Origin of the sequence: Nocardioides lijunqiniae (assembly GCF_015024225.1) — a bacterium.
GTDB classification, from domain to species: Bacteria; Actinomycetota; Actinomycetes; order Propionibacteriales; family Nocardioidaceae; genus Nocardioides; species Nocardioides lijunqiniae.
On the sequence record NZ_JACJGM010000021.1, the window covers coordinates 1 to 55311 of the forward strand.

Genomic DNA, 55311 nt, shown 5'->3' on the forward strand with positions numbered 1-55311 from the left:
GGCGCCCCGCACGCCGCGGCCGGTCACCCGGGCGCCGGTACCCAGGCCGCGGCCCACCGCCCGCGCCCGCGACCCCGATGCTGGGCCTGCCCCTGGGCCCGACCCTGGCCCGGGGCCAGGTGTCGGCGGTGGCTCCGGGGGCGGGGTGGTCATGCGCACATCCTGCCCGCTCGGCCCGCGTCCGGCGCGGGACACCCCGGGCCCGACCTGACAGCCGGTGCGGTGATGAGTCATGCTTTCGTCCGTGGCGATCATCGTGCGCAGCAAACCCGACCCCGTGACCGCGGCTGCGGTCGACGAGGCCCGCTCCGCCCTGCTCGAGGAGGTGCCGGCCGCCGACGTGGGCGAGCACCTCGGCTCGCAGGCCGAGGGGGAGCGCGTGGTCACCCACCTGTTCGCCTGCCACCGCAAGGGCTACGTCGGGTGGCGCTGGTCGGTCACCGTCGCCCGCGCCTCGCGCCAGAAGAACGTCACCGTCGACGAGATCGTGCTGATCCCGGGCGACGAGGCGATCGTCGCCCCGCAGTGGGTGCCCTACCGCGAGCGGCTGCAGCCCGGCGACCTGTCCCCGGGCGACCTGCTGCCCGTCTCCGACGAGGACGCCCGGCTGGTGCCGACGTACTCCTTCGGCGACGACCCGCTCGACGCCGACGAGAAGGCCCAGATCCGCACGGTCGCCAAGGACCTCGGCCTCGGTCGCGTCCGCACGCTCTCGCCCGAGGGTCGCGACCTCGCCGCCGAGCGCTGGTACGACGGCGACGGCGGCCCGTCCTCGCCCATCGCCCAGGCCGCGCCCGACCACTGCCACAGCTGCGGGTTCCTCGTGCGCCTGGCGGGTCCGCTCTCGGAGACGTTCGGCGTCTGCGCCAACGGCGACGCCAACGACGACGGCCGCGTGGTCTCGTTCGACCACGGGTGCGGTGCGCACTCCGAGGTGCGCCTGGCGAAGAAGCACGAGCCGGAGCCGATGCCCGAGCACGTCTTCGACACGCTCACCAGCGACGACTACGAGCTGATCTGACACGAACGAAGGGGCCCGACCGGTGATCCGGTCGGGCCCCTTCGTGCGTGCGGGTGGTGCTACTCGCTGGCGGCCGCCGCGGCCTCCTGCTCGGAGCCGGCGCCGGTCGTCGAGAGGTTGCCGGCCTTGTCCTCCAGGTGCGCACGCACGAACCAGTGGAACAGCTCGAGCTGCTCGGTCTGGGCGATGAACATGTCCTGGGTGACCGGGTCCAGCTCGTCGAGCTCCTCGAAGCCGGCGCGGTAGCTGCTGATCACGCCCTGGTAGACGAGGTCGAGCGCGCCGAGGTGCTCCTGGGTGGTCGCGCGACCGATCGAGTACTCGTCCCACTCGCGCGCGGCGACGAGGGCGCCCGGCGTGCCGACGGGGGAGCCGCCGAGGGTCGCGATGCGCTCGGCCAGGTCGTCGGCGAAGCCGCGGACGGTCTCGACCTGCGGGTCGATCATCTCGTGGACGGCGATGAAGTGCGGGCCCACGACGTTCCAGTGCACGTGCTTGAGCGTCAGGTGCAGGTCGTTGCAGGCGTAGAGACGGCTCTGGAGCAGCTCCACGACGCGCTCGGCGTCGGACTGGCTCATGCCGGGGACGGTGTAGTGCAGCTTCGAGGTCATGTCGACCGGTTACCCCCGGGGACCGCCGTCAAACCCGGGGGTGGCCCGGGTCACCCGGCTCAGGAGGCCGAGCCGGGGCCGCTCTCGCGGCTGTGGACGTCGGAGTCCTCGAGCTCGGTGCGCAGTGCTCGTCGTCGGCGGCAGTACTCCAGCCCGAAGAGCCCCAGGGCGACGCCGCACAGGCACATCCACAGCCACCACGTCCGGTCGTTCTCGACGAGCCGCTCGTAGAAGGGGAGCAGAGCGAGGAACGCCAGGAAGAAGACCGCCGTGCCGACCTGGACGGTGCGGACCCCGTCGACGTCCAACGGCTCGACGTCGGCCAGGAGATAGGTGCGGTTCCTGAACTCGTGCGCCATCGGTTGGTCGTCGCGCAGCTCCACGGTCTCACCGTAGTCCACCGGGTTCCCCCCGGGTCCCGACCTCTGCCATCCTCACCCGATGTGACGACCCAGACGCCTGCACCCAGCACCGGTATCGACCGCTACTTCAGGATCAGCGAGCGCGGCTCGACGGTGGGCCGGGAGGTGCGCGGCGGCGTCGTCACCTTCTTCACGATGGCCTACATCGTGGTGCTCAACCCGCTGATCCTGGGCTTCGCGCCCGACGTGGACGGCCAGTTCCTGGGTGGGGGCGACGCCCCGAACCTGCCGGTGATCGCGGCGGGCACCGCCCTGGTCGCGGGGGTGCTGACCATCCTCATGGGCGCGGTCGCCAACTTCCCGCTCGCGATCGCCACCGGTCTAGGGCTCAACGCGTTCCTCGCCGTCGCGGTCGCGTCGCGGATGACCTGGGCCGACGCGATGGGGCTGGTCGTCCTGGAGGGGATCCTGATCCTGATCCTGGTGCTGACCGGCTTCCGCAAGGCGGTCTTCCACGCGGTGCCCGGCCAGCTCAAGGTCGCGATCTCCGTGGGCATCGGTCTCTTCATCGCCCTGATCGGCTTCGTCGACGCCGGCTTCGTACGCCGGATCCCGGACGTCGCGCAGACGACCGTCCCGGTGCAGCTGGGCCAGACGGGTCAGCTCGCCGGCTGGCCGGTGCTCGTCTTCGCACTCGGCCTGCTGCTCCTCATCGGGCTCTGGGTCCGCCGCGTCAAGGGCGCCATCCTGATCTCGATCGTCGTGACCACCGTGCTGGCGATCATCGTCGAGACGATCGGCGACCTCGGGCCGGGCAGCGAGAGCCCCACCGGCTGGGCGCTCACCGTGCCCGCCTGGCCGGGCGACGTCTTCGACCTGCCCGACCTCGCGACGCTGGGGGAGTTCTCGCTGCTGGGCTCCTTCGAGTCCGTCGGCGTCGTCTCCGCGCTGCTGCTGATCTTCACGCTGATGCTCGCCGACTTCTTCGACACCATGGGCACGATGACCGCGATCGGCGCCGAGGCCGAGCTGCTGGACGAGGACGGCACCCCGCCGAACGCGCAGCGGATCCTGGTCGTCGACTCGCTGGCCGCCGTGGCCGGTGGCGCCGCGGGCGTCTCGTCCAACACCTCCTACATCGAGTCGGCCTCCGGCGTCGGCGAGGGCGCCCGCACGGGCCTGGCCTCGATCGTCACCGGCGTGCTATTCCTGCTGACCATCTTCTTCGCGCCGCTGGTCGCCGTCATCCCCTCGGAGGCGGCCGTGCCCGCCCTGGTGCTCGTCGGCTTCCTGATGATGCAGCAGGTCGTCGGCATCACCTGGGACGACCTCGAGATCGCGATCCCCGCCTTCCTCACGATCGTCCTGATGCCCTTCACCTACTCCATCTCGGTGGGCATCGGCGCCGGCTTCGTCTCCTACGTGCTGATCAAGCTCGTCGTCGGCAAGGCCCGCGAGGTCCACCCCCTGATGTACGTCGTCGCCACCCTCTTCGTCGTCTACTTCGCCATCAACCCCCTCACCGACTGGCTCAGCTGACAGCCCCCGCCCTCGGTGGTTGAGGTGCGAGCGCAGCGAGCCTCGAAACCACGTACCGGTGGTCGAGCAGCGAGGAGCGCCAGCGACGAGCGCCCGTCGAGACCCCGTGAGCCGAACGCCGACCGACCCCACGGTGGTTGAGGTGCGAGCGCAGCGAGCCTCGAAACCACGTACCGGTGGTCGAGCAGTGAGGAGCGTCAGCGACGAGCGGCCGTCGAGACCCCTGCACCTCTGGCTGCCTCCTCGGGGCCGGACGGGGTGCCGCGCGCTTAGCCGGTCGCGTCTCCGCTTCAAGGATCGCCTGCGGCGCCCGCTTCGCGGCGGCTTCGCCGTCCTTGACCCGGAGCCTCTCTCGACCGGCTTGGCGGCGCACGGGGCGACACGGGCTCCGCCCGCGCCGCCCGCGCAAAGCGCGGCACCCCTCTGGGGCTGGTGTGACTGGTGGTGCGTCTACCGACACTCAGCGTCGGCAGTTGGTCCCTGCCCGCGCCCGGCTGAGCGTGGAGAGGCAGAGGTCAGGCTCGAACTGCCGACATAGGTGACCGATAGGCAGGGCCCGCGCTTTTTGCGGGCGGCGCGGCGAAGCCGCCGCCGCCCGTGCGCCGCCAAAGCGGCCCGGGAGAGGCTCGGGGTCAAGGACGGCCGAAGGCCGCCGCGAAGCGGGCGAAGCTCCTTGACGCCGAGACCCGGGCTGCTAGCGCGCGGGCCAACACCAGCCCCGCAACCCAGCCCGCACCCACCAAGGAATAGTTAGCACAGGTAATGACTTATGCTAACGACATGCCTACCGTGGAGAAGGTCGCCCGCACCGACGCCGGACTCGCCTCGCAGCTCCGGCTCTCGGTGATGCGTCTGCGGCGGCGTCTCGCCAACGAGCGCCACCCAGACAACGAGCTCAGCATGAACGCGATGGCGGTGCTGGGTGCGCTCTACCGCCACGACGGGGAGCTGACGGTCGGGGAGCTGGCCAAGGCCGAGATGGTGCAGCCGCCGAGCATGACGCGCACCGTCAACTGCCTGGTCGACGGCGGCTACGCCAGCCGCCGTGCCCACGACACCGACGGCCGGCAGGTGCTGGTGGCGCTGACCGACCGCGGTCGCACCACCGTCGTGGCCGACCGCGCCCGCCGCGACGAGTGGCTGGCGACCCGACTCCGCGAACTCACCACTGACGAACGTGCCGTGCTCCGCCGCGCGGCCCCGATCCTCGAAAGGCTGGCATCTGGTTGAGCCCCACCTTCCGCTCCCTCCGCAACCCCAACTACCGGCTCTACGCCGCCGGCAACCTGGTCTCCAACACGGGGACCTGGATGCAGCGCGTCGCGCAGGACTGGCTGGTGCTGCTGCTGACCGCCAACAGCGCGGCCGCCATCGGCATCACCACGGGGCTGCAGTTCCTCCCCTTCCTCCTGCTCTCCCCGGTGGCCGGGCTGGTCGCCGACCGGATCCCCAAGCGCCGGCTGCTGCAGATGACCAACATCGGCATGGCCGTGCCCGCCGTCCTGCTGGGCGTCCTGGCCGTCACCGGCACCGTCCAGATCTGGCACGTCTACGTGCTCGCGCTCGTGCTCGGCGTCGCCTCGGCGTTCGACGCCCCGGCGCGCCAGTCGTTCGTGTCCGAGATCGTCGACGCCGACGACCTCACCAACGCCGTCGGCCTCAACTCCGCCGGCTTCAACTCCGCCCGGCTGCTCGGTCCCGCCATCGCGGGCGTGTCGATCGCCCTGCTCGGGTCCGGCGTGGTCGCCACCGGGTGGGTCATCCTGATCAACGCGCTGACCTACATCGCCCCGGTCATGGCCCTGGCGCGGCTCGACGGCAGCGCCCTCCACGTCGCCGCCCTCGTACGCCGCCAGCCCGGCCAGATCCGCGCCGGCGTCTCCTACGTGCGCCAGCGCCCCGACCTGATGCTGATCCTGGGCATCGTGTTCTTCACCGGCACCTTCGGCCTCAACTTCCAGATGACCTCGGCGCTGATGGCCACCCAGGTCTTCGACAAGGGCTCGGCCGAGTTCGGGATGCTCGGGACGTTCCTCGCGGTCGGCTCCCTGGCCGGCTCCCTCCTGGCAGCGAGCCGGGAGCGGGTCCGTCACCGCCTGGTCGTCGGGGCGGCGGTCGTGTTCGGGCTGGTCGAGATCGTGGCGGGTCTCGCGCCGTCGTACCTCACCTTCGCGCTGCTGTGCCCGGTGCTCGGCTTCACCGCGCTGACGATGATCACCAGCGCCAACGCCTTCATGCAGCTCAACACCGACGAGGGCATGCGCGGTCGGGTGATGGCGCTCTACATGATGATCTTCATCGGCGGGACCCCGCTGGGGGCGCCCCTGCTCGGCTGGGTCGGCGAGGTGTTCGGCGCTCGCTGGACGCTCATCGGGGGAGGGGTCATGACGGTCGCCGGCGTGCTCCTGGCCAGCGCGCTCTACCTCCGTGCCAAGTCGGTCACCGAGGGTCGTCCGGCCCTCGACCTGGTCCACGCCTGAGCCCCCGGTCGGGGTGGACGCACGGCGTTTTGACCCGTCTTGGGGCGCCGAGTAATCTCGGTACTTGTGTCTGGCACGACCAGACCGTTGCGCGTGCCCAAATCCGGGCGCACTCACCACAGGCACAGAGATCCACTGCAACACGCCGTGCCCGGCAAGGCGCCGAGCACTGAGAGCTACATGAAAGGGAACCACCAGGTGCCCACGATCAACCAGCTGGTCCGCAAGGGCCGCCAGGACAAGGTGTCGAAGAACAAGACGCCTGCCCTGAAGGGTTCGCCCCAGCGCCGCGGTGTCTGCACCCGCGTCTACACGACCACCCCGAAGAAGCCGAACTCCGCCCTCCGCAAGGTCGCCCGCGTGCGCCTGTCGAGCGGCGTCGAGGTCACGGCCTACATCCCCGGGGTCGGCCACAACCTCCAGGAGCACTCCATCGTGCTCGTCCGCGGCGGCCGGGTGAAGGACCTTCCCGGTGTCCGCTACAAGATCATCCGCGGCACGCTCGACACCCAGGGTGTCAAGAACCGCAAGCAGGCCCGCAGCCGCTACGGCGCGAAGAAGGAGAAGAGCTAATGCCCCGCAAGGGTCCGGCCCCGAAGCGGCCGATCGACATCGACCCGGTCTACGGCTCGCAGCTGGTCTCCCAGCTCGTCTCCAAGGTCCTGCAGGACGGCAAGAAGCAGGTCGCCCAGCGCATCGTCTACGGCGCCCTCGAGGGCTGCCGCGAGAAGAACGGCACCGACCCCGTCGTCACGCTGAAGCGCGCGATGGACAACGTCAAGCCGTCCATCGAGGTCAAGTCCCGCCGCGTCGGCGGCGCGACCTACCAGGTCCCGATCGAGGTCAAGGGCACGCGCGGCACCACGCTCGCGCTGCGCTGGCTCGTCGGCTACGCCGCGGACCGTCGCGAGAAGACGATGTCCGAGCGCCTCATGAACGAGATCCTCGACGCCTCCAACGGCCTCGGTGCCGCGGTGAAGAAGCGCGAGGACACCCACAAGATGGCCGAGTCCAACAAGGCCTTCGCCCACTACCGCTGGTGATCCATGCGTGAGGGGTACGCCGTACCCCTCACGCCACCGGCTCCACACCAACTTCCGAGGGACTGAGACTTTCAGTGGCTGTCGACATCACCACCGACCTCAACAAGGTCCGCAACATCGGCATCATGGCCCACATCGATGCCGGCAAGACCACCACCACCGAGCGCATCCTCTTCTACACCGGCATCACCTACAAGATCGGTGAGGTCCACGAGGGCGCGGCCACGATGGACTGGATGGAGCAGGAGCAGGAGCGCGGCATCACGATCACGTCCGCCGCGACGACCTGCTGGTGGAAGGACCACCAGATCAACATCATCGACACCCCCGGTCACGTGGACTTCACCGCCGAGGTCGAGCGCTCGCTGCGTGTCCTCGACGGCGCGGTCGCGGTGTTCGACGGTGTCGCCGGTGTCGAGCCCCAGACGATGACGGTGTGGCGCCAGGCCAACAAGTACTCCGTGCCCCGCATGTGCTTCGTCAACAAGCTCGACCGCACGGGCGCCGACTTCTTCCGCTGCGTCGACATGATGGTGGAGCGCCTCAACAGCACCCCGCTGGTCCTGCAGCTCCCGATCGGCGCCGAGGGCGACTTCATCGGCGTCGTCGACCTCGTCGGCATGCGCGCGCTCGTGTGGCGCGGCGAGACCACGATGGGCGAGGACTACGTCGTCGAGGAGATCCCGGCCGAGCTGGCCGAGCAGGCCGCGGAGTACCGCGAGAAGCTGCTCGAGACGCTGTCGGACGCCGACGACGAGATCATGGAGAAGTTCCTCGACGAGGGGGAGTTCACCGTCGAGGAGATCGAGGCCGCGATCCGTCGCGCCACCCTGGCCGACAAGCTCAACCCGGTCCTGTGCGGCACGGCGTTCAAGAACAAGGGCGTCCAGCCCCTGCTCGACGCGGTCGTGAAGTTCCTGCCCTCGCCGCTCGACATCGACGCGATCATCGGCCACTCGGTCAAGGACGAGACCGTCGAGGTCAAGCGCCTGCCGTCGGACGACGAGCCGTTCTCCGGCCTCGCCTACAAGATCGCGACCGACCCGCACCTCGGCAAGCTGATCTACGTCCGCGTCTACTCCGGCAAGCTCGCCGCCGGCGCGACCGTGGTCAACTCGGTCAACGGCCGCAAGGAGCGGATCGGCAAGGTCTACCAGATGCACGCCAACAAGCGTGAGGAGATCGCGTCGGTCGGCGCCGGCCAGATCGTGGCCGTCATGGGCCTCAAGGACACCAAGACGGGTCACACGCTGAGCGACCCCCAGAACCAGGTCATCCTCGAGTCGATGACGTTCCCGGCCCCGGTGATCGAGGTCGCGATCGAGCCCAAGACCAAGAGCGACCAGGAGAAGCTCGGAACCGCCATCCAGCGGCTCTCCGACGAGGACCCCACGTTCACCGTCAAGGCGGACGAGGAGACCGGTCAGACGATCATCGCCGGCATGGGCGAGCTCCACCTGGAGATCCTGGTCGACCGGATGAAGCGCGAGTTCCGCGTCGAGGCCACCGTCGGCAAGCCGCAGGTCGCCTACCGGGAGACCCTCCGCAAGGAGGTCACCAAGCACTCCTACACCCACAAGAAGCAGACGGGTGGCTCTGGCCAGTTCGCCAAGGTCGTCGTCTCGCTCGGTCCCAACATCGACCCCGAGACGGGCACCGGCGCGGGCTACACCTTCGTCAACAACGTCTCCGGTGGCCGCGTGCCGAAGGAGTACATCCCCTCGGTGGACCAGGGTGGCCAGGAGGCCCTCGAGTTCGGCGTCCTCGCCGGCTACCCGATGGTCGACGTGAAGTTCTCTCTCGAGGACGGCGCCTACCACGACGTCGACTCCTCCGAGCTGGCCTTCAAGATCGCCGGCAACCAGGCCTTCAAGGAGGCCGCACGCATGGCCAAGCCGGTGCTGCTGGAGCCGATGTTCGCGGTGGAGGTGACGACCCCCGAGTCGTTCCTCGGTACCGTCATCGGCGACATCAACAGCCGTCGCGGCCAGATCCGCGCGCAGGAGGAGAGGCACGGCGACATCGTCGTCAACTCCCTCGTGCCGCTGTCCGAGATGTTCGGGTACGTTGGCGACCTGAGGTCCAAGACCTCCGGCCAGGCGTCGTACTCGATGGAGTTCGACTCGTACGCCGAGGTTCCCACGAACATCGCCGACGAGATCATCAAGAAGGTGCGTGGGGAGTAGTCCCTCGGGAGTACCGCCACGCACCACGCACCACACGTCAAGTACGAGTCAAGTAACAACCACACCAGGAGGAGCCCACAGTGGCTAAGGCGAAGTTCGAGCGGACCAAGCCGCACGTCAACATCGGCACCATCGGTCACATCGACCATGGCAAGACGACGCTGACCGCAGCAATCACGAAGGTGCTGCACGACAAGTACCCGGATCTCAACGCCGCCTCGGCGTTCGACGAGATCGACAAGGCTCCCGAGGAGCGGCAGCGCGGCATCACGATCTCGATCGCGCACGTCGAGTACCAGACCGAGGCGCGCCACTACGCGCACGTCGACTGCCCGGGTCACGCCGACTACATCAAGAACATGATCACCGGCGCGGCCCAGATGGACGGCGCGATCCTGGTGGTTGCCGCCACCGACGGTCCCATGCCCCAGACGCGTGAGCACGTGCTGCTCGCCCGCCAGGTCGGCGTGCCGGCCCTGGTCGTGGCGCTCAACAAGTGCGACATGGTCGACGACGAGGAGCTCATCGAGCTCGTCGAGATGGAGGTGCGCGAGCTCCTCTCCGAGTACGAGTTCGACGGCGACGACATCCCCGTCGTGCGCGTCGCTGCCTTCCCGGCGCTCCAGGGCGACGAGAAGTGGGGCGAGTCGATCCTCGAGCTGATGAACGCGGTCGACGAGGCCATCCCGACCCCCGAGCGTGAGACGGACAAGCCGTTCCTCATGCCCGTCGAGGACGTCTTCACGATCACGGGTCGCGGCACGGTCATCACCGGCCGTATCGAGCGCGGCATCGTCAAGGTCAACGAGGAGGTCGAGATCGTCGGCATCCGCGAGGGCGCCATCAAGTCGACCGTCACCGGTGTCGAGATGTTCCGCAAGCTGCTCGACGAGGGCCAGGCCGGTGAGAACGTCGGTCTGCTGCTTCGTGGCACCAAGCGCGAGGACGTCGAGCGCGGCATGGTCGTCATCAAGCCGGGCACCACGACCCCGCACACCAACTTCGAGGCCTCGGTCTACATCCTCTCGAAGGAGGAGGGCGGCCGTCACACGCCGTTCTTCAACAACTACCGTCCGCAGTTCTACTTCCGCACCACGGACGTCACCGGCGTCGTCACGCTGCCCGAGGGCACCGAGATGGTCATGCCCGGCGACAACACCGAGATGGCCGTCGAGCTGATCCAGCCGATCGCCATGGACGAGGGCCTGCGCTTCGCCATCCGCGAGGGTGGCCGCACCGTTGGTGCCGGCCGCGTCACCAAGATCACCAAGTGATCCCCGCCGGTCACTGACCGGCTAGCACTCCCAGCACGGCCCCGGACCCAGGTCCGGGGCCGTCCTGCATTTCCCTCGGCGGTCGAGCAGCGACCTTCGGTGGTTGAGGTGCGAGCGCAGCGAGCCTCGAAACCACTGACCGGTGGTCGAGCAGTGAGGAGCGCCAGCGACGAGCGCCCGTCGAGACCCGGTGAGCCGACCGCCGAGCCGACCCCACGGTGGTTGAGGTGCGAGCGCAGCGAGCCTCGAAACCACTGACCGGTGGTCGAGCAGTGAGGAGCGCCAGCGACGAGCGCCCGTCGAGACCCCGCGAGCCGAGCGCCGAGCCGACCCCACGGTGGTTGAGGTGCGAGCGCAGCGAGCCTCGAAACCACACCGTCGATGCGGGGCTGGTGTCGGCCCGCGCGCTAGCAGCCCGGGTCTCGGAGTCAAGGATCGCCTTCGGCGCCCGCTTCGCGGCGGCCTCCGGCCGTCCTTGACTCCGAGCCTCTCCCGGGTTGCTGGGGCGGCGCACGGGCGGCTTCGCCGCGCCGCCCGCACAAGCGCGGGCCCTGCCTATTGGGCACCCACGTCGGCAGTTCGAGCTCGGGCTGAGCCACTTCACGCTCAGCCGGGCCGGCACCGCGCCCAACTGCCGACGCTGAGTGTCGGTAGACGCCCCACCAGTCACAGCCACCCCAGTCCGGCCCCGAGAAGGCAGCCAGAGGTGCGGGGGTCTCGACGGGCGCTCGTCGCTGGCGCTCCTCGCTGCCCGACCACCGGTGGGGTGCGGCGGAGTGGTTTCGAGGCTCGCTTCGCTCGCACCTCGACCACCGTGGGTGGCGGGCGTGGAATGGGAGGACGCGGGGAGGTTCGGGAGAATGGGGGGATGAGCGAGCAGGCGACGGCACGACCGCACGTGAAGCGGACGCAGGACGGTCGGCGGATGCAGGAGGTGCTGAGCTACTCGCGGCGCGGGAGCCGGTTCACGCCCAGCCAGCAGGAGGCGTGGGACGCCCACCACCGCGACTGGGTGATCCCCGACGAGGCCGTCGACGAGCCCGGCTTCAGCTGGGCCGAGGTGTTCGGGCGCGAGGCGCCGCTGGTGGTCGAGATCGGGCCGGGCGTCGGCGAGGCGACCGGCGTCCTGGCGGCCGCGCGCCCCGACTGCAACGTCGTGGCGTTCGAGGTGTGGCTGCCGGGGGTGGCCGCCGGGCTCGCCGAGGTGGCCGCGGCCGGAGCGGACAACGTGCGGTTCTGCTCCGTCGACGCGGCGTGGTCGATCGAGCACCTCGTGGCGGAGTCGTCCATCCGGGAGCTGTGGACGTTCTTCCCCGACCCGTGGCCCAAGACCAAGCACCACAAGCGCCGGCTCGTCACCCCCGACTTCGCGCAGCTCGTCGCGTCGCGGCTGGAGCCGGGCGGGACCTGGCGGCTGGCGACCGACTGGGCGGCGTACGCCGTGCAGATGCGGCAGGTCCTCGACGCCGAGCCCGGGCTGGAGGGCGGCGACGTGCCGCGCTGGTCGGAGCGGCCGGTGACCAAGTTCGAGCGCAAGGGCGTGGCGGTCGGGCGCGACATCGTCGACCTCGCCTACCGGCGCCCCGTGCGCTGACCGAGCGAGACGTGGTCAGCGGCGCGAGGTGAGGCGGTGGCGCTGCTGGGCCTCACGGTGCAGCCGGGCCTGGTCGCGCTCCCGGCGGGAGGCGACCACCGCCGCGAGGAAGTCCTCGGGCAGCGTGCCCGGAGGCGGCGCCGGAGCGACGTAGCGCTGCACCTCGGCGGCCAGCTGGGCGGCGACCGTGTGCCGCGACTGCGGGTCGAAGGTGTGGAAGCGGCCCAGGAACTGGCGCACCGCCAGCGCCAGCCCGGTCGGCAGGGTCGTGATGTCGGCGGTGCGGGCCCAGGCGCCCAGGTGGTGCGGCATCTGCGACGGCACGGTGAGCCGCAGCGGCACCCGGTCGCGCACGACGTACGTCCCGGCGGCGAAGTCGCCCAGCCGCTTGCCGCGCGAGCTCACCAGGGCGGAGAAGAACGCAGGAGCGCCGCTGAACGCGTAGATCTCCACGAACCCGACGAGCGCGCGGATGAACGCGTGCTGGAAGGAGATCGGGCCGGCGTCGTCGCGGACCGTGCGCAGGCCGAGGGCGAGCTTGCCGAGCGAGCGGCCGCGCGTCAGCGTCTCGAGGGTCACCGGGATGACCAGGAAGACGGTGATCAGCGCCCCGACCAGCGCCACGTGGATCAGCGCGTCGTCGGTGTTGATCGCCGCGACCAGGAACAGCATGAAGACCGTGATCGCCGACAGGACGGTGACCACCACGTCGATCAGGCCCGAGGCGATGCGGGCGCCCAGGCTGGCCGGCGGCAGGTCGAGCGCGACCGCCTCGCCGGTGACGAGGTCGTCGGAGGTGAGGGTCGCGAACTCCTGGGGCATCGCGGTCAGTGTAGGTGGGGTGAGTGCTCCGGGGGCCTCGCGGCCGACCGCGACCTAGAGTGTGCGCGTGGACCTCGACGCGTACGTGCTCGCGCACGCCCACGAGTGGCAGCGCCTCGAGCAGCTCGTCCGCACGCGCAGGCTGACGGGGGCCGAGAGCGACGAGCTCGTCGAGCGCTACCAGCAGGTCGCCACCCACCTGTCCGTGGTCCGCACCTCCGTCCCGGACGCCTCCCTGGTCGGTCATCTCTCCTCGCTGCTCTCGCACGCGCGCAACAAGGCCGTCGGTACCCGCGTGGGATCCTGGCGCGGGCTGCGCACCTTCTTCGTCGAGCGATTCCCGGCGGCGCTCTACCGGCTGCGGTGGTGGTGGCTCGGGTGCTTCGCCGCCAACGTGGTGGTGACCGCGGTGATGATGTGGTGGCTGATCGACAACCCGCAGGTCGAGCAGTCGCTGCTCAGCCCCTCCGAGGTCGACCAGCTCGTCAACGAGGACTTCGAGGGCTACTACAGCGAGTACGCCGCCGGCCACTTCGCGGCGCAGGTCTGGATCAACAACGCCTGGGTCGCCGCGCAGTGCGTCGCGCTCGGGATCCTCGGCTTCCCCGTCGTCGTCCTCCTCTTCCAGAACATCCTCAACCTGGCGATCATCGGGTCGGTCATGACCCGTCACGACCGGGGCGAGCTGTTCTGGGGCCTGATCCTCCCGCACGGACTGCTCGAGCTGACCGCCGTCTTCGTGGCCGGGGGAGTGGGCCTGCGGCTGTTCTGGTCGTGGGTCGAGCCCGGACACCGGACGCGCACCCAGTCGATCGCGCACGAGGGCCGTACGGCGGCGACGGTCGCGCTCGGCCTGGTGGCGGTCCTGGCGATCAGCGGCGTGATCGAGGCGTTCGTGACGCCCTCGGGGCTGCCGACCGCGGCCCGCGTCGGCATCGGCATCCTGGCGGAGGCGACGTTCTTCGCCTACGTGTTCGTGCTCGGGCGCAGCGCCGTGCGGCGCGGCGCCACCGGCGACATCGACTCCTCGCTCCTGGAGGACCGGGCCGCGACGCAGGCCTAGCGACCGCCCAGGACGGCGCGAGCCGCACGTGCGCCGCTGACCAGCGCGCCCTGGATCGAGGCGGTGTCGCGGTGGTCGCCGCACACGACGAGACCCTCGTCGAGGACGACCGGTCGGCGCTCGGTGAACGGCGCGTCCTGCGCGGGAAGTGCGTCACGCACCTCGTGGCGCGCCACCGACCGCCAGCCGTGGGTGGCCGCGCCGAGCAGCTCGCCCGCGTGCAGCCGCAGCTCGTGCTCGGTGGGTGCCGGCCGGTCCCGCGGCAGCAGGGCGGAGGCCTGGACCAGGTGACGTCCGGCCGGGGCGTAGGAGGGAGCCGCGGATGACACGACGGCGGTGTTCACCACCGGGCCGGAGGGCCGGACCCGGGCGTCGACGTGCAGCAGGCCGACCGGGGTGGGCAGCTCGTCGGCCGCGAACCACTGGGTGACGACCCCCTTGGTCGCCGTGCTCGGCACGCCGGCCAGCATCGTCGCCTCCGGGGCGGCGGCCGCCACCACGACCCGGCGCGCCCGCAGCGTCCGCCCGGCCACCGACACGACGTGGGCGCCGGCGGCTCCGGAGATCCCCTCGACCGGCTGCCCGAGGGAGATGCGCCCCGACAGCTCGGCGGCGAGCTGCTCCGGGAGGGCCTGCATCCCCGCGGCGGGCAGCCCGGGGGAGGCGGCCGCGAACGTGCGCACGAGCAGCAGGGCGTACGCCGCCGAGGTCGACTGGTCGTCCTCGAGCACGACCCCGGTCAGGAAGCGCTCCAGGACCCGGCGCAGGACGCCGTCGACGCCGGCGCGGTCGAGCGACGCGCGCAGGCTCAGGTCGTGGGACTCCGCCAGCCGGGTGGCCAGCCGGCCGCGGCGCAGCGAGCCCGTCGCGAGCGGCGCGAGCCAGCGCAGCACCCGCGCGGCCTCGCCGGGGCGCGCGGCGAGCGCCCGTGCGGTGGTCACGGCCAGCCGCGGCTCGTGCCAGGGATGACCCAGCACCTGGAGGCGGTCGTCCAGGCGCGCCGCGACGCCGGCGTCGAAGGCCTGCAGCCGCAGCGCGCCCACGTCGACCGTGCGTCGTACGGCGGGGTAGGCGGGGTTGAGCAGCTGGAAGCCGCGGTCGACCAGGAAGCCGTCCACCACGTCGGTGCGGATCCGGCCGCCCACCGCGTCCGCCGCCTCCAGCACCTGGACGTCCAGGCCGGCGCGGGTCAGCATCCGTGCGCACTGCAGGCCGGCCAGTCCGGCCCCGACGACGACGACGTCGTGGTCGTCCACGTCAGCGACCGAAGCGGTCGACGTAGGTCACGACGCGGTTGAACATCGCGGTGACCGAGGCGAGGTCGGTCGCCGCGTCCGTCGGGTCCTCGGCGAGCTCGTAGAGGACCGGGGCGGCCTCGGTGACGCCGGCCGCGCTGGCCACCTGGGCGCAGGCGCGCGCCGCGTGGCGCACGGCCAGCGGCTCGACGGTCCAGACGGCCTCGAAGAGCCGGTCCCGGTCGCGCACCTGCGACTGGCCGGGCAGCTCCCAGGCGGTCAGGGCGGCGGGCAGCTCGGGGGAGTCGCACACCACGGTCCACTCGCGCCGCATCGGCGCGTCCTCCGGCAGGTGCACGCGCACCGGCCCCGGTCGCGGGGCGACGTCGTCGAACGCCGCCAGCACGAACGCCGAGCCGGCCACGCGCGCGAGCTCGACCCAGCGCTCCTCGGCGGGGAGGTAGGTGGCCTCGTCCTGGAAGCTCCCGAACAGGTGGGGCCGCGTGGCTCGCGCCGCGAACTCGTCCTCGATCGCCCAGGACAGCGCCAGCAGCGTCGACTTGCGCAGGCGGTTGGAGGCGAGGTGCGGGTGGTGGCGCCGCAGCTCGGCGTAGACCGACGGCGCCGGCGGCTCGGCCTGGGTGAGGGCGCGGGCGGTGGCCTGCGCGATGGCGACGTCCAGGCGGACGCCGGAGTCGCGACGCCGTACGACGTCGCGCACGGTCGCGACGTCGGTTTCGGCGTAGCGCCGGTGGCCGCTGGCGAGCCGTGCGGGAGTCGGGAAGCCGTGGCGCTGCTCCCACATGCGCAGCGTCGCCGCGCTGAGGCCGGTCTGGTCCGCGAGGGCGCCGATCGTGAGGCCGGGGCTTGACAAGGTGTTCATGATGGTAGCATAGAACCTCAACACCGTGTTGAGGAAGGGTTGAGCGGAGACAATCATGGAGACGCACGAGAACACCGACGAGGTCGTGGACTGGACCGACCTGGGCCAGCGCATGTGGAGCTTCCTCACCGGCCGCGAGGCGGCGATCCACTACCGCTTCGAGGGCATGGAGGTCGAGGTGCCCCGCGACACCGGCGCCCAGGCGCCCCGGGCCACCTGGCGCCTCAACGGCACGCTGACGGTCACGACCAGCGAGCACGGCGCCCCCGCCGTCGCTCGGCCCTGACCATGGCCGTCCTGCTCGAGGCCGACCTCGAGGTCACGCTCGACCGTCCCGGCGAGCCGCCGGTGCACGGCCGGCTCCGCGGCAGCGGGAGCCGGCTGACCCTCGAGCTGGACGACCCGGGTGTCTTCGCGGGCACCGCCGACGCCGCAGCGGTGCGCGGCGTCGCCGAGACGCTGGCCGCCCAGGGGATCGTGCTCAGCGTGGAGCGCGACGGTGAGCGCCTGGTGCTCCTCGGCGCGGTGTCCGCGCCGTGGTGGCAGCGGCGGCTGACCGGGACCCGTCGGATCCGTCTGGGCAGCCTGCGCGGCGCCTGGACGTCGGCCCGCTCGCGCAGCCGCAGCACCCCCTCGGTCCTGCCGGGCGCCGGGCTCACGCCCCCGGGGACCCTGTGGCCGCTGGTGCCCACGCTGCGCCGACGGCCGCGACGGGTGACGACGACCCACGACCCCGCCCGCGGTGGCGACCCGCGCCTGGTGCTCACCCGCGAGACCGCGCTGCCCGGGGAGACCCGGTCGGTGTTCCGACTGGTCGACGGCATGACCCTGGGCTCGGACCCGGCGTGCTCGGTCGTGCTCGCGGGGCTCGAGCCCCTCCACGCCCGGATCCGCCACGACGAGCGCGACGAGTGGGTCGTCGACGCGATCGCCGGGATGACGCGCGTGCACGGCGCGGTGGTCGACTCCCAGATCCTCCGCACGGGTGCCCGGGTCGACCTCGGCCCCCACCGGCTGGCCTACGTCCGCGAGGAGTACGCCGACCACGGCCGGCCGTTCGGCGGGCGGATCGGCGGCGAGGCCGGCCGTCAGCTGCCGCAGCCGCCGCGCACCGTGGTCCAGCGTGACGCCACCCCGCAGGAGGAACGGTCGTGAGGATCCGCACTGCCGGCGCCGTCGTCGATGCGCTCCTGGAGGACCTGGCTCACGCCCTCAGAAGGCCCGGCGCGCCACGCCCGTGCTGGCGTCTCCTCGAGAGCGGGCGCGGTCTCGTCGTCGAGCTCGACGACCCCGGGACCCTCGCCGCCTTCGACGACGCCCCTGCGCTGCGGGAGCTCGCGGAGTCCCTGGCGGCTTGTGGCCTGGTGGTCGACGTCGTCGCGCGTGGTCGGCTCCTGGCCACGCTCGGGGCGGTCTCCGCTCCCTGGTGGCAGCGTCGCATCACCGGCACCCGGCGGATCCGGGTGGCGGACCTCCGCTCGGCCTGGCGGGAGCCCGCTCCCGCCGCCGTCCCGCAGGCAGCCGCAGCGGCCGCCACGGTGGTGGTCCTGCCCCTGCCTCCGGAGCCGCCGCCCCTCGGCCTCGTGTCCTGACGCGTCCCTACAGCAGGCCCTGCGCCTTCAGGTGCAGGTAGTGGTCGGCGAGGGCCGGTGGTAGCCGGTCGGCGTCGGCGTCGATGACGTCGACGCCGAGGGTCCGCAGCAGGTCCGCCGTACGCCGACGACGGCCGAGGACCTGCTCGGCAGCGGCCGCGTCGTAGACGTCGTCGATGCTCGCGCGTGCCGCGGCCAGCCGGTCGAGGGCGGGGTCGCGCACCGACGCGAGCACCACCCGGTGGTGGCGGGTCAGCGCCGGCAGCACGGCGAGGAGCCCTTCCTCGATGGCCGAGGGCTCGAGCGGGGTCAGCAGCACGACGAGTGCGCGCTGGCGGCCCATGCCCTGCACGGCCCCGACCAGCGCGTTCCAGTCGGCCTCCGCGATCACCGGCTCCAGGTCGGCCATCGTCTCCTGCAGGCGGGCGGCGACGTCGAGCGACCCGGCCGAGCGCAGGCGGGAACGCACCCGTCGGTCGCCGGCCACGAAGTCGATCCGGTCGCCCGCGCGCGCGGCCAGGGCGGCGAGCAGCAGCGAGGCGTCCATGGCGGAGTCGAGCCGCGGCACGTCCTCCACCCGGCCGGCCGACGTGCGGGAGGTGTCCAGCACCAGGACGACGCGGCGGTCGCGCTCGGGCTGCCAGGTGCGCACCACGACGTTGCGGTTGCGCGCGGAGGCGCGCCAGTCGATGGAGCGGACGTCATCTCCTCGGACGTACTCGCGCAGGGAGTCGAACTCCGTGCCCTGACCGCGCACGCGCACGGCGGAGCGGCCGTCGAGGTCACGCAGCCGCGCGAGCCGGGAGGGCAGGTGCTTGCGCGACTCGAACGGCGGCAGGCTGCGCACGGTGCCCTCGACGCCGACCGTGCGCTGCCGGGCGGCGAGGCCCAGCGGGCCGGTGATGCGCACGGTCACGCCGGTCGCGCGCAGGTCGCCGCGCCGGCGCGGCCGCAACGGCGTGCTGAGCAGGGCGCGGTCCCCGGGGCCGAGCGCGAGCCGGTGACGGTTGCCGACGGCGCCGGCGCTGGGCTGCCAGGCGTCGCGCACCAGCGCACGCACCCGTCGGGTCGACCCGTTGGTGGCCACCAGCACCGTCTCGGTGGGGTGGCCCATCCGCACCGCACCGGTCGGCCGTCGGGCCCACGCGAGCGTCGAGGTGCGCGGTGCCAGCAGCCAGTCGGCCGTCACCAGGAGCAGCACGAGGAGCAGCCAGAGGAAGACCGTCGAGACGCTCGGCCGCAGCACCACCGCGACCATGCCCAGCAGCAGGAGCAGCGGGGTCCGGCCGGAGATCGCCATCAGCGGCTCACCGTCGACACGTCATCGGGGGACCGGCACCGAGCCGAGCGCCGAGGCCAGGACCTGGCCGACGTCCACTCCCTCCAGCTCGGCCTCGGGGCGCAGCCCCAGCCGGTGGACGAGGGTGGCGTGCGCGAGGGACTTCACGTCGTCGGGGGTGACGAAGTCGCGTCCGACGAGCCACGCCCAGGCGCGGGCGGCGCGCAGCAGCGCCGTCGCGCCCCGGGGGCTGACGCCCAGGCTGAGCGACGGCGACTCCCGGGTGGCGCGGGCGATGTCGACGATGTAGCCGGCGACCTCGGGAGAGACCTGCACCGTGCGGACGGCGGCCTGCCCGGCTGCGATGTCCTCGGCGCCGGCGACCGCGGTGACCCCGGCGCCGGCGACGTCGCGCGGGTCGAAGCCGGCGGCGTGGCGCCGCAGGATCTCCAGCTCCTGCTCGCGCTGGGGGATCGGCAGCACGACCTTGATCAGGAAGCGGTCGAGCTGGGCCTCGGGAAGCGGGTAGGTGCCCTCGTACTCCACCGGGTTCTGGGTCGCGGCGACCAGGAACGGCCGCGGCAGCGCGTGCGAGACGCCGTCGACGGACACCTGTCCCTCCTCCATGGCCTCGAGCAGCGCCGACTGGGTCTTGGGCGGGGTGCGGTTGATCTCGTCGGCGAGCAGGAGGTTGGTGAAGACCGGGCCCTCGCGGAAGCTCAGCTGCCCCTGGTGGCTGTCGATGACCATCGAGCCGGTGATGTCGCCCGGCATCAGGTCGGGGGTGAACTGCACCCGCCGGGTGTCGACCGACAGCGCCGCCGCCAGGGTTCGGACCAGCAGGGTCTTGGCCGTGCCCGGCACGCCCTCCATCAGGACGTGCCCGCCGCACAGCAGCGCGACGAGCAGGCCGGACACGGCGGCGTCCTGGCCGACGACCGCCTTGGCGACCTCGGTGCGTACGGCGGCGAGCCGCTCGCGGGCCACCTCGTCCTGGACGGTGCTCTGGGTCATGTGCGGCGTACCTCTCGGTCGAGCTCGGCCAGCTGGGTGGCCAGAGCGATCAGGGCTGCGTCGGTGGCAGGGGTGGGGGCGTGGGGGCCGAGGAGGCCGTCGATCTCGGCCTCGGGTCGGCCGACGTGCTGGGCGACGTGGCGCACCAGCGCGTGCGGATCGGTGACCGTGCCGAGGTGCAGGCGCTCCGCGGCCCGGTCCCGGGCGGCACGTCGCAGGGCCTGCGCGGCGTGCTCGCGGTCGCCCGCGCGGCGGTAGAGGCGGCCGCGGCTCAGGGTGGTCTCGATGGCCTTGACCACGACCGGCAGCGGCTCCGTCGCCAGCGCGCCGAGCCGCCTCCCGCGCCACAGCGCGACACCGGCGAGCGTCAGCGCGAGCAGCCAGATGCCCGGACGGATCCAGTCGGGGGCGAGGCTCTCGAGGCTGACCCCGTCGTCGGCGACGAGGTCGTCGACCTGCGCGACGTACCAGACCAGCCGGCGGTCCTGGCCGAGCAGGCGCAGGGCCAGGGCGGCGTTGTCGGCGCGCAGCACCTGGTCGTTGGTCAGGGCCTCCCCGGCGCCGAACAGGCTCACGTCGCCGCGCTCGACCAGCACGGCGCCGCCGTCGTCGCCCCCGAAGCAGCCGGTGCCGGGGTAGGACAGGGCGGTGTCGACCTCGAGCGTCAGGTCCGCGAAGAGCGGGTCCTCGCAGTCGGCGTCGCGACCGTCGCCCAGGAGGTCCGGCACGGCGTCGCCGTCCATGCCGACCTCGTCGGCCACGGTCGGCCCCGGCTCGACGAGGACGATCCGGGCTCCCGCGGCGTGGTCGAGGAGCCGCTCGACGGTGCTGGCGCCGAGCGCGTCGGTGGAGGTGACCAGCACGGTCGTACCGGGGCCGGCGTCGGTCCGCTCGAGCTCGGCCGCTCCCCGCGCCACCGTCACGTCGACGCCCTCGTCGTCGAGCACCCGGGCCAGGGCTCGGGACCCCTCGGGGGCGGGGTTGGCCGGGTCGAGCGGGGTCGACGTGCTCTGCTCGCCGCCGCTCCAGACGACCACGAGCACGGCGGCGACCAGGCCGAGCACGATCAGCAGCGTGAAGCGGTGCCGCCGCAGCCTGCCGCCACCCTCGGTGCCCGGCACGGCCCGGGCCGGCGCGGCCGTCCCGGTGCTCATCGCGCGCCCGCCAGCTCGTCGTCGAGCGCCAGCACGCCCATGGCCTGCTCGCGGGTGGCCGGGCGGTCGCCGTAGAGGACGGAGTCGAACAGCCGGGCGCTGGCGTCCACGCGCGTGCGCCGCTCCGGCTGCGCCGCGCCGAGGGCGAGCGCGACCTCGTGGGCCGTGGCGCCCGGCGCGTCGTCGAGGCGCCCGCGCTCGACCTGGCGCAGGGCGAGCGCCCGGAAGGCGTCGACGACCGCGTCCTCGTAGCGCTCCTCCTCGAGCGCGGTCCGGGCGCGGGCGCGCAGCTCCGCGGAGGTGACGTCCTCGCCGGTCAGGAGCGGCTGCTCCTCGTCGGTGGCGCGTGCGGTGCGCCGGATGCGGGAGAGGAGGAACGCCAGGCCGCCCACCAGCAGCACCACGACGACCATCACCGCGAAGGTCTGCAGCCCCGGGGCGCCGCCGGCGCTCTGGGTCCCGCCGTCGACCTGGCGCGCGATCCAGTCGAGCACGCGCCGCACGACGTCCTGGTCGTGGTAGTCCGGCGCGAGGAGCTCGCGCCGCAGCAGCGAGCGCGCCTCGTCGGGCGTCGGGTCCAGGGGCGGGTCCGGGAGCCGGCCGGCCAGCGCCGGAGCGAGCGCGTCGAGGCGGGTCACCGGCCGAGGACCCCGGCGCGCGCCATGAGCTCGACGTCGTAGCCCTCCTTGCGCATGCGCAGGTCGACGTACTGCAGGGAGACGACGGCGGCCGTGAACGGACCGGCGAACGCCGCCGCGGCCACCGTCGCGAGCGCCTGGCTGACGACCAGCACCAGCGCGGAGTGGGCCGGGTCGACGACGTCGCTGAGCAGCAGGCCCGCCACGCTGAACGGCACGGCGAGCATCTGTGCGGCGACGACCGTGATCAGCAGCGTGAGCAGCGCGATGCCGAGCGTGCGCCAGGTCTGCCGCGCCGACAGGCGGTAGCCGCGGCCGATGGCGCGGAGCATCCCGACCTGCTCGAGCACGAGCACGGGTGCGGGGAGGTAGAGGAGCCGGATCCACACCCAGCCCATCAGGGCCAGGAACGCCGGCACCGACACGAACCCGAAGAGGAGCGGCAGCACCGCCCCGTCGGTGAGCTCCACCACCAGGACCCAGGCGACGACGTAGCCGACGATGATCGCGAGGAAGGACACCAGCACCAGGAGGGAGAGCCCGACCAGCCGCCAGCGCCGACCACGGGTGGCCGCCCAGGTGGCCGCGAGCGTGGTGCGTCGGCCGATCGCGGCCTGGGAGACCACGTGGGCCACGCAGGCCGTCACGAACACGAGCGACACCTGCAGCATCAGCGCGCTGGTCAGCGTGCTCCAGGAGCTCACGGTGTCCCCGACGCCCTCGCTGCTCTCGTCGATGGTCAGTCCCAGCGTGAAGGTGAGCACCGCGGTGACGAGCACCGGCACCGCCATGGTGAGGGCCGCGACCAGGACGGCCACCCCGACGGTGGCCTGGGGGTTGAACCGGATGACCCGGAACGACGCGTCGTAGAGGTCGCCGAGCCCGAGCGGCCGCAACGGGATGACCCCCGGCTTGTGGGCCGCCCCGAGCATGCCGACGGGCGGGGTCCAGGGCCGCTGCCGGTCGGACGTCGTGCTGGACGGCGGCGCCCAGCCGGGCGGGGGAGGCGTCGCGGGCTCACCGACCGGCGCACCCGGCGGCGGAAAGTGCTCGTAGCCCGACATCGCTCCCCCTCGTCGCGCTCATCCTGTCAGGTGACGGGCGGGGGCCGACCGCGCGGCTCAGGCCTCCGCGCGCCTCGTCGCGTGCTCGGGGAGCACGCAGGCCACGTCCAGGCCCAGCACGCGGTTGAGGCGCCCGAAGGCGATCCACGAGCCCAGGCACATCGACAGCTCCACGATCTCGCGGTCGGAGTAGGCGGCCTTCATCCGCGTCCAGAAGCCGTCGTCGAGCCCGTGATGGTCCAGGGAGTACCGCTCGGCGTACTCCGCGGCCAGGCGGGTGCGCTCGTCGAAGTCGCCGGTGGTGCGCCACTGCGTCACCGCCTCGGCGAAGCCGTCCTCGACCTTGACGCCGTCCTTCTCCGTGCGCCAGTCCTGGCAGAACAGGCAGCCGTTGATCTGCGCGACCCGCAGCCGGGCGGCCTCGAACTCGCGCAGCCCGAGCGTGCCGTCGGCGTAGACGCTGGTGGCGAAGCGGGAGGCGGCCGGGCCGATGCCCGGCACCATCTCACCCCACACGTAGAGGATCGGGTCCTTGCCCTCGGGGACGTCGATGATCATGCGCGTTCTCCTGTCGTTGCGGTGTCGGTGCCCGTCGCGGGACGAGCCCGGCCCAGACGGCCGGAGGCGGGGGAGAGGGGGACCTCGAGGCCGTCGTAGAGACCTGGCTCCGCACCCCGCAGCCACGGGATCGCGTTGACGAGCCGGTTGGCGGCCGTCGCGTTGCCTCCGGCCGCGCGGTTGCCGCCCTCGTCGGTCGCCTCGAGGCTGAGCTCGATGCGGGGGCGGCCCTCGATCACGACGCGGTGCGCTCCGTCGCCGCCGTCGGCCGGCAGCGGCCAGTCGGGGGCGACGTCGCGGGTGATCCGGGTGACGTGCTCGACGACGATGACCGGCTCGCCGTCGACGATCCCCTGGACCTCGAAGCGCAGCGCGCCCTGCGAGCCGGCCGGGAACAGCCCCATGGTGTTGGTGACGTCGTGCTCCAGCGGTCGCCGCTCGAGGGTCTCGCGGAGGTCGTCGAGCTCCACGCCCAGCGCTCGGGCGATCAGCCGCACCTGACCGCCCCACACCATGGTGGGCACGCCCGGCGCCACCATGGGCGGCTCGTAGCCCATCGGCTCGCCCATGCCGACCAGCAGCCGCACCGAGTCCGGGGCGTCGTAGGTGGAGTAGTCGAAGATCTCCTGGCAGCGGACCTGGTCGACGGTGCCCGCCAGCGCGGTCGCCAGCACCGGGAGCAGGTCGTTGCCCCAGCCGGGGTCGATGCCGCTCACGAACAGGGCCGCACCGCCGTCCCGGGCAGCCTGGAGCAGCGGGTCGCGCAGCTCGGTGGGCGCGCTGCGGTGGTCGTAGAGGGCATAGATGGACGGCGTGACCACGACGGCGCCCGCGCGCAGCGCCGCCGCCACGTCGGCGGCGGCCGCGTCGGGCCGGACGTCCCCGGAGGCCATGTAGGCCACGGCGGCCGCGCCGGCGAGGGCGACGTCGGCGTCGTCCGTGGCCGGTACACCGAGCGCTCGCCCGAGGCCGGCCAGCTCACCCGCGTCCCGGCCCACCTTGGCGGGGTCGGCCACCACGACCGCGGAGAGCCGCAGCCCGGGGTGGGCGTCCACCGCGCGGATGGCCGCCCGGCCCATGTTGCCGGTGCCCCACACGACCACGGGCAGCCGGCTGACCGGCGCCCCCGCGTCGAAGTAGAACGTGTTCTCGTTCGTCATGCGGGCGAGGCTAGCGCGGCCCGCGGGGTGGGGATAGCCCCGAGCGCGGGGTCGCGCACCCGGCCCGTGGATGACACGATGACGGGGGACTGCCGGCAGGTCCGCCACCACCGTCGATCGGATTTGGCGCAGTGGGAGAGATCTGCCAAGATAGTCCGGTTGCTCCGGCGGGTCGCCGGGGTGCGGCACATCTTGACTACTGAATCGCGTCTCCCAGCTCCTCGCGGAGCGATGTTTCGGTAGCAGGCCTGCGTCAGCACCGCATCTGGAGACCCGATCAGCCCGACGAACCGTCGGGCGTCACCAACACCGAAGATCGATCCTGGTCCCGTGTTGCGAGGAAATCTCGCGACACGCCCGACCGCGGGGGTCGGACACGGGGGTGGCGAGCACAGGGCGGGACGGATTCGACCTGAAGACGTTCCGGACAGCGACGTGGACCAGTAGAAGGTAGAGAGAGACCTATGGCGGGACAGAAGATCCGCATCAGGCTCAAGGCCTATGACCACGAGGTGATCGACACCTCGGCGCGCAAGATCGTGGACACCGTCACCCGCACGGGTGCCAAGGTCGCCGGCCCCGTGCCGCTGCCGACCGAGAAGAACGTCTACTGCGTGATTCGCTCGCCGCACAAGTACAAGGACTCCCGCGAGCACTTCGAGATGCGCACGCACAAGCGCCTCATCGACATCATCGACCCCACGCCCAAGACCGTCGACTCCCTGATGCGACTCGACCTCCCGGCCGGTGTCGACATCGAGATCAAGCTCTGAGGTCCAAGCCATGACTGTTGAGAAGAACGTGAAGGGGCTGCTGGGCACCAAGCTCGGCATGACCCAGCTCTGGGACGAGAACAACCGCATCGTCCCCGTCACCGTGATCGCCGCGTCGACCAACGTGATCACCCAGGTCCGCCACCCCGAGACGGACGGCTACAACGCCATCCAGGTCGGGTTCGGCGAGATCGAGGGTCGCAAGGTCAACAAGCCGCAGGCCGGACACTTCGCCAAGGCCGGCACCACGCCGCGCCGCCACGTGGTCGAGATCCGCACCTCCGACGCCGCGTCCTACACCGTCGGCCAGGAGCTCCCGGTCGACACCTTCGCCGCGGGCGACGTCATCGACGTCACCGGCACGAGCAAGGGCAAGGGCTTCGCCGGTGTCATGAAGCTGCACGGCTTCCACGGCGTCGGCGCCTCCCACGGTGCCCACCGCAACCACCGCAAGCCCGGTTCGATCGGCGCCTGCGCCACGCCGGGCCGCGTGTTCAAGGGCACTCGCATGGCCGGCCGCATGGGTAGCGACACCGTCACCACCCAGAACGTCACCGTGCACGCCGTCGACGCCGACAAGGGCCTGATCCTCCTCAAGGGTGCCGTCCCCGGCCCCAAGGGTGGGGTCATCGTCCTGCGCTCGGCTGCGAAGAAGAGCCAGGAGGCCTGAGATGGCGACCGAGGAGAGCACCACCGAGAAGGCCGCGAGCAAGAAGGCGGCCCCGAGCAAGAAGGCCGCCAGCAAGAAGGCGGCCCCGAGCAAGAAGGCCGACGCCGGCAAGGCCACGACCGTCCAGGTCGACCTTCCCGCCGAGATCTTCGACGCCAAGGTCAACATCCCGCTGATCCACCAGGTCGTGGTGGCGCAGCAGGCCGCCGCCCGCCAGGGCACGCACTCGACCAAGCGTCGGGGCGAGGTCCGCGGTGGCGGTCGCAAGCCCTACAAGCAGAAGGGCACCGGCCGCGCCCGCCAGGGCTCGACCCGCGCGCCGCAGTTCGCCGGCGGTGGCGTCGTCCACGGCCCCAAGCCGCGTGACTACGACCAGCGCACCCCCAAGAAGATGAAGGCCGCCGCCCTGCGCGGTGCCCTCTCCGACCGGGCCCACCACGAGCGCATCCACGTCGTGGAGTCGCTGGTCTCGGGCGAGGTCCCCTCGACCCGTGCCGCGATCGCCGCGCTGGCCTCGCTCACGTCGCGCACCCGCGTGCTCGTCGTGCTCGAGCGCAACGACAGCCTCACCTGGCTCTCGCTGCGCAACGCGCCGTCGGTGCACATCGTGGCCGTCGACCAGCTCAACACCTACGACGTGCTGGCCTCCGACGACGTGGTCTTCACCAAGGGCGCCTACGACGCGCTGGTGAACGGCACCGCCGCGGCGACCGAGTCGGACGCGAACGCCGAGGAGGGCGACAAGTGAGCACGCTGCACAAGGACCACCGCGACGTCCTGATCGCGCCCGTGGTGTCCGAGAAGAGCTACAGCCTTCTCGACGCCAACAAGTACACGTTCCTGGTCCGCCCGGACTCGAACAAGACCGAGATCAAGATCGCGGTCGAGAAGATCTTCGGCGTCAAGGTCACGTCGGTCAACACGATCAACCGTGTCGGCAAGACCCGTCGCACGCGCAACGGTCTGGGCAAGCGCAAGGACACCAAGCGCGCCATCGTCAGCCTCGCCGAGGGCCACCGCATCGACATCTTCGGGGGACCGGTCTCCTGACCGGCTTCCCTGACTAGGAACTGATATGGCTATCCGCAAGTACAAGCCGACCACGCCGGGCCGTCGCGGCTCGTCCGTCGCCGACTTCGCCGAGGTCACCCGGACCACGCCGGAGAAGTCGCTGACCCGTCCGCTGCCCAAGAAGGGCGGCCGCAACAACCAGGGCCGGATCACCACCCGGCACCAGGGTGGCGGTCACAAGCGGGCCTACCGGATCATCGACTTCCGTCGCTACGACAAGGACGGCGTGCCGGCCAAGGTCGCTCACATCGAGTACGACCCCAACCGCACCGCTCGCATCGCGCTGCTGCACTACGCGGACGGCGAGAAGCGCTACATCGTCGCGCCGAAGGACCTGAGCCAGGGCACGATGATCGAGTCCGGCGTCGGCGCCGACATCAAGCCCGGCAACAACCTGCCGCTGCGCAACATCCCGGTCGGTACGACCATCCACGCCGTGGAGCTGCGTCCCGGCGGCGGGGCCAAGATCGCCCGCTCCGCCGGCAACAGCGCCCAGCTGGTCGCCCGTGAGGGAAGCCGCGCCACGCTCCGCATGCCCTCGGGCGAGATGCGGTTCGTCGACGTGCGCTGCCGCGCCACGGTCGGCGAGGTCGGCAACGCCGAGCAGTCCAACATCAACTGGGGCAAGGCCGGCCGCATGCGCTGGAAGGGCAAGCGCCCGACCGTCCGAGGTGTCGTCATGAACCCGGTCGACCACCCCCACGGTGGTGGCGAGGGCAAGACCTCGGGTGGACGTCACCCGGTGTCCCCCTGGGGCAAGCCCGAGGGCCGTACGCGCAAGCGCAAGGCCAGCGACTCCCAGATCATTCGTCGCCGCAAGTCCGGCAAGGGTAGGAAGTAACTGACATGCCTCGTAGCCTGAAGAAGGGCCCCTTCATCGACGACCACCTTCAGAAGAAGGTGGACGCCGAGAACGCCAAGGGCAGCCACAACGTCATCAAGACCTGGTCGCGCCGGTCGATGATCATCCCCGACATGATCGGCCACACCATCGCGGTGCACGACGGGCGCAAGCACGTCCCGGTGTTCGTCACCGACGCCATGGTCGGCCACAAGCTGGGCGAGTTCGCCCCGACCCGCACCTACCGCGGGCACGTCAAGGACGACCGGAAGGGACGCCGCCGATGAGCACCACCGAACGCCACCGCACCAGCGCGCGGCGCGAGTCGCTGATCGGCGACCAGCCCGGAGCCTTCGCGAGCGCCCGCTTCGTGCGGATCACGCCCATGAAGGCCCGCCGCGTCGTCGACATGGTCCGCGGCATGCCCGTCGACCAGGCGCTCTCCCTGCTGCAGTTCGCTCCGCAGGCCGCGTCCGAGACGGTCTACAAGGTGCTCGAGAGCGCCGTCGCCAACGCCGGCACCACCGAGGGCCTGGACACCGGAGACCTCATCGTCTCCGTCGCCCAGGTCGACGAGGGTCCGACGATGAAGCGCTGGCGTCCCCGCGCCCAGGGCCGTGCGACGCGGATCAACAAGCGCACCAGCCACATCACCCTGGCGGTCCAGCCCGCCGGCGTGGTCGCGGCCGCCAAGGACAAGCGGACCCTCAAGAACGGAAAGAGTGCCTGATGGGCCAGAAAATCAACCCGAACGGCTTCCGGCTCGGTATCTCCACGGACCACAAGTCCCGGTGGTACGCCGACAAGCTCTACAAGGCCTACGTCGGCGAGGACGTCGCCATCCGCAAGCTGCTCTCCAAGGGCATGGAGCGGGCCGGCATCTCCAAGGTCGAGATCGAGCGCACCCGTGACCGGGTCCGCGTGGACATCCACACCGCCCGCCCCGGGATCGTCATCGGTCGCCGCGGCGCCGAGGCCGACCGCATCCGCGGCGAGCTCGAGAAGCTCACCGGCAAGCAGGTCCAGCTGAACATCCTCGAGGTCAAGAACCCCGAGGTCGACGCCCAGCTGGTCGCCCAGGGTGTGGCCGAGCAGCTGTCCGGTCGCGTGCAGTTCCGTCGCGCCATGAAGAAGGCCATGCAGACCTCGATGCGCTCCGGTGCCAAGGGCATCCGCATCCAGTGCTCGGGCCGCCTCAACGGCGCCGAGATGTCGCGCACGGAGTTCTACCGCGAGGGTCGCGTCCCGCTGCACACGCTGCGTGCCGACATCGACTACGGCTTCTACGAGGCCAAGACCACCTTCGGCCGCATCGGCGTGAAGGTCTGGATCTACAAGGGCGAGGTCGCCGGCACCCGTGCCGAGCGCCAGGCCCAGGCCGCCGCCCGCGCCGGGGTCCCCGGTCGCGGTGGCAGCGCCGGTCGTCCCACTCGCGGTGGCGAGCGCCCGAGCCGTGGCTCGCGCCCGACCCGCAACGACCGTGAGTCCGCGCCGGCTGCGACCGAGGCTCCGGCCGAGGCCGTCGCCGCCGCTCCCGCCGAGGGCGCTGCCGCGTCCGGAACGGAGTCCTGACCATGTTGATGCCGCGTCGTGTCAAGCACCGCAAGCAGCACCACCCCAACCGTCGGGGTGCGGCCAAGGGCGGGACCAAGCTCGCGTTCGGCGAGTTCGGGATCCAGGCGATCGAGGGTCACTACGTGACCAACCGACAGATCGAGTCGGCCCGTATCGCGATGACCCGTCACATCAAGCGAGGCGGAAAGGTGTGGATCAACATCTACCCCGACCGCCCGCTGACCAAGAAGCCTGCCGAGACCCGCATGGGCTCCGGCAAGGGTTCCCCGGAGTGGTGGATCGCCAACGTGAAGCCCGGCCGTGTCATGTTCGAACTTTCCGGCGTCGACGAGACGACCGCACGCGAGGCCATGCGCCGCGCGATGCACAAGCTTCCGATGAAGTGCCGGTTCATCTCGCGAGAGGCGGGTGAATTCTGATGGCTCAGGGACTCAAGGCCCACGAGCTCGACGAGCTCAACGCGGTCGACCTCGAGGCGAGGCTCCGCGAGTGCAAGGAAGAGCTGTTCAACCTGCGCTTCCAGGCGGCCACCGGCCAGCTGGAGAGCCACGGTCGGCTCAACACGGTCAAGAAGGACATCGCCCGGATCTACACCGTGGTGCGTGAGCGCGAGCTCGGCATCCGGTCGGCCCCGGGCAACGACGACAAGGAAGAGGCGAGCGCATGAGCGAGCAGCCCACCAGCGCCGAGACGCCCACGGCTGAGCGCAACGCCCGCAAGGTCCGCGAGGGCCTGGTCGTCAGCGACAAGATGGACAAGACCGTGGTCGTGTCCGTCGAGGACCGCGTCAAGCACGCCCTCTACGGCAAGGTCCTGCGCCGCACGAGCAAGCTCAAGGCGCACGACGAGGCCAACGAGTGCGGCATCGGCGACCGCGTCCTCCTCATGGAGACGCGTCCGCTGTCGGCCACCAAGCGCTGGCGCGTCGTCCAGATCCTCGAGAAGGCCAAGTAACCCCCGGGCCACCGCCCGCAACTGACAACCGTTCGGCAAGGCTCGCCGCCCAGGCGACGAGAACCAGCTCGACAAGGAGAGACTGATGATCCAGCAGGAGTCGCGACTCAAGGTCGCCGACAACACCGGTGCGAAGGAGATCCTCTGCATCCGTGTTCTCGGAGGCTCTGGTCGACGCTACGCCGGTATCGGCGACGTCATCGTCGCCACCGTGAAGGACGCGATCCCCGGGGGCAACGTGAAGAAGGGTGACGTCGTGAAGGCGGTCATCGTTCGCACCGTCAAGGAGCGCCGCCGCCCGGACGGTTCCTACATCCGCTTCGACGAGAACGCCGCCGTGATCCTCAAGACGGACGGCGAGCCGCGAGGCACCCGCATCTTCGGCCCCGTGGGCCGCGAGCTGCGCGACAAGAAGTTCATGAAGATCATCTCGCTGGCGCCGGAGGTGCTCTGATGGCCAAGGACAAGCACACCGTGAACCTGAAGAAGGGTGACACCGTCAAGGTGATCGCCGGCAAGGACAAGGGCGCCGAAGGCAAGATCATCAAGGTGCTCCGCGAGGAGCAGCGGGTGATCGTCGAGGGTGTCAACCGGATCAAGAAGCACACCAAGGTCGTCAACCAGGGCGGTCGCGCCGGCACCACCGGCGGGATCATCACGACCGAGGCCCCGATCCACGTCTCCAACGTCATGCTCGTCGAGGGCGACGGCGTGACCCGGATCGGCTTCCGCCGTGACGAGGTCACCAAGCGCCGTCCCGACGGCTCGACGTACCCCTCGACGCGCAGCGTCCGCATCTCGCGCAAGACCGGCAAGGAAATCTGATGAGCACCGAGACCCCCGAGGCGACCGAGAAGGTCACGCCCCGTCTCAAGACCCGCTACCGCGAGGAGATCCTCCCCTCGCTGCAGTCGGAGTTCGAGATCAAGAACGTCATGAAGGTGCCCGGCCTGACCAAGATCGTGGTCAACATGGGTGTCGGCGAGGCCGCTCGCGACTCGAAGCTGATCGAGGGCGCCATCAAGGACCTCACCGCCATCACGGGCCAGAAGCCGCTCGTGACCAAGGCGCGCAAGTCCATCGCGCAGTTCAAGCTCCGCGAGGGCATGCCGATCGGTGCGCACACCACGCTGCGCGGCGACCGGATGTGGGAGTTCCTGGACCGTCTGCTGTCGCTGGCGCTCCCGCGCATCCGTGACTTCCGCGGCCTGTCGCCCAAGCAGTTCGACGGCAAGGGCAACTACACGTTCGGCCTGACCGAGCAGGTCATGTTCCACGAGATCGACCAGGACAAGGTCGACCGTCAGCGGGGCATGGACATCACGATCGTCACCACCGCCACCAACGACGAGGAGGGCCGCGCGCTGCTCAAGCAGCTCGGCTTCCCCTTCAAGGAGAACTGACATGGCAAAGACCGCGCTCAAGGTCAAGGCCGCCCGCAAGCCGAAGTTCGCGGTCCGGGGCTACACCCGGTGCCAGCGCTGCGGCCGCCCCAAGGCCGTGTACAGGAAGTTCGGCCTGTGCCGGATCTGCCTGCGCGAGATGGCGCACCGCGGCGAGCTGCCCGGCGTCACCAAGTCCTCCTGGTAACACCACCCACAACCGCTGAAGGTCCCACCGAAGATGTCGGTGGGAAACCACAGGAAGAAAGGGCCATCCGGCCATGACGATGACTGACCCGATCGCAGACATGCTGACTCGTCTGCGCAACGCCAACCAGGCGTACCACGACGCGGTGACCATGCCCTACAGCAAGCTCAAGCAGGGCGTCGCCGAGATCCTCAAGCAGGAGGGCTACATCACGTCGTTCGACGTGAAGGAGCCCGCCGAGGGCGAGGTCGGCCGCACGCTGACCATCACCCTCAAGTACGGCCGCAACCGCGAGCGCTCGATCGCCGGCGTCCGACGCATCAGCAAGCCCGGTCTCCGGGTCTACGCCAAGCACACGGGTCTCCCGAAGGTGCTCGGCGGCCTGGGCGTCGCGATCATCTCGACGAGCCAGGGACTGCTGACCGACCGCCAGGCCAACCAGAAGGGCGTAGGTGGGGAAGTCCTCGCCTACGTCTGGTAACGACGAGACCGAGAAGGAGAACACCAGCATGTCGCGCATTGGCAAGCTCCCCATCCCGGTCCCGTCCGGCGTGGACGTGGCCATCGACGACTCCCGGGTGACCGTCAAGGGGCCGAAGGGCACCCTGTCGCACACCGTCGCCGCTCCGATCACGGTCGAGCGCAACGACGGCGTCCTGGACGTCAAGCGCCCCGACGACGAGCGCGAGAGCCGTGCCCTGCACGGCCTCACGCGCACCCTGATCAGCAACATGGTCCAGGGCGTCACCGAGGGGTACGAGAAGAAGCTCGAGATCGTGGGCGTGGGTTACCGCGTCCTGTCGAAGGGCCCCACCCAGCTCGAGTTCCAGCTCGGCTACTCGCACGTGATCGTGTTCGACGCCCCCGAGGGCATCACGTTCAACGTCGAGAGCCAGACCAAGCTGGGCGTGGCCGGGATCGACAAGCAGCTCGTCGGAGAGGTCGCGGCCAACATCCGCAAGCTCCGCAAGCCCGAGCCCTACAAGGGCAAGGGCGTTCGTTACGCCGGCGAGCAGATCCGCCGCAAGGTCGGAAAGGCTGGTAAGTGACATGGCGATCTCGCTGAAGCAGAACAAGCACACCGCCACGCGCACGAAGTCGCGTCTGCGTCGTCAGGTCCGGGGGCGCAAGCGCATCTCCGGCACCGCCGAGCGGCCGCGCCTGGTCGTCACGCGCTCGACCAAGCACATCACCGTGCAGGTCGTCGACGACCTGGTCGGCAAGACCCTGGCCTACGCCTCCACCATGGAGGGCGACCTGCGCTCCTTCGAGGGCGACAAGACCGCCAAGGCGAAGAAGGTCGGCGAGCTCGTCGCCGAGCGCGCCAAGGCTGCCGGTGTCGACGGCGTGGTCTTCGACCGCGCCGGGAACAAGTACCACGGTCGCATCGCGGCCCTTGCCGACGGTGCTCGCGCTGGGGGCTTGACCTTCTGATGGCCAGCTACAAGCAAGAGAAGAGGAACCACTCATGAGCGGAGCCCAGCGCGGACAGCGCAGTGGCGAGCGCCAGTCTGGTGGCCGTGGTGGACGCGACGGAGGTCGCGGCCAGGGCGCCGACAAGAACACCTACATCGAGCGCGTCGTCGCGATCAACCGCGTCGCCAAGGTCGTGAAGGGTGGTCGTCGCTTCAGCTTCACCGCCCTCGTGATCGTCGGTGACGGCGACGGCATGGTCGGCGTCGGCTACGGCAAGGCCAAGGAGGTCCCCGCGGCGATCGCGAAGGGTGTCGAGGAGGCCAAGAAGGCCTTCTTCCGCGTCCCTCGCATCCAGGGCACCATCCCGCACCCGGTCCAGGGCGAGAAGGCGGCCGGTGTGGTCTTCCTGCGCCCCGCCGCTCCCGGTACCGGCGTCATCGCCGGTGGTCCGGTGCGTGCGGTGCTCGAGTGCGCCGGCATCCACGACGTCCTCAGCAAGTCGCTCGGCTCGTCGAACCAGATCAACATCGTCCACGCGACGGTGGAGGCTCTGCGGATGCTCGAGGAGCCCGAGGCTGTGGCTGCTCGTCGTGGCCTGCGCGTCGAGGACGTCGCTCCGGCGGCCCTCCTGCGGGCGAAGGCGGCCGGCATCGCCGAGGCTGCCGACGTCGCTGCTGCGGGGAGGTCCTGATGGCCCAGCTCAAGGTCCAGCAGAAGAAGTCGACGATCGGCTGCAACGCCAACCAGCGTGAGACCGTGCGCTCGCTCGGTCTGAAGCGGATCGGCGACGTCGTCATCAAGGAGGACCGCCCGGAGATCCGGGGCATGGTCCACACCGTCCGTCACCTGGTGACGGTCGAGACAATCGACGGAGGCGAGTGATCACATGACGCTCAAGCTTCATCACCTGCGCCCTGCCCCCGGCGCCAAGAAGGCCAAGACCCGCGTGGGTCGTGGTGAGGGCTCGAAGGGCAAGACGTCGGGCCGTGGCACCAAGGGCACCAAGGCCCGCTACCAGGTCCCGGCCGCCTTCGAGGGTGGCCAGATGCCGATCCACATGCGGCTCCCCAAGCTGAAGGGGTTCAAGAACCCGTTCAAGGTGGAGTTCCAGGTCGTCAACCTCGACCGCATCAACGAGCTGTTCCCCGAGGGTGGCACCGTCACCGTCGACCAGCTCGTCGACCGCGGCGCGGTCCGCAAGGGCCAGCCCGTCAAGGTCCTCGGACAGGGCGACATCTCGGTCAAGGTCCAGGTGAGCGCCAACGCGTTCTCCTCCTCGGCCAAGGACAAGATCGAGGCCGCGGGCGGCACCGCCACCCTGGTCTGACCAGCAACACACCGTGACACGCAGGGGCACCGCCCTCCACTCCTCCCGGAGTCGGGGTGGTGCCCCTCGTGCACGAGCAGGACGCACCAGGGTGCCTGTTAGGCTTCCACGGGCCCTGGACCAGCTCACAGGTCACGCCGGTCGAGGCGACAGACACTGGGGCCCGCCACCAGCTTGGAGAAAGAGGATGTCGTGCTCAGCGCGTTCGTGAACGCTTTCCGAACCCCCGACCTGCGGCGCAAGCTGCTGTTCGTCCTGCTGGTCATCGTGATCTTCCGGGCCGGTTCGCAGATCCCCGCCCCCGGTGTCGACTTCGGCAACGTCCAGGACTGTCTCGGCAACAAGGAGAACAGTGAGGGCGTCTACAACCTCATCAACCTGTTCTCCGGCGGCGCCCTGCTCCAGCTGACGATCTTCGCGCTGGGGATCATGCCGTACATCACCGCCAGCATCATTCTCCAGCTGCTCGTCGTGGTCATCCCGCGGCTCGAGGCGCTGAAGAAGGAGGGCCAGTCGGGGCAGACCAAGATCACGCAGTACACCCGCTACCTCACCCTCGGGCTCGCGCTCCTCCAGGCCACCGGCATCGTGGCCCTGGCCCGGTCCGGCAACCTGTTGCAGGGCTGCACCGAGCCGCTGCTGCACAACGACAACACCCAGACCTTCCTGGTGATGGTCATGACCATGACCGCCGGCACCGCCGTCATCATGTGGCTCGGCGAGCTCATCACCGACCGCGGCGTCGGCAACGGCATGTCGATCCTGATCTTCTGCCAGGTCGTCGCGACCTTCCCGAGCGCCCTGTGGGCCGTGCAGGTCAGCCAGGGCTGGTGGATCTTCTCCATCGTCATCGCGGTCGGCCTCGTGGTCGTCGCGGCGGTCATCTTCATCGAGCAGGCGCAGCGCCGCATCCCGGTGCAGTACGCCCGGCGCATGGTGGGCCGCAAGATGTTCGGCGGCAGCTCGACGTACATCCCGCTCAAGGTCAACCAGGCCGGCATCATCCCGGTCATCTTCGCCTCGTCGCTGCTCTACCTCCCGGCCATGGCCGTGCAGTTCAACCAGGAGAGCCAGTCCGGCTGGGTGAAGTTCATCAGCAAGTACCTCGTCACCGGCGGTCACCCGCTCTACATGGCGACGTTCTTCGCGCTCATCGTCTTCTTCACCTACTTCTACGTGTCGATCACCTTCAACCCGACCGAGGTGGCCGACAACATGAAGAAGTACGGCGGCTTCATCCCGGGCATCCGTGCCGGGAAGCCGACCGAGGACTACCTGTCCTACGTCCTGGCCCGCATCACCCTGCCGGGCGCCCTCTACCTGGGGCTCATCTCGCTGATCCCGCTGATCGCACTGGTGCTCATCGACGCCAACCAGAACTTCCCGTTCGGTGGCACGTCGATCCTGATCATGGTGGGCGTCGCGCTCGACACCGTGAAGCAGATCGAGAGCCAGCTGCAGCAGCGCAACTACGAGGGCTTCCTCCGCTAGGGGACGGGGTCGGCGCGCTCCTGCGCCGACGCCACCGCGCACCTGCCGGTCCCGGCATGCGAAAATGCACGGACCAGGTCACGACAAGGAGATCCGTCGGCTATGCGACTCATCATCATGGGCCCCCCCGGGGCGGGGAAGGGCACGCAGGCGAAGTTCGTCGCGGACCACTTCAAGATCCCTGCGATCTCCACGGGCGACATCTTCCGCGCCAACGTCACCCAGGGCACCGCGCTCGGTGTGAAGGCCAAGCAGTACATGGACGCGGGCGACTACGTGCCCGACGAGGTCACGAACCTGATGGTGCGTGACCGCATCGACCAGCCCGACGCCGAGTCCGGCTTCCTCCTCGACGGCTACCCGCGCACGCTCGCGCAGGTCGAGGAGCTCGACGGGATGATCAGCTTCACCGGCCACAAGCTGGACGCCGTCCTGGTGCTCACCGTCGACCAGGACGAGATCGTCCAGCGGCTGCTGCAGCGGGCCGAGCTGGAGGGGCGTGCGGACGACACCGAGGACGTCATCCGCAAGCGCCAGGAGCTCTACGTCGAGCAGACCGAGCCCCTGATCGAGGTCTACCGCGAGCGCGGCATCCTGATCGAGCTCGACGGCATGGGCGAGGTCGACGAGGTCACCCAGCGCATCTTCGACGCGCTGGACGTCTGGCCGCAGAGCTGACCTGACGGTGGGACTGCTCGGCCGAGGCATCGAGATCAAGTCGCCGGACCAGATCGACGTCATGCGGCGCGCCGGCCTGGTGGTGGGTCGCACCCTGGAGCTGATGCGCGCCAGCGTGCGCGCCGGCATCAGCACCGCCGAGCTCGACGCCATCGCCGAGGACCACATCCGGTCCTCGGGCGCCGTGCCGTCGTTCCAGGGCTACCAGGGCTTCCCGGCCAGCATCTGCGCCTCCGTCAACGACGAGGTCGTGCACGGCATCCCGGGCTCCCGGGTGCTCGCCGACGGCGACCTGGTCTCCATCGACTGCGGCGCGATCGTGGACGGCTGGCACGGGGACGCGGCGGTCACCGTGGCCGTGGGGGCCGTGCCCGACGACCTGACGCGGCTCTCCCGGGTGACCGAGGAGGCCATGTGGCGCGGCATCGCCGCCGCCCGGCTGGGCGGACGCGTCACCGACATCTCCCACGCCGTCGAGCAGCACGTCCGGTCCGAGGGGAGCTTCGGCATCGTCGAGGACTACACCGGTCACGGCATCGGCAGCCAGATGCACCAGCCGCCCGACGTGCCCAACTACGGGCGCGCCGGTCGTGGCGCCAAGCTGGTCGAGGGGCTGGCGCTGGCCGTGGAGCCGATGGTCACGCTCGGCACCAAGGACACCGCGCTGCTCGACGACGACTGGACGGTCGTGACCGCCGACGGCTCGAGGGCCGCGCACTTCGAGCACACCTTCACCCTCACCGACCGCGGCACCTGGGTCCTCACCGCGCTCGACGGCGGCGAGGAGATGCTGCGCCAGCTCGGCGTGCCGTTCGGCGGACGCTGAGGCGAGGGCCGGCGGGTGAGTTTCACCGGGTACCCGGTGAAACTCATGCTTCCGGCATGAAGCTTCGTGCGGGAAGCATGAGTTTCGTACGGGTGGTGGGGCTCGTGAGGTCGTGGTGACGGTGGGTGTCCTGGCCGGGCCTAGCGGCGCGGCTGTTCGTGGAGTTTCACCGGGTACCCGGTGAAACTCACGCTTCCGGCACGAAACTCCGCCGGGGCAGCGTGAGTTTCTCGCGGGCGCTGGGACTGGTGTGAACGCCGGGCGGCGACCTGCGTGCGCGAAGGCTAGGCGCTGGCGCGGTCCTGGTCGGAGACGTTCTCGGCGGCGACGCGGGCGGCGTCGTCCAGGGCCTCGGCGGCCGAGCGCAGGGCGCGCACGTGGGCGGACTGCCACTCGCCCTCGAAGCGGTCCCGGTCGTGGCCCACCCACGAGGTGACCGCGAGCTGCGCGGTCAGTCGGGCCTCCAGCTCGCGCACCCGGGCCGCGACCGTGGCCATGCGGCTGGAGAGGCGGGCCACGCTCTCGGTGTCCATCCCGTAGATCACGGCGCGACCTCCGTGGCCGGGTCGGTGGAGGCGGTCGCCTCGGAGGCCAGGGCCTCGACGCGGGCCCGGAGCGAGGCGACGGTCTCGGGTCGGGCGCTGACCCGGCCGGTGGTCGGGTCCGCCACGACCGACCAGGACCCGCGAGGGCCGGTGAAGAGGCCGGTCATCGCGGGGCGCTCGTCCCGGTCGGCGTCGATCACCAGGACGTCGGCCCGGACGTAGGCGGCGCCGAGGTGCTCCAGGAGCTCGGGAGGAGCCTCGCCGTCGGGGGAGCCGGTCAGCACGACGGGCTCTCCGGTGCCGTCGGCGGCGTCGGGGTGCAGGGTGGCGCCGGCCAGGAGCTCGGCGAGCGCGGCGGTGTGACCCAGCGCGAAGCGGTGCAGGCCGTCGGAGCCGACCTCCTCCAGCAGCGCGATCTCGTCGACCAGGTGGGCGTACCAGAAGTCCTGGCCGGTCGCGGTGGTGCGGGCGACCGCGACGACGCGACGCGCGGCCTGGCGCAGCGTGAGCGCGGACAGCACGTCCTGGCGCACCATGGCGTCGACCTCGACCTCGGTGCCGTCCGAGCCGGGCGTCGGCGTGGCCGTGGCGTCGACGGCCGGCGGGTCCACGATGCCGCGGGCGACGAGCCCGCGCAGGGCCGTACGGCGCACGGCGTCGCGCTCGGCGTCGGGGACCGCGGACAGGAACGGCGTGACGACGGCGCCGGGCCCGGGCGTGAGGACGGAGAGCTCCTCGTCGGTGAGGATCTCGAGGGCGACGGTGGAGGCGGGCATGGTCAGGCTCCTGCGGGTTGCGGGGTGGGCGACAGCAGGCCGCGCGCCCAGGACTTGGCGGCCTCCAGGCCGCTCGTGGCGCCGTCCCAGACGCGGCCGGCCGTCTCGTCGATCGACGACCAGTGGTCCACGACGAAGTTGCCGGCGCTCCAGAGCCCGTAGACGACGACGGCGCCCCCGGCCACCGCGGCGGTGATGGGCGCCGAGACCGCCAGCGCGGTGCCGCCGATGAGCAGGGTCGCGGCGCCCGCGGCGCCGGCCAGGCCGAAGCCGCGCGTGGCGGCCTCGCGCCAGCCGTCGTAGCCGCCGCCGGTGAAGGCGTCCTTGAGGCCGGAGAAGACCGTGATCGGCAGCGACAGCTTGCCCAGGAGGTTGCGCGCGCCGGCGAGCATGCCGGTGGCCTGCTTGCCGTTGCGCAGCACCTCGAGCGCGGCGAGCAGCCTCTCGGAGCGCACCAGCCCGGCGAAGCCGGTGGCCGGCATCATCAGCGCCTTGACGAAGTCGTTGAGCTGCAGCGCTTTCTTGATCGCGTTGAACGGCTTCATGACGAAGTCCCACAGCGTCTTGGTGTCGAGACCCCAGTCGAGCACGCCGTACGACGGCCCGGCCGTCTCGGAGCCGCTGGCCCGCTCCTGCTCCTCGGCGTTGTCGGCGAGCAGCCGGGCGGCCGTCTCGAGGGCGTCGGACACCCCGGTCATCTGGACCTGGGCGAACGACGCCCACTCGTCCTTGCAGCGGCTGGCGTCCGGTCCCTGCCAGTCGGCGGCGTCCTGGATGCCGCTGGTGAGCTCGCCGGCCAGCTCGCGCAGCTCGCGGGCGCCGTCCCCGAACGACGCGGCGAGGCGCTGCAGCTCCTCGACGTCGGCCCCGATCATGGTCATGGCCCGACGATAGGTCCGGGGGATCGCCCGGGTCAGCCGGAGACTTCCGGATCGTCCGGGCGAGATCGCCCGTTTCGCGGTCGCCCCGCCACGTGGGAGGATGGCGGCGTAGGAGGGGAGTATTCCTTTCGCTGCGGTGTCGTCAGCACGACCAGCGTCTCGGCGCGGTCCGGGGCCGTGGGTCGCTTGCGAGCGGCGGAAGAGACCTCTGGGTTTTTCCTGTCCCCTTCACCACTGGAGTTCTTGTGGAAGTTTCCACCCTCGAATGGACCATCACGATCGGGGTCACGGTCGCCGTGCTCCTGTTCGACGTCATCGTCATCGCGCGCGACCCGCACGAGCCGACGATGAAGGAGTGCGCCATCGCGCTCACCGTCTACATCAGCGCGGCGATCGCGTTCGGCATCTGGACGCTGCTGTACCACGGCCACGACTACGGGGTGGAGTTCTTCGCGGGCTGGCTGACCGAGTACAGCCTGTCCATGGACAACCTGTTCGTCTTCATCATCCTGATGGCGGCGCTCAAGGTCCCGCGCCAGCTGCAGCAGGAAGCGCTGATGGTGGGCATCATCCTGGCCCTCATCTTCCGTGCGATCTTCATCGCGCTGGGCTACCAGCTCATCGAGAACTTCTCCTTCGTCTTCTACGTCTTCGGCGCCTTCCTCGTCTACACGGCCTACACGCTGGTCAAGAGCTACCGCTCCCACGACGACGAGCACCCCGAGGACAGCGCGGTCGTGAAGTTCGCGCAGAGCCACCTCAACGTCGGCGAGGAGTACAAGGGCCTCAAGCTCTGGTACAAGGAGAACGGCGCGCGCGTCGTCTCGCCGATGCTGATCGTGATCATCGCGCTGGGCAGCACGGACATCCTGTTCGCGCTCGACTCGATCCCCGCGATCTTCGGCATCACCCAGGAGCCCTACCTGGTCTTCGCCGCGAACGTGTTCGCGCTCATGGGGCTGCGCCAGCTGTACTTCCTGCTGGGCGGGCTCCTCAAGCGGCTGGTCTACCTGTCGCTGGGGCTGTCGTTCATCCTCGCGTTCATCGGCGTCAAGCTCGTCCTGCACGCCCTGCACGAGAACGAGCTGCCGTTCATCAACGGCGGCGAGCACGTCTCGGTGCCGGAGATCTCGTCGCTGCTCAGCCTCGGCGTCATCCTGGTGACGCTGGTCCTGACGGCGGTCCTGAGCCTGGCGAAGGACAAGCGCAACGCCGAGGAGCAGGCGGCCGACGCGTAGGACACGTGGGACTGCGTCAGCCGGCCCCTGCGGGGGTCAGCTGACGCAGTCCTCGGTCCACGGCGAGGCGTAGCTGCCGCGGATCAGCCGCACCTGGAGACAGGTGCGGGTCGCGGAGGTCACGGTGAGCCGCGCGTCCTGCGTGCGCCGGCTCTCGCCGGTGTCGGTGCGCTTCCACTCCCAGGTGTCGCCCGCCTGACCGGCGTCGGGCGAGCGCCAGGCGAAGGCCACCCGGTCCCCGTCGCGCGTGCCGCGCACCACCGGCGGGCGCCCGGGCGCCTCGGGTGCCACCGACATGGGCGTGCGGCTGCGGGTGGGGTCCGGCTGGGTCGGCTCCGGGTCCTCGCCCCCGGCGAGGTTCACCACGAGCAGGACCCCGACGACGGCCAGGGCCGCGACGCCGGCGACGGCCCAGACCACGGTGGAGCGCCGCTCCCTCCCGGGCGCGGGGCGCGCGGCGGGAGCCTCCAGCGCGGCCGCCCGCGGACCGCTGCTCGGGATCACCGTCATCGGCTTCACGTGCGTGGTGTCCTGGTCGACCGCCGCCGGCGCGGCCGGCCCGGCGGCCGGCCGGTCGCCCTCGACCGCGATCGGGGTCCGGGAGTAGCCGGCCTCGGACTCGATGCGCTGCAGCGCCCGGGCCAGCTCGAGCGCCGACTGCGGCCGGTGCTCGGGACGCTTGGCCAGGCACTGCTGCAGGAGCCGCTCGAGCGCCGGCGGCACGTCGGGGCGCTGGGTCAGCGGCGGCGGTGCGTGCAGGATCCGCGCGGTGAGCGCGCGCGGGGAGTTGTCGCCGTTGGGCACCGAGTAGGGCGAGCGCCCGGTGAGCAGGTTCCAGATCGTCGCCCCGAGCGAGTAGACGTCGGAGGCGACCGACCCGTTGGAGCGGCCGTCGAGCAGCTCGGGCGGCGACCACGGGTAGGAGATCCGCACCTCCTGCTCGCCCGCCAGCTCGTGCACGTGGCCGGCGATGCCGAAGTCGCTCAGCGCGGGCTCGGAGTACGACGTCACCAGCACGTTGCTGGGCTTGATGTCGCGGTGGATGATGCCGGCCCGGTGGGCGGTCTCGACCGCGCTGGCGAGCTTGACCGCCGTGCTCACGGTGTCGGCGACCGACATCGGCGCGGTCCGGACCCGCACCCCGAGGTCGGGCGGCGGGCAGTAGCGCATCACCAGGTAGGGCCGGTCGTCGGTCACGCCGGCGGTGATCACGCTGACGATGTAGGGGTGGTCGGAGAGCTGGGCCATGGCGTTGGCCTCGGCGGTGAACAGCTGCTTCTCGCGCTCGGTGAGCGGCACGTCGGGGCGCACCACCTTGACCGCCACCCGCTGCCGCGGCCACTCCTGCTCGTAGAGGTAGACGTCGGCGAAGCCGCCCCGCCCCAGGTGCTCGAGGTAGGTGTAGCCCGGGATCTCGGGCCCGCTCACGCCTGCACCCCCGCCACGACGTCGTAGACGACCTCGCAGCTGTCGGCCAGGTCGAGCACCTGACCGGGCTCCCAGACGTACGGCTCGTGCGCGCGGATCCGCTCCGGAGCGCGCCCGGGCACCCGCAGCGTCGTCCCGCCGCGGGAGCCGACGTCGGTCGCGACGACCAGCCACCCGTCGAGCTCGACGCGCAGGTGGGTGCGCGAGACGTAGGAGGAGTCGTGGCCGACGCGCACGAGGTGCGGCCAGTCGGCGGTCTCGGGCGGCGCGGTGGGCTGTCGGCCCAGCACCACGCCCCGGTCCAGGGGCACGGTGTCGCCGTCGGGGAGCCGCAGCACCCCGAGCTGCGGCCGGGGCACGCGGGCCGGGTCCTGCGGTGGGACCGGCCGGCCGCACGCCCGGCAGGTGGGGACGAACGCCGGGGTCAGGTGGCCCGCGGTGCAGCGCGCTGCCAGGACCGTCTCGTGCGTGGGCTGGTGCAGGTGGTCCGGGGTCGGAGGAGGAGGCGACGAGGCAGGCGCCTCGGCGGCGCGGAACGTCGTGTGGCCGTCGTGGTCGGGGTCGGCGGCGCGGCGCACGGTGTGGCCGATGCGCTCGTCCAGCCCCTGGCGGCTGTCCTCGACCGGGTCGGCGGTCACGACCGGCGGCGGCTCCGGCGGTGGGTCGCTCGCCCGGCTCGCCAGGATCTCGGGCGGGATCGCGTCGATGATGCCCGGCACCGCGGCGGGCGGTGCCCCCGTGGTCGCCCCAGACGTCGCCCCGCCGGTCGTCGGGGGCCGCGGCGCGCTGCCGGGACGCAGGTCGACCGCGTCGGCGGCGACGACGCCCCCGACCAGGCGCAGCGAGCCCGGCACCTGGGCGGTGCCGAGCGCCAGCGTGTGGACGCCGTCGCTCTCCACGACCCGGGCGCCGCCACGGCTCACGTGGGCGCGGTGGGCCGGGGCCAGGTCGACGTAGGCGAGGGACACGCCCTCACCGTGGTGACCGACCACCGACGCGACGACGGCGTCCGCGGCGGGTGCCGTGGCGGTCAGGAGCTCCCAGACGCGGTCGAGCAGTGCGGCGTCGGCGGGCGCTCCGAGCAGCAGCCAGCGGGTGCCCGCACCGAGGAGGGTGCCGCTGCCGGGCACGTACCTGACCTCCACCGGATGTGGCTCCCTTCGCCGCGTCGACACCATTGTCCCGGGCGGCCGGGGTGCCGGGTCAAGCGGCGTCGAGTTGTGAGGGGTGGACCGGCCTCTTACGCTTCGCACGAGTCTCGCGCGCAACAGAAGGGAACGGCCCGTGTCCTTCTCGGGGGTGGTCCGGCGGCATCGGATCGCCATCGCCTCCAACCTGGCCCTCCTCACGGTGGCCGCCGGGGTGGTCGTGGCTGCCGTCCAGGCGGACGGGTACCAGACGCACGAGGCCCAGCTCAACGACGGCGGGATCTGGGTCACCAACTCCCGCGACGGCTTCTACGGCCGGGTCAACAAGCCGATCGGCCAGCTCGACGGCGCGCTGTTCGCCGAGCTCGACGCCCAGCTCGACGTCGTCCAGGACGGCGCCTCGGTCGTGGCCGTCAACGCCTCCTCCGGCGCGCTGGCCGCGATCGACCCCGCCACCGTCGAGCACCCCGACGGCGACACCGCGAGCATCCCGGGCGCCTCGCAGGTCGGCCTGTCGGGCGGCACGGTCGCGGTCCTGGACCCCTCGACCGGCAAGCTCTGGGCCGACCTGGCCGACCCCGACCTGGGGGTGCCGGTCGTCGGCAACCTCGACAGCCAGGCGCCGCCGCTGGCCGCCGTGGGGAAGGCCGCCGCGCTGGCCGTCACCCAGGACGGCGAGATCCTGGCCGTCTCCTCCGAGGACGACACGCTCACGCGCTTCACCCGCACCGACGCCGGCTTCTCGGCCCCGGCCGAGACCGAGCTGGGCGCCGATGCCGGCCCCGGGGTCACGATCTCGGCCGTCGGGAGCACCCCGGTCCTGCTGGACACCGAGTCGGGCTCCCTGACCGTGGTCGGCGGCGCCGAGACCGACGTCCCCGCCGGGTCGGTGCTGCAGCAGCCCGGTCCCGACTCGTCCGCGGTCCTCGTGGCGACCTCCGACCGGCTGCTGGCGATCGACCTGCAGTCCGGCGAGGAGACCACCCTGGCCGAGGGCGTGGGCGGCCGACCGACGCAGCCGGTGCGCCTCGGCGCCTGCCAGTACGGCGCCTGGTCCGGCGGGGTGGGGGCCGTCGCCACCCGCTGCGGCGAGGGCGACCCGATCGTCAACGAGCTCGGCACGGAGTCCAACGACCTGGTCTTCCGGGTCAACCGCGGGGAGATCCTGCTCAACGACCGCGCCTCCGGTGCCGTGTGGAACATCGACTCCGAGAACCCCACCCGCCTCGACAACTGGGACGCCTTCAAGAAGAAGGTGACCGAGGACGACAAGAACGAGGAGAACGAGGAGGAGGCCGAGGGTGACCGGCGCCCGCCGGAGGCCAAGCCCGACGACCTCGGCGCGCGCCTGGGACGCACCACCGTCCTGCACCCGCTCGACAACGACACCGCCCCGAAGGGCCGGCTGCTGTCCATCCGCTCGGTGCAGGACATCACCGGCTCCGACGCGGACGTCCGGATCAGCCCCGACGGCCAGACCGTCCAGATCACCCTGCCCGAGCGCGCCGGCACCACGACGTTCGAGTACTACATCGACGACGGCCGCCAGGACGTCTCCGCGCACGCCACCGTGACCGTCCGGCCCCGCACGGCCACGGCCAACGGGCTGCCGCAGCTGCGCGAGGGCTTCGAGCCGCGGGTGTGGAACGTCCCCTCGGGCGGCACCCTCGACGTCCCGGTCCTGCCCGACTGGCGCGACAAGGAGGACGGCGACCCGCTGTCGGTCTCCGAGGCCACCGCGCGCGGCGGTGAGCGCACCGGCGCCAGCGCCCGCGTGACGACCGGCGGCCGGATCCGCTTCACCGCGCCGGCCAAGGCCGGGCTGGTCACCGTCGCGTACGCCGTCAGCGACGGCCTCGGCGAGACCGTCGGCGACGAGCTGAAGTTCCAGGTGCAGGGGCCCAAGGACCGGGTCGCGCACGCCGCGGTGGCGGAGCCCGACGTCGTCTCCGGCGAGGCCGGGAAGCCGATCACGATCCGGCCCCTGGGCAACGACCTGCCCGGCTCCGACCCGGTCATGCCCGACGCCGAGCTCGAGCTGGCCGGCAAGGTCGCCGCCACCGGCGGCGCCGACGTCCGCACCGACATCGTCGGCGGCACGGTCACGTTCCGCTCGGCGCAGCCGCGCACCTACTTCCTCGACTACGACACCCGCTACGGCAACGCGCCGTTCGCCCGCGGCCGGATCCGGGTCGACGTGCGCAAGGCGGAGAAGAACCCCGACGCGCCGGTCGCGATGCCCGACAACGTGACGCTCTACGGGCAGGCCGCGACCCTGGTCGACGTCCTCGCCAACGACGTCGACCCCACCGGCGGGCTCCTGGTCGTGCAGGGCGCGGACGCCGACGAGGCCAACCAGCTCGACGTGGCCGTGGTCGAGGGCCGCTGGCTGCGCATCGCGGCGCGGCAGGGGAGCCTGGCGCCCCAGCTGCAGGTCGTGCGCTACCGCATCAGCAACGGCAGCCGCTCCGGCATCGAGGGCGAGGTCGTCGTCACGCAGCGACCCGTTCCGGAGGACACCTCGCCGGTGACCGAGGCCGACCGGGTGGTCGTCCGCGAGGGCTCGGGCGTCTCGATCCCGGTGCTCGACAACGACTTCAGCCCGTCCGGCGACGAGCTGGACCTGGTCGAGCACGTCGCGGGGGAGACCGCCGGAGCCCTGACGGTGCTGCCGCCGGGCGACGACGAGGTGCCGACCGGCACGGCGTACGTCGCCGGCCGCTTCGTGCGCTACGTCGCCCCGCGCGACCTCGACGACGCCCAGACGTTCACGGTCCGCTACCTCGCCTCCAACGCCGCCGGCGAGACCACGCCGGGGAAGGCCGAGATCACGGTCATCCCGGCCGACCGGCCCAACGAGCCGCCCGAGCCGCCCGCCCTCGAGGCCCGGGTCGTCTCCGGCGACGCCGTCAAGCTCACGGTGCCGGGCTCCGGGGTCGACCCCGACGGCGACCCGGTCACGCTGACCGGCATCACGACGGCGCCCACGCTCGGCCGCCTGGTCGGCTACGGCGCCAACTCGCTGCAGTACCAGGCCTTCCCCGGCAGCGTCGGCACCGACGAGTTCGGCTACACCGTCGTGGACCCGCAGGGCGCCGAGTCCACCGGCACCGTGCGCATCGCCGTCGTCCAGCCGGCCCGACCCCAGCCCCCGCTCGCGGTCGACGACACGGTCACCGTCGAGCCGGGGCGCGTGGCGACCGTCGACGTGCTGGCCAACGACCTCGTCGCCGACGGCGACCGGGTCGGCATCGAGCTGCTCGACCCGCCCGAGGGGGTCAGCCTCGAGTCGCCCCAGGGGCCGGTCGTGGTCGACTCCGGCAGCGCCCGGGCGGGCCGCGACGTCGAGGCCGTCTACCGCCTCAGCAACGGTCTGAGCACCTCCCAGGGCACGATCACCCTGCGCACCTCCCAGCCCTTCAACAACCCGCCGGTCGTGTTCGACGCGTTCGGCGAGACCGACGACGGCGACACCGTCCGCGTCGACGTGCTCGAGACGGCCTACGACCCCGACGGCCCGGCCGCGGCCCTGCGCGTCACCGAGGTCGTGACCCCGCCGGGGCTGACCGCGGAGATCGCCGGCGGCACGGTCACCGTGCAGCGCGGCGACCACCCGCTGGTGGTGCCCTTCCGCGTGAGCGACGCCGACGGGGGAGTGGCGACCGGCTCCCTGTTCGTGCCGCCCGTCCGCGCCGGGGCCCCCTACGTCGAGGACGGCGCGCTCCTGGAGATCGGCTCGGGCGAGACCGAGTCCTTCGACCTGGCCGACTACGTCGTCAACCCCAGCGGCGGTCCGGTCCGGTTCACCCTCAAGGACCGGATCTGGGCCTCTCCGCCCGGTCAGCTCGGCCCCGTCGTCACCGGCGACGGCACGTTCGACCTCAAGGCCGCCGACGGCTACGTCGGACCCGGCGCCGTGGTCTTCGAGGTCACCACCGGGGCCTCGGTCGACGACGCGGAGGGCGTGCGTGCCGTGCTGTCGGTGCCCGTGCAGGTGGGCGCCGAGACCCCGATCCTGCGCTGCCCCGACGAGCCCGTGCAGATCGCCCAGGGGCAGACGCTCGACATCGACGTCGCCTCGCTGTGCCACGTGTGGACGCCCGACCCCGACGACGCCGGTGGACTCGTCTTCGACGCCGACTGGGAGGCCTCGAGCGACGGCCTGGCGATCATCGAGCCGAGCGGCCAGTCGATCGGCGTCGCCGCCGACCCGGACGCGCCCGTCGGCAACCGCGGCACGATGCTCGTCACCAGCGAGGGCAGCGACCCCGGCCGCGTCGAGCTCGTGGTCGTCGAGTCGCCGCCGCCGTCGCTGGCCGCGATCCGCGTCGGCGACATGCGCGCCGGCGAGACCCGCACGATCGACCTGGCGCCGTACCTGCGGGCCGGCGTGCCCAACCCGGAGCCGACGGTGGTCGAGGCCACCCAGCTCACGGACCTCGCCGTGCAGGCCGAGACCGACGGGTCGCGCGTCACGATCACCACCGGCGACCGGGTCGACGGCCGCGCGGAGTTCCGCGTCGTGATGAGCGACGTGGCCGGGGACCCCGGCCCGGAGCGGCTCGTCGAGGGCCGGATCGCGGTCGAGGTGCTCGACGTCCCCGACACCCCGACCGCCCCCGTGCCCGGCGAGACCGTCCGCGACCAGGAGGTCCTGCTCAACTGGCGCGCGCCCCAGGCCAACGGCGCCCCCATCGACCGCTACGAGGTCCGCAGCGGCGGCGTCACCCGGCAGTGCGGCGGCACGTCGTGCGAGGTCCGGGGACTCACCAACGGACAGCCCTACTCCTTCCAGGTGCGCGCCCACAACCGCATCGGCTGGTCGGAGTGGAGCCCCGGCTCGGCCCAGGCCACGCCGGACGCCAAGCCCGGCCTGGTCGGACCGATCCGCCAGGTGCGCGAGGGCGACCGGGTGCTGGTGATCTCCTGGACCAAGCCGACCACCAAGACCTCCGCGATCCGCCGCTACCTCGTGTCCTGGCCCGGGGGGAGCAAGAGCTCCACGCAGCCCTCGATCACGATCACCGGGCTCGACAACAACAAGAAGTACACGTTCTCGGTCGCGGCGGAGAACGCCCGCTTCATCGGCCCGGCCCGCCGCTCCGCGCCGTACCAGTCCGTCGGCACGCCGGGCACGCCCGCGGCGCCGACGGTGACCGACCAGCGCACCCCGGGCAACACCGGCGCCGTCACGCTGACGTGGCCGGAGGTCAACCCCAACGGCCCGACGCCCGTGCGCTACACGGTCCTGCGCGACGGCAACCCGCTGGGCTCGTGCAGCAACCTCGTCGCGACCCGCTGCGACGACGCGGGCATGGCCTACGACGGGCGGACCTACACCTACTCCGTCCGGGCCACCAACAAGAACGGCCAGGGCAAGGTCGCGACCGGACCGGGGTCGCCGTGGAACGCCGTCGGCCAGCCCGAGCCGTGGAGCGGCGGCTTCCTCGTGGTCCCCACGGGGCAGGACCAGTCGGGCCGCGCCCAGTTCACGGTCCCGCGCTCGCGCGGGGCGCAGTCCAAGGTCACCATCTACTCCGACGGCGCTCCCGTGAGCACGTTCGAGGGGACGGGCGCGCAGGACGTGCCGTTCAAGGTGGCCTCCAACGACCGGCCGTACTCGATCCAGCTCGAGGTGTGCAACGAGTCGGGGGCCTGCGAGCGCTCGGGCACCCAGCCCCTGCAGACCTACGGCAACCTCGGCCGGGTCCACATCACCCGCCTGGACCCGACGGTCAACGGCCGCAACGTCTACTGGACGATCACCGTCGACGCCAACGGCGACGCGGCGAACGTCACGGTCGACAGCGACAAGCGCGGCAAGGAGACGTTCACCTCCAGCAGCGTCGACGTCTCGACGTTCCGCACCTCGACGATCGACATCGGCTACACCGCCACCGAGCGGCTCACGGTGACGCTCTCCGACAACAGCCCGCGTCGCGGTCCGGCGGAGCGCACGGCGGAGTCGCCGCAGACCGAGAACCAGCCGAAGCCGAAGGTCACGATCACCCGCGGCGACCGCTGCAGCGACGTGACCAACAACCCCGCCTGCAACCGCGACGGGACCGGCACCGACTGCCTGCACGCGAGCTGCGGGAGGATCCTCTTCACCAGCGAGAACTGGGGCTACAGCCCCATGAACTGCACCTTCTTCGACGACGTCTCGCCCGGCGGCTACGCCACCCGGGCGGTGGCCACCAACCGCTCGGTCCAGCCGGGCGCCTACTACGGCTGGCCGGCCCGCACGGTCTACGTGGTCTGTGACGGCGTGAAGTCGAACGAATACAACTGGCCCAACAACTAGGCATCCCGAGGACCTCCGTGACTCTCTCCCACGACCAGGCTGCGTGGTTCAAGCAGACCTTCGACCAGCTGACCGACAACATGGCCAAGGCCGTGCTCGGCAAGCGCCACGTCGTACGCCTCGCGCTGACCTGCCTGCTCTCCGAGGGCCACCTGCTGCTCGAGGACTTCCCGGGCACGGGCAAGACGATGCTGGCCCGCTCACTGGCCAACACCGTGCAGGGCAGCCACGCGCGCATCCAGTTCACGCCGGACCTGCTGCCCTCCGACGTCACCGGGGTGACCGTCTACGACCAGCACCAAGGGACCTTCGAGTTCCACCCCGGCCCGATCTTCCACACGATCGTGCTGGCCGACGAGATCAACCGCGCCTCGCCCAAGACCCAGTCGGCGCTGCTGGAGGTCATGGAGGAGGGTCGGGTGACCGTCGACGGCAAGCCCCACGAGGTGGGCCGCCCGTTCATGGTGATCGCGACGCAGAACCCCATCGAGCAGGCCGGCACCTACCGCCTGCCCGAGGCCCAGCTCGACCGGTTCCTGATGAAGGCCTCGGTCGGCTACCCCGACAAGGCCGCGACCATCGAGCTGCTGGTCAACGCCAAGGTGCGCGACCGCGCGGCCCTGGTCACCCCGGTCATCACGTCCGCCGCGGTCGCGCAGATGAGCAGCCTCGCCGACGAGGTCTACGTCGACCCGGCCGTCGTGGGCTACGTTGCCGAGATCGCCGAGGAGTCGCGACGCCAGCCGCACGTCAAGCTCGGCCTGTCCGCGCGCGGCTGCCTGGCGTTCATCCGCGTCGCGAAGACCTGGGCGGCCGCCGACGGCCGTGACCACGTCGTGCCCGACGACATCAAGGACCTCGCCGTGCCCGTCCTGTGCCACCGGCTGCTGCTGGACGCCGAGGCGCAGTTCAGCGGCATCTCGATCGACACCGTCATCGCCCGCCTGCTGGACTCGGTCGCCCCGCCGACCGACCGGGTGGCCTGACGCCGGTGCGGCAGGTGCGGGGGGTGCTCCAGGGGCTCGGGCGGGTGGTCAACCCGCTCGGGTGGCTCGTGCTCGCCCTGGGGACGCTGGCCCTGGCCGGCGCCGTGTGGGGCGGGTGGCGCGAGCTGGCCGTCCTCGGCGTCGCCTGCCTGCTGCTCCTGCTCGCCTCGCTGCCGTTCCTGGTCGGGCGGACCCGGGTGCGCGTCGACCTGGTGCTGGAGCCGGCGCGGGTGGCTGCCGGGGAGACCGTCTCGGCCGGGATCGACGTCACCAACGTCTCCGGCCGCCGGATGCTGCCCACGATCTTCGAGCTGCCCGTCGGCGACTCCGTGCACCGCTACGGCATCCCCACCCTCGCGCCGGGCGCCCGGCACGAGGAGAGCTTCACCGTGCGCACCGAGCGCCGGGGCGTGATCGGGGTCGGGCCGGCCACCACCCGGCGAGGGGACCCGCTGTCGCTGTGCTCGCGCGACACCGAGTGGACCGACCTCCACGAGATCCTGGTGCGCCCGCCGATGGTGCCGCTGGACGCCCTGGGCGCCGGGCTGCTGCGCGACCTCGAGGGGGTCGAGACCGAGGCGATCTCGCAGAGCGACCTGGCCTTCCACACCCTGCGCGAGTACGTCCCCGGCGACGACCTGCGTCACGTGCACTGGCGCTCCTCGGCCAAGGCCATGGCGTCGGCGGGGGAGAGCCAGCTGCTGGTGCGCCAGTACCTCGACACCCGCCGCAGCCACGCGACGATCGTGGTCGACGACCTGCCGGCGAGCTGGGGCTCCGAGGAGCGCCGCGAGGAGCAGTTCGAGACGGCCATGTCGGCGGCCGCCTCGATCATCGTGCGCGCGGTGCTGGACGACTTCGAGGCGTCGTTCGTCTGCGGCGCCCACGCCTCCTCGGGCTTCGACGGGCACCTCGCGCTCGACGCCGTGTGCCGGGCCGGGACCGGCCGGGTCGGGCTGGTGCCCGCGGCGCGCAAGGCCGCCGACATCGCCTCCGACACCAGCCTGCTGTTCCTCGTCACCGGCCCCGACGCGCCGTTCGAGACCGTGCTGCGCGCCTCGGCGACCTTCCCGCCGGAGGTGCGCCGCATCGCGATCGTCGTGGACTCCACGGCGACGAACAGGGTCACGGAGACCGGCGGTCTCACGGTCCTCCACGTCGCCGCCAAGGAGGACCTCCCCGGGTTGCTGCACTGGAGCGCCCGATGAGCCGCCTCGCGCCCAGCCGCCACGACCTGGTCGACGCCGCCCTGCTGCTCGCCGCCTGCGCGACCGCGCTGACCGGCCTCGCCACGACCTTCACCGGCGTCGGCTACCTGGTCGTCGGCCTGGCCGGCGTGGTCCTCGGCGTCGTGCTCGCCCACGTGACCACCTCGCTGCGGTGGCCAGGCATCGCCGCGATGGTCCTCGCCCTCGTGGTCTTCGTGCTGCTCGGCGCCCCGCTGGCGCTGCGGGCGGCGCCCGGACCGTCCGCCGTCGGCGAACTGGGGGACCAGCTCCTCTTCGGCTGGAAGGACCTGCTCACCACGGTGCCCCCCGTCGACGGTGACGGCCCCCTGCTCGTGCTGCCGTGGGTGCTGGGGCTGGTGGCCGGGGTGCTGGGCACCCTCGTGGGCCGGCTGCGGTCCGGCCCCGCCTGGCTGCGTGCGCTGCTGCCGGTGCTCGTGCCCGCGGCGCTGCTGCTCGCGGTGATCCTGCTGGGCGTGGCGCGTCCGCAGTCGCTGTGGCTCCAGGGTGTCGTCTTCACCGTGCTCGCGATCGGCTGGCTGGCGCTGCGCGTCCAGCGCTCCAGTGCGCCCGTCCGCGGCGGCATCGGCCGGGGCCGCCGGCTGGCCCTCGGCACCGTCATGGTGGCGCTGGCCGCCACCGCCGCGCTGCCGGTCACGACGTGGGCTACCGGCTCCGACGACGAGCGGGTCGTGCTGCGCACCTACGTCGAGCCGCCGTTCGACATCGGTCAGTACCCCTCGCCGCTGTCGTCGTTCCGCCGCTACGTGAAGATGCCGAAGCCGGACGCGGTCAACCTGCACGACAAGACCCTGATGACGGTCGAGGGGGCGCCGGAGGGGGCGCGGGTGCGCATCGCCGCGCTCGACCGCTACGACGGCGTGGTGTGGGGGGCCGCCGAGGACACAGTCCCGGGCAGCTCCGACGACACCTTCCAGCGGGTCTCCTCCACCATCGACAACCCGGCCGAGGGCGACGACGTCGACGTGACCGTCACCCTGGGCGAGGGCTACTCCGGCGTGTGGCTGCCCACGGTGGGAGCCCTGCAGTCGATGGACTTCGAGGACGGCGCCACCGAGGAGATGGCAGAGTCGTTCCGCTACAACCTCGCCACCGCCACCGCCGTCGTGCCCTCGGGCCTGGCCCCCGGCGACCGCTACTCCTTCTCGGCCGTCCGCACCGACGACAACGTCACCGAGGCCTCCGTGCCCTCGGGCTCGCTCGGCGAGGCGGCGCTCGCCGCCGGCTTCCTGGACACCCAGGCGGTGCAGTGGTCCGCCGGTGCCTCGGAGCCGATGGAGCGCGTGTTCGCGGCGGCGGAGCACCTGCGCACCGAGGGCAAGTACTCCGACGGCGTGCTGGAGAGCGAGAAGATCTACCACGCCGGCCACCACGTGCGTCGGCTCGCGGAGGAGTTCGTCAACGCGCCGATCATGGTCGGCAACGACGAGCAGTACGCCGCCGTGATGGCGCTGCTGGCCAACAAGATCGGCGTGCCCGCGCGCGTCGTCCTCGGCGCGGTGGTGCCGGACGACGGCGTCGTCGAAGGCAAGGACGTCCACGCCTGGGTGGAGCTCCAGGTCGCCGACGGCAGCTGGCGCACGCTGCCGACCGAGACGTTCATGGACACCGACCGCCCGGCCGAGCAGCCGCCCCTGTCGGAGCAGGAGATGAGCGGCACCGTGGTGCCGCCGCCCGCGCCGATCCCGCCGCCCTCGACGCTCGCCGAGCAGAACGACGCCGAGCTCAACGCCCGCAAGGGCGACCGCGGCGAGGAGGAGGAGGCCGGGCTGCCCGGGTGGGTGCGCGTCGTGCTGCTCTACGTCGGGCTGCCGCTGCTCGTCATCGCGCTGCTGCTCTCGTCGGTGGTGCTGGCCAAGGTGCTGCGCCGTCGTCGGCGTCGCGCCGCCGACCGCATGTCCGCGCGCATCGTGGGAGCCTGGCGCGAGCTGGTCGACCACGCCCGCGACCTCGGCCAGCCCGTGCCCGTCGGGGCCGGGTGGACCCGCCGCGAGCAGTCGTCGAGGGTGGCCTCCCCGGACGCCCCCGGCCTGGCAGCGCTGGCCGACCGCCACGTGTTCGGCCCGGCCCAGCCGCCGGAGGCCGCCGCGGCGTCGTACTGGGCCGCCGTGGACGCCGAGCGCCGTCGCCTCTCCAGCGCGGTGCCGCGCCTGCGCCGGCTGCGGGGCGCCCTCAGCCTGCGCACGTTCCGGCGCCGCTGACGCCGGTGGCGCAGGCCGGGGCCCTCGATCCCGCTAGCGGACGACGACCCTGACGACCTTCGAGCGCGACGTGCTGGCGTGCACGCTGCCGGCGTAGTGGACGCGGAGGCGGTGGGTCCCCTTGCGCAGCCGCTTGGTGATGCGGATGGTGGCCTTGCCGCCGCGCAGGGTCGCGGTGCCCAGCACCCGGGAGCCCTTCCGCAGGACGACGACCCCGGAGGGGACGGCGCCCGTGGCGCGGACCACGACGGGCACCCGGATCCGGCGCTTGGCAGCGGCGCGCCTCGTGGCGACCACCTTGCGCTTGGCGCCGGTGGTCGAGCGCAGGGTGGTGTAGGCCCACAGCTCGATCCCCGCGGCGTCCCGCGCGGAGAAGAAGAGGGTGCGTGAGACGCCGGCGACCGGCTGGCCGTAGCCGTCTGTCGGCCCCGGGCTCGCGTCCTTCGTGATGCGGGTCCCGGCCGTGGTGCCGTCGGTCTGCCAGAGCTCGCGGCCGAGGGCCGAGGACGCGCCGGAGTAGAAGAGGGTCCCGGCCACGACCAGCATCCTGTCCGGGCCCGGTCCGGCGTCGTGCTCCTTGACCAGGCGGGTGGTCGCGGCCGTCCCCCCGGTGGCCCACAGCTGGTGGGCGTTCTGGGCAGTCGAGGCCGAGAAGTAGACGGACCCTCGGTAGACGGTCAGGAACCCGGGGTCGGAGTCGCCGGCGCCGGACCGGATGTCGGCGACCATGTGGGTGCCTGCGGTGGTGCCGTCGGTGGCCCAGAGCTCGTCGC

At 71.7% G+C, this 55311-nt stretch carries 60 protein-coding genes (1 of these 60 only partly in view); 42 read left to right on the forward strand and 18 right to left on the reverse strand.

Annotated elements, in window-relative coordinates; translation table 11 throughout:
- Window positions 1-232: 232 nt before the first annotated feature.
- Window positions 233-1021: a DUF3027 domain-containing protein gene (locus IRQ30_RS13750; protein ID WP_193610820.1), complete on the forward strand. Its 789-nt coding sequence runs from the start codon at window positions 233-235 to the stop codon at window positions 1019-1021.
- A gap of 59 nt (window positions 1022-1080) precedes the next feature.
- Here IRQ30_RS13750 and IRQ30_RS13755 read toward each other — a convergent pair whose 3' ends face one another.
- Entirely contained in the window at window positions 1081-1632 is a 552-nt protein-coding gene (locus IRQ30_RS13755; RefSeq protein ID WP_193613488.1) for a Dps family protein, read from the reverse strand.
- Window positions 1633-1691: 59 nt separating this feature from the next.
- Window positions 1692-2015: a DUF2530 domain-containing protein gene (locus IRQ30_RS13760; RefSeq protein WP_338089707.1), complete on the reverse strand. Its 324-nt coding sequence runs from the start codon at window positions 2013-2015 to the stop codon at window positions 1692-1694.
- Window positions 2016-2075: 60 nt separating this feature from the next.
- Here IRQ30_RS13760 and IRQ30_RS13765 point away from each other — a divergent pair, with 60 nt between their 5' ends.
- From IRQ30_RS13765 to trmB, 8 genes are all read left to right on the forward strand, one after another.
- On the forward strand, window positions 2076-3533 hold the full coding sequence (locus tag IRQ30_RS13765; protein WP_193613490.1) for a solute carrier family 23 protein: 1458 nt from the start codon (window positions 2076-2078) through the stop codon (window positions 3531-3533).
- Between the two features lie 780 nt (window positions 3534-4313).
- Window positions 4314-4763 carry a MarR family transcriptional regulator gene (locus tag IRQ30_RS13770; protein WP_227467586.1) on the forward strand — a complete coding sequence of 150 codons (450 nt, stop codon included), beginning with the start codon at window positions 4314-4316 and terminating at the stop codon, window positions 4761-4763.
- Window positions 4760-6013: an MFS transporter gene (locus IRQ30_RS13775; RefSeq protein ID WP_193613494.1), complete on the forward strand. Its 1254-nt coding sequence runs from the start codon at window positions 4760-4762 to the stop codon at window positions 6011-6013. Before IRQ30_RS13770 ends, IRQ30_RS13775 begins: the two co-directional genes overlap by 4 nt.
- Window positions 6014-6211: 198 nt before the next feature.
- Window positions 6212-6586 carry a 30S ribosomal protein S12 gene (gene rpsL, locus IRQ30_RS13780; protein WP_028636428.1) on the forward strand — a complete coding sequence of 125 codons (375 nt, stop codon included), beginning with the start codon at window positions 6212-6214 and terminating at the stop codon, window positions 6584-6586.
- The gene (rpsG, locus tag IRQ30_RS13785) at window positions 6586-7056 is read left to right on the forward strand and encodes a 30S ribosomal protein S7 (protein WP_134738135.1); all 471 of its coding nucleotides are present in this window, start codon (window positions 6586-6588) and stop codon (window positions 7054-7056) included. Before rpsL ends, rpsG begins: the two co-directional genes overlap by 1 nt.
- Window positions 7057-7130: 74 nt before the next feature.
- Window positions 7131-9242 (forward strand): elongation factor G, encoded by a 2112-nt coding sequence (gene fusA / locus IRQ30_RS13790; protein WP_193610840.1) that lies wholly within the window; start codon window positions 7131-7133, stop codon window positions 9240-9242.
- Window positions 9243-9322: 80 nt separating this feature from the next.
- Window positions 9323-10516: an elongation factor Tu gene (gene tuf, locus IRQ30_RS13795; RefSeq protein ID WP_193610839.1), complete on the forward strand. Its 1194-nt coding sequence runs from the start codon at window positions 9323-9325 to the stop codon at window positions 10514-10516.
- An 868-nt stretch (window positions 10517-11384) separates the two neighbouring features.
- Complete coding sequence (trmB, locus tag IRQ30_RS13800; protein WP_193613496.1) at window positions 11385-12110, forward strand: tRNA (guanosine(46)-N7)-methyltransferase TrmB; 726 nt, start codon at window positions 11385-11387, stop codon at window positions 12108-12110.
- A gap of 15 nt (window positions 12111-12125) precedes the next feature.
- Here trmB and IRQ30_RS13805 read toward each other — a convergent pair whose 3' ends face one another.
- A complete protein-coding gene (locus tag IRQ30_RS13805) occupies window positions 12126-12932 on the reverse strand; it encodes an RDD family protein (protein WP_193613498.1) in 807 nt (268 codons plus the stop codon).
- A 67-nt stretch (window positions 12933-12999) separates the two neighbouring features.
- Between IRQ30_RS13805 and IRQ30_RS13810 the strand changes: the two genes are divergently transcribed.
- Entirely contained in the window at window positions 13000-13995 is a 996-nt protein-coding gene (locus IRQ30_RS13810) for a stage II sporulation protein M (protein WP_193613499.1), read from the forward strand.
- On the opposite strand, the gene IRQ30_RS13815 is transcribed toward IRQ30_RS13810, so the two are convergent.
- The gene (locus IRQ30_RS13815) at window positions 13992-15251 is read right to left on the reverse strand and encodes an FAD-dependent oxidoreductase (RefSeq protein ID WP_193613501.1); all 1260 of its coding nucleotides are present in this window, start codon (window positions 15249-15251) and stop codon (window positions 13992-13994) included. The two genes, IRQ30_RS13810 and IRQ30_RS13815, sit on opposite strands and share 4 nt — an antisense overlap.
- A 1-nt stretch (window position 15252) precedes the next feature.
- The gene (locus IRQ30_RS13820; RefSeq protein ID WP_193613503.1) at window positions 15253-16113 is read right to left on the reverse strand and encodes a DICT sensory domain-containing protein; all 861 of its coding nucleotides are present in this window, start codon (window positions 16111-16113) and stop codon (window positions 15253-15255) included.
- A gap of 55 nt (window positions 16114-16168) precedes the next feature.
- On the opposite strand from IRQ30_RS13820, the gene IRQ30_RS13825 reads away from it, so the two are divergent.
- The 3 genes from IRQ30_RS13825 to IRQ30_RS13835 are packed head-to-tail and all read left to right on the forward strand — an operon-like array spanning window position 16169 to window position 17705.
- The gene (locus tag IRQ30_RS13825; protein WP_193609657.1) at window positions 16169-16399 is read left to right on the forward strand and encodes a hypothetical protein; all 231 of its coding nucleotides are present in this window, start codon (window positions 16169-16171) and stop codon (window positions 16397-16399) included.
- 2 nt (window positions 16400-16401) lie between these two features.
- Window positions 16402-17268: an FHA domain-containing protein gene (locus tag IRQ30_RS13830; protein WP_193613505.1), complete on the forward strand. Its 867-nt coding sequence runs from the start codon at window positions 16402-16404 to the stop codon at window positions 17266-17268.
- On the forward strand, window positions 17265-17705 hold the full coding sequence (locus tag IRQ30_RS13835) for a hypothetical protein (protein ID WP_193613507.1): 441 nt from the start codon (window positions 17265-17267) through the stop codon (window positions 17703-17705). Before IRQ30_RS13830 ends, IRQ30_RS13835 begins: the two co-directional genes overlap by 4 nt.
- A gap of 7 nt (window positions 17706-17712) precedes the next feature.
- On the opposite strand, the gene IRQ30_RS13840 is transcribed toward IRQ30_RS13835, so the two are convergent.
- Genes IRQ30_RS13840 through IRQ30_RS13870 form a run of 7 tightly spaced genes read right to left on the reverse strand, consistent with a single transcriptional unit; the run spans window position 17713 to window position 24572 of the window.
- Complete coding sequence (locus tag IRQ30_RS13840) at window positions 17713-19005, reverse strand: DUF58 domain-containing protein (protein ID WP_193609654.1); 1293 nt, start codon at window positions 19003-19005, stop codon at window positions 17713-17715.
- A gap of 21 nt (window positions 19006-19026) precedes the next feature.
- Window positions 19027-19998, reverse strand: coding sequence for an AAA family ATPase (locus tag IRQ30_RS13845; RefSeq protein WP_193609653.1), 972 nt, complete (start codon window positions 19996-19998; stop codon window positions 19027-19029).
- Window positions 19995-21152, reverse strand: coding sequence for a DUF4350 domain-containing protein (locus IRQ30_RS13850; protein ID WP_193613508.1), 1158 nt, complete (start codon window positions 21150-21152; stop codon window positions 19995-19997). Before IRQ30_RS13850 ends, IRQ30_RS13845 begins: the two co-directional genes overlap by 4 nt.
- A complete protein-coding gene (locus tag IRQ30_RS24220; RefSeq protein ID WP_193613510.1) occupies window positions 21149-21790 on the reverse strand; it encodes a DUF4129 domain-containing protein in 642 nt (213 codons plus the stop codon). The genes IRQ30_RS13850 and IRQ30_RS24220 overlap by 4 nt, the downstream gene beginning before the upstream one ends.
- On the reverse strand, window positions 21787-22854 hold the full coding sequence (locus IRQ30_RS13860) for a hypothetical protein (protein WP_193613512.1): 1068 nt from the start codon (window positions 22852-22854) through the stop codon (window positions 21787-21789). The genes IRQ30_RS24220 and IRQ30_RS13860 overlap by 4 nt, the downstream gene beginning before the upstream one ends.
- 57 nt (window positions 22855-22911) lie before the next feature.
- On the reverse strand, window positions 22912-23412 hold the full coding sequence (locus IRQ30_RS13865) for a carboxymuconolactone decarboxylase family protein (RefSeq protein WP_193613514.1): 501 nt from the start codon (window positions 23410-23412) through the stop codon (window positions 22912-22914).
- Window positions 23409-24572 (reverse strand): NAD(P)H-dependent amine dehydrogenase family protein, encoded by a 1164-nt coding sequence (locus tag IRQ30_RS13870; RefSeq protein WP_193613515.1) that lies wholly within the window; start codon window positions 24570-24572, stop codon window positions 23409-23411. Before IRQ30_RS13870 ends, IRQ30_RS13865 begins: the two co-directional genes overlap by 4 nt.
- Window positions 24573-25036: 464 nt before the next feature.
- On the opposite strand from IRQ30_RS13870, the gene rpsJ reads away from it, so the two are divergent.
- From rpsJ to map, 24 genes are all read left to right on the forward strand, one after another.
- On the forward strand, window positions 25037-25345 hold the full coding sequence (rpsJ, locus tag IRQ30_RS13875) for a 30S ribosomal protein S10 (RefSeq protein ID WP_008360994.1): 309 nt from the start codon (window positions 25037-25039) through the stop codon (window positions 25343-25345).
- Window positions 25346-25355: 10 nt separating this feature from the next.
- Complete coding sequence (gene rplC, locus IRQ30_RS13880) at window positions 25356-26015, forward strand: 50S ribosomal protein L3 (RefSeq protein WP_193609647.1); 660 nt, start codon at window positions 25356-25358, stop codon at window positions 26013-26015.
- A gap of 1 nt (window position 26016) precedes the next feature.
- Window positions 26017-26763, forward strand: a complete 747-nt coding sequence (gene rplD / locus IRQ30_RS13885; protein WP_193609646.1) for a 50S ribosomal protein L4 — start codon at window positions 26017-26019, stop codon at window positions 26761-26763.
- Window positions 26760-27065, forward strand: coding sequence for a 50S ribosomal protein L23 (rplW, locus tag IRQ30_RS13890; RefSeq protein ID WP_134738154.1), 306 nt, complete (start codon window positions 26760-26762; stop codon window positions 27063-27065). Before rplD ends, rplW begins: the two co-directional genes overlap by 4 nt.
- Window positions 27066-27090: 25 nt before the next feature.
- Entirely contained in the window at window positions 27091-27927 is an 837-nt protein-coding gene (gene rplB, locus IRQ30_RS13895; protein WP_193609645.1) for a 50S ribosomal protein L2, read from the forward strand.
- A 5-nt stretch (window positions 27928-27932) separates the two neighbouring features.
- Window positions 27933-28214 carry a 30S ribosomal protein S19 gene (rpsS, locus tag IRQ30_RS13900; RefSeq protein WP_028644799.1) on the forward strand — a complete coding sequence of 94 codons (282 nt, stop codon included), beginning with the start codon at window positions 27933-27935 and terminating at the stop codon, window positions 28212-28214.
- Window positions 28211-28657, forward strand: coding sequence for a 50S ribosomal protein L22 (gene rplV, locus IRQ30_RS13905; RefSeq protein ID WP_193613517.1), 447 nt, complete (start codon window positions 28211-28213; stop codon window positions 28655-28657). The genes rpsS and rplV overlap by 4 nt, the downstream gene beginning before the upstream one ends.
- Entirely contained in the window at window positions 28657-29499 is an 843-nt protein-coding gene (rpsC, locus tag IRQ30_RS13910; protein WP_193609643.1) for a 30S ribosomal protein S3, read from the forward strand. The genes rplV and rpsC overlap by 1 nt, the downstream gene beginning before the upstream one ends.
- Before the next feature lie 2 nt (window positions 29500-29501).
- A complete protein-coding gene (gene rplP / locus IRQ30_RS13915; protein ID WP_091025719.1) occupies window positions 29502-29921 on the forward strand; it encodes a 50S ribosomal protein L16 in 420 nt (139 codons plus the stop codon).
- Window positions 29921-30169, forward strand: coding sequence for a 50S ribosomal protein L29 (rpmC, locus tag IRQ30_RS13920; protein WP_193609642.1), 249 nt, complete (start codon window positions 29921-29923; stop codon window positions 30167-30169). The genes rplP and rpmC overlap by 1 nt, the downstream gene beginning before the upstream one ends.
- Window positions 30166-30456 (forward strand): 30S ribosomal protein S17, encoded by a 291-nt coding sequence (gene rpsQ / locus IRQ30_RS13925; RefSeq protein ID WP_193609641.1) that lies wholly within the window; start codon window positions 30166-30168, stop codon window positions 30454-30456. The genes rpmC and rpsQ overlap by 4 nt, the downstream gene beginning before the upstream one ends.
- Before the next feature lie 85 nt (window positions 30457-30541).
- On the forward strand, window positions 30542-30910 hold the full coding sequence (rplN, locus tag IRQ30_RS13930) for a 50S ribosomal protein L14 (RefSeq protein WP_134738160.1): 369 nt from the start codon (window positions 30542-30544) through the stop codon (window positions 30908-30910).
- Window positions 30910-31281 (forward strand): 50S ribosomal protein L24, encoded by a 372-nt coding sequence (gene rplX / locus IRQ30_RS13935; RefSeq protein WP_209021735.1) that lies wholly within the window; start codon window positions 30910-30912, stop codon window positions 31279-31281. The genes rplN and rplX overlap by 1 nt, the downstream gene beginning before the upstream one ends.
- Window positions 31281-31859: a 50S ribosomal protein L5 gene (gene rplE / locus IRQ30_RS13940; RefSeq protein WP_193609640.1), complete on the forward strand. Its 579-nt coding sequence runs from the start codon at window positions 31281-31283 to the stop codon at window positions 31857-31859. Before rplX ends, rplE begins: the two co-directional genes overlap by 1 nt.
- 1 nt (window position 31860) lies before the next feature.
- Window positions 31861-32046: a type Z 30S ribosomal protein S14 gene (locus IRQ30_RS13945; RefSeq protein WP_011757321.1), complete on the forward strand. Its 186-nt coding sequence runs from the start codon at window positions 31861-31863 to the stop codon at window positions 32044-32046.
- Window positions 32047-32119: 73 nt separating this feature from the next.
- Window positions 32120-32527, forward strand: coding sequence for a 30S ribosomal protein S8 (gene rpsH / locus IRQ30_RS13950; protein ID WP_091025724.1), 408 nt, complete (start codon window positions 32120-32122; stop codon window positions 32525-32527).
- A gap of 28 nt (window positions 32528-32555) precedes the next feature.
- Complete coding sequence (gene rplF, locus IRQ30_RS13955; protein WP_193609639.1) at window positions 32556-33095, forward strand: 50S ribosomal protein L6; 540 nt, start codon at window positions 32556-32558, stop codon at window positions 33093-33095.
- Between the two features lies 1 nt (window position 33096).
- Window positions 33097-33480 carry a 50S ribosomal protein L18 gene (rplR, locus tag IRQ30_RS13960; RefSeq protein ID WP_193609638.1) on the forward strand — a complete coding sequence of 128 codons (384 nt, stop codon included), beginning with the start codon at window positions 33097-33099 and terminating at the stop codon, window positions 33478-33480.
- A gap of 34 nt (window positions 33481-33514) precedes the next feature.
- Window positions 33515-34153: a 30S ribosomal protein S5 gene (rpsE, locus tag IRQ30_RS13965; protein ID WP_134738164.1), complete on the forward strand. Its 639-nt coding sequence runs from the start codon at window positions 33515-33517 to the stop codon at window positions 34151-34153.
- Complete coding sequence (rpmD, locus tag IRQ30_RS13970) at window positions 34153-34344, forward strand: 50S ribosomal protein L30 (RefSeq protein WP_134738165.1); 192 nt, start codon at window positions 34153-34155, stop codon at window positions 34342-34344. Before rpsE ends, rpmD begins: the two co-directional genes overlap by 1 nt.
- A gap of 4 nt (window positions 34345-34348) precedes the next feature.
- On the forward strand, window positions 34349-34789 hold the full coding sequence (rplO, locus tag IRQ30_RS13975; protein ID WP_193609637.1) for a 50S ribosomal protein L15: 441 nt from the start codon (window positions 34349-34351) through the stop codon (window positions 34787-34789).
- A 192-nt stretch (window positions 34790-34981) separates the two neighbouring features.
- On the forward strand, window positions 34982-36280 hold the full coding sequence (gene secY / locus IRQ30_RS13980; protein WP_193609636.1) for a preprotein translocase subunit SecY: 1299 nt from the start codon (window positions 34982-34984) through the stop codon (window positions 36278-36280).
- A gap of 102 nt (window positions 36281-36382) precedes the next feature.
- Window positions 36383-36958, forward strand: coding sequence for an adenylate kinase (locus IRQ30_RS13985; RefSeq protein WP_193613519.1), 576 nt, complete (start codon window positions 36383-36385; stop codon window positions 36956-36958).
- A 13-nt stretch (window positions 36959-36971) separates the two neighbouring features.
- The gene (map, locus tag IRQ30_RS13990) at window positions 36972-37784 is read left to right on the forward strand and encodes a type I methionyl aminopeptidase (RefSeq protein ID WP_227467593.1); all 813 of its coding nucleotides are present in this window, start codon (window positions 36972-36974) and stop codon (window positions 37782-37784) included.
- Between the two features lie 284 nt (window positions 37785-38068).
- Here the strand turns inward: map and IRQ30_RS13995 are convergent, their stop codons facing one another.
- Genes IRQ30_RS13995 through IRQ30_RS14005 form a run of 3 tightly spaced genes read right to left on the reverse strand, consistent with a single transcriptional unit; the run spans window position 38069 to window position 39986 of the window.
- Window positions 38069-38329, reverse strand: a complete 261-nt coding sequence (locus IRQ30_RS13995; RefSeq protein WP_193613524.1) for a hypothetical protein — start codon at window positions 38327-38329, stop codon at window positions 38069-38071.
- Window positions 38326-39105 (reverse strand): hypothetical protein, encoded by a 780-nt coding sequence (locus IRQ30_RS14000; protein ID WP_193613525.1) that lies wholly within the window; start codon window positions 39103-39105, stop codon window positions 38326-38328. Before IRQ30_RS14000 ends, IRQ30_RS13995 begins: the two co-directional genes overlap by 4 nt.
- Window positions 39106-39107: 2 nt before the next feature.
- On the reverse strand, window positions 39108-39986 hold the full coding sequence (locus IRQ30_RS14005) for a WXG100 family type VII secretion target (protein ID WP_193609631.1): 879 nt from the start codon (window positions 39984-39986) through the stop codon (window positions 39108-39110).
- Between the two features lie 245 nt (window positions 39987-40231).
- Here IRQ30_RS14005 and IRQ30_RS14010 point away from each other — a divergent pair, with 245 nt between their 5' ends.
- Window positions 40232-41224 (forward strand): TerC/Alx family metal homeostasis membrane protein, encoded by a 993-nt coding sequence (locus tag IRQ30_RS14010; RefSeq protein WP_193609630.1) that lies wholly within the window; start codon window positions 40232-40234, stop codon window positions 41222-41224.
- A 36-nt stretch (window positions 41225-41260) separates the two neighbouring features.
- Here the strand turns inward: IRQ30_RS14010 and IRQ30_RS14015 are convergent, their stop codons facing one another.
- Together IRQ30_RS14015 and IRQ30_RS14020 are read right to left on the reverse strand one after the other, a co-directional pair.
- Window positions 41261-42652, reverse strand: a complete 1392-nt coding sequence (locus IRQ30_RS14015; RefSeq protein ID WP_193613527.1) for a protein kinase domain-containing protein — start codon at window positions 42650-42652, stop codon at window positions 41261-41263.
- On the reverse strand, window positions 42649-43782 hold the full coding sequence (locus tag IRQ30_RS14020) for an FHA domain-containing protein (RefSeq protein ID WP_193613529.1): 1134 nt from the start codon (window positions 43780-43782) through the stop codon (window positions 42649-42651). Before IRQ30_RS14020 ends, IRQ30_RS14015 begins: the two co-directional genes overlap by 4 nt.
- A 154-nt stretch (window positions 43783-43936) precedes the next feature.
- Here IRQ30_RS14020 and IRQ30_RS14025 point away from each other — a divergent pair, with 154 nt between their 5' ends.
- Genes IRQ30_RS14025 through IRQ30_RS14040 form a run of 4 tightly spaced genes read left to right on the forward strand, consistent with a single transcriptional unit; the run spans window position 43937 to window position 54538 of the window.
- Entirely contained in the window at window positions 43937-50104 is a 6168-nt protein-coding gene (locus IRQ30_RS14025; protein ID WP_193613530.1) for an Ig-like domain-containing protein, read from the forward strand.
- Window positions 50105-50121: 17 nt separating this feature from the next.
- Window positions 50122-51090, forward strand: a complete 969-nt coding sequence (locus IRQ30_RS14030; RefSeq protein WP_193609626.1) for an AAA family ATPase — start codon at window positions 50122-50124, stop codon at window positions 51088-51090.
- Between the two features lie 5 nt (window positions 51091-51095).
- A complete protein-coding gene (locus tag IRQ30_RS24225; RefSeq protein WP_193613532.1) occupies window positions 51096-52298 on the forward strand; it encodes a DUF58 domain-containing protein in 1203 nt (400 codons plus the stop codon).
- Window positions 52295-54538 (forward strand): transglutaminase-like domain-containing protein, encoded by a 2244-nt coding sequence (locus tag IRQ30_RS14040; RefSeq protein WP_193613534.1) that lies wholly within the window; start codon window positions 52295-52297, stop codon window positions 54536-54538. The genes IRQ30_RS24225 and IRQ30_RS14040 overlap by 4 nt, the downstream gene beginning before the upstream one ends.
- Before the next feature lie 33 nt (window positions 54539-54571).
- Here the strand turns inward: IRQ30_RS14040 and IRQ30_RS14045 are convergent, their stop codons facing one another.
- Window positions 54572-55311, reverse strand: partial view of an ELWxxDGT repeat protein gene (locus IRQ30_RS14045; RefSeq protein WP_193613536.1) — the end only. 961 nt of this gene lie beyond the right edge of the window; only the last 740 of its 1701 coding nucleotides appear in the window; the start codon falls outside the window, past its right edge; its stop codon occupies window positions 54572-54574.

Coding starts and splice junctions, on each gene's coding strand:
- rplF (WP_193609639.1), top strand. CDS start 32,556: ATGTCGCGCATTGGCAAGCTCCCCATCCCGGTCCCGTCCGGCGTGGAC.
- IRQ30_RS13820 (WP_193613503.1), bottom strand. CDS start 16,113: ATGAACACCTTGTCAAGCCCCGGCCTCACGATCGGCGCCCTCGCGGAC.
- rplO (WP_193609637.1), top strand. CDS start 34,349: ATGACGCTCAAGCTTCATCACCTGCGCCCTGCCCCCGGCGCCAAGAAG.
- trmB (WP_193613496.1), top strand. CDS start 11,385: ATGAGCGAGCAGGCGACGGCACGACCGCACGTGAAGCGGACGCAGGAC.
- IRQ30_RS13805 (WP_193613498.1), bottom strand. CDS start 12,932: ATGCCCCAGGAGTTCGCGACCCTCACCTCCGACGACCTCGTCACCGGC.
- rpsJ (WP_008360994.1), top strand. CDS start 25,037: ATGGCGGGACAGAAGATCCGCATCAGGCTCAAGGCCTATGACCACGAG.
- IRQ30_RS13770 (WP_227467586.1), top strand. CDS start 4,314: ATGCCTACCGTGGAGAAGGTCGCCCGCACCGACGCCGGACTCGCCTCG.
- rplV (WP_193613517.1), top strand. CDS start 28,211: ATGAGCACCACCGAACGCCACCGCACCAGCGCGCGGCGCGAGTCGCTG.
- IRQ30_RS13840 (WP_193609654.1), bottom strand. CDS start 19,005: ATGGCGATCTCCGGCCGGACCCCGCTGCTCCTGCTGCTGGGCATGGTC.
- rplP (WP_091025719.1), top strand. CDS start 29,502: ATGTTGATGCCGCGTCGTGTCAAGCACCGCAAGCAGCACCACCCCAAC.
- IRQ30_RS14000 (WP_193613525.1), bottom strand. CDS start 39,105: ATGCCCGCCTCCACCGTCGCCCTCGAGATCCTCACCGACGAGGAGCTC.
- IRQ30_RS13830 (WP_193613505.1), top strand. CDS start 16,402: ATGGCCGTCCTGCTCGAGGCCGACCTCGAGGTCACGCTCGACCGTCCC.
- IRQ30_RS13750 (WP_193610820.1), top strand. CDS start 233: ATGCTTTCGTCCGTGGCGATCATCGTGCGCAGCAAACCCGACCCCGTG.
- rpsH (WP_091025724.1), top strand. CDS start 32,120: ATGACGATGACTGACCCGATCGCAGACATGCTGACTCGTCTGCGCAAC.
- rplE (WP_193609640.1), top strand. CDS start 31,281: ATGAGCACCGAGACCCCCGAGGCGACCGAGAAGGTCACGCCCCGTCTC.
- rplX (WP_209021735.1), top strand. CDS start 30,910: ATGGCCAAGGACAAGCACACCGTGAACCTGAAGAAGGGTGACACCGTC.
- IRQ30_RS13845 (WP_193609653.1), bottom strand. CDS start 19,998: ATGACCCAGAGCACCGTCCAGGACGAGGTGGCCCGCGAGCGGCTCGCC.
- IRQ30_RS13860 (WP_193613512.1), bottom strand. CDS start 22,854: ATGTCGGGCTACGAGCACTTTCCGCCGCCGGGTGCGCCGGTCGGTGAG.
- rpmC (WP_193609642.1), top strand. CDS start 29,921: ATGGCTCAGGGACTCAAGGCCCACGAGCTCGACGAGCTCAACGCGGTC.
- IRQ30_RS13945 (WP_011757321.1), top strand. CDS start 31,861: ATGGCAAAGACCGCGCTCAAGGTCAAGGCCGCCCGCAAGCCGAAGTTC.
- IRQ30_RS13985 (WP_193613519.1), top strand. CDS start 36,383: ATGCGACTCATCATCATGGGCCCCCCCGGGGCGGGGAAGGGCACGCAG.
- IRQ30_RS14005 (WP_193609631.1), bottom strand. CDS start 39,986: ATGACCATGATCGGGGCCGACGTCGAGGAGCTGCAGCGCCTCGCCGCG.
- IRQ30_RS13755 (WP_193613488.1), bottom strand. CDS start 1,632: ATGACCTCGAAGCTGCACTACACCGTCCCCGGCATGAGCCAGTCCGAC.
- rpmD (WP_134738165.1), top strand. CDS start 34,153: ATGGCCCAGCTCAAGGTCCAGCAGAAGAAGTCGACGATCGGCTGCAAC.
- IRQ30_RS13865 (WP_193613514.1), bottom strand. CDS start 23,412: ATGATCATCGACGTCCCCGAGGGCAAGGACCCGATCCTCTACGTGTGG.
- rpsC (WP_193609643.1), top strand. CDS start 28,657: ATGGGCCAGAAAATCAACCCGAACGGCTTCCGGCTCGGTATCTCCACG.
- IRQ30_RS14040 (WP_193613534.1), top strand. CDS start 52,295: ATGAGCCGCCTCGCGCCCAGCCGCCACGACCTGGTCGACGCCGCCCTG.
- rplN (WP_134738160.1), top strand. CDS start 30,542: ATGATCCAGCAGGAGTCGCGACTCAAGGTCGCCGACAACACCGGTGCG.
- rplR (WP_193609638.1), top strand. CDS start 33,097: ATGGCGATCTCGCTGAAGCAGAACAAGCACACCGCCACGCGCACGAAG.
- IRQ30_RS13850 (WP_193613508.1), bottom strand. CDS start 21,152: ATGAGCACCGGGACGGCCGCGCCGGCCCGGGCCGTGCCGGGCACCGAG.
- IRQ30_RS13825 (WP_193609657.1), top strand. CDS start 16,169: ATGGAGACGCACGAGAACACCGACGAGGTCGTGGACTGGACCGACCTG.
- rpsG (WP_134738135.1), top strand. CDS start 6,586: ATGCCCCGCAAGGGTCCGGCCCCGAAGCGGCCGATCGACATCGACCCG.
- rpsS (WP_028644799.1), top strand. CDS start 27,933: ATGCCTCGTAGCCTGAAGAAGGGCCCCTTCATCGACGACCACCTTCAG.
- rplD (WP_193609646.1), top strand. CDS start 26,017: ATGGCGACCGAGGAGAGCACCACCGAGAAGGCCGCGAGCAAGAAGGCG.
- rpsE (WP_134738164.1), top strand. CDS start 33,515: ATGAGCGGAGCCCAGCGCGGACAGCGCAGTGGCGAGCGCCAGTCTGGT.
- rpsQ (WP_193609641.1), top strand. CDS start 30,166: ATGAGCGAGCAGCCCACCAGCGCCGAGACGCCCACGGCTGAGCGCAAC.
- IRQ30_RS13870 (WP_193613515.1), bottom strand. CDS start 24,572: ATGACGAACGAGAACACGTTCTACTTCGACGCGGGGGCGCCGGTCAGC.
- rplC (WP_193609647.1), top strand. CDS start 25,356: ATGACTGTTGAGAAGAACGTGAAGGGGCTGCTGGGCACCAAGCTCGGC.
- rplB (WP_193609645.1), top strand. CDS start 27,091: ATGGCTATCCGCAAGTACAAGCCGACCACGCCGGGCCGTCGCGGCTCG.